General features: G+C 42.0%; 50 protein-coding genes and 1 riboswitch (2 of these 51 cut by a window edge). Of the genes, 37 read left to right on the top strand and 13 right to left on the bottom strand.

Annotated elements, in window-relative coordinates:
* The 3 genes from F9802_RS13685 to F9802_RS13675 form a co-directional block, all read left to right on the top strand.
* Window positions 1-739 carry the 3' portion of a CoA-acylating methylmalonate-semialdehyde dehydrogenase gene (locus F9802_RS13685; protein WP_152152890.1) on the top strand. It extends 719 nt beyond the left edge of the window, so the window shows 739 of its 1,458 coding nt (coding positions 720-1,458); its start codon lies beyond the left edge, outside the window; the stop codon is at window positions 737-739.
* Window positions 740-764: 25 nt separating this feature from the next.
* Window positions 765-2,105 (top strand): aspartate aminotransferase family protein, encoded by a 1,341-nt coding sequence (locus F9802_RS13680; protein WP_152152888.1) that lies wholly within the window; start codon window positions 765-767, stop codon window positions 2,103-2,105.
* A 176-nt stretch (window positions 2,106-2,281) separates the two neighbouring features.
* Window positions 2,282-3,118 carry an STAS domain-containing protein gene (locus tag F9802_RS13675; protein WP_152152886.1) on the top strand — a complete coding sequence of 279 codons (837 nt, stop codon included), beginning with the start codon at window positions 2,282-2,284 and terminating at the stop codon, window positions 3,116-3,118.
* 169 nt (window positions 3,119-3,287) lie between these two features.
* Here F9802_RS13675 and F9802_RS13670 read toward each other — a convergent pair whose 3' ends face one another.
* The 4 genes from F9802_RS13670 to F9802_RS13655 form a co-directional block, all read right to left on the bottom strand.
* Window positions 3,288-4,634, bottom strand: coding sequence for a sensor histidine kinase (locus F9802_RS13670; protein ID WP_152152883.1), 1,347 nt, complete (start codon window positions 4,632-4,634; stop codon window positions 3,288-3,290).
* Window positions 4,631-5,323 (bottom strand): response regulator transcription factor, encoded by a 693-nt coding sequence (locus tag F9802_RS13665; protein ID WP_152152881.1) that lies wholly within the window; start codon window positions 5,321-5,323, stop codon window positions 4,631-4,633. The genes F9802_RS13670 and F9802_RS13665 overlap by 4 nt, the downstream gene beginning before the upstream one ends.
* A 177-nt stretch (window positions 5,324-5,500) precedes the next feature.
* Window positions 5,501-5,959, bottom strand: a complete 459-nt coding sequence (locus tag F9802_RS19725) for a DUF5342 family protein (protein WP_191991974.1) — start codon at window positions 5,957-5,959, stop codon at window positions 5,501-5,503.
* Between the two features lie 290 nt (window positions 5,960-6,249).
* Window positions 6,250-7,704: an alkaline phosphatase PhoX gene (locus F9802_RS13655; protein WP_225435353.1), complete on the bottom strand. Its 1,455-nt coding sequence runs from the start codon at window positions 7,702-7,704 to the stop codon at window positions 6,250-6,252.
* 338 nt (window positions 7,705-8,042) lie between these two features.
* Here F9802_RS13655 and F9802_RS13650 point away from each other — a divergent pair, with 338 nt between their 5' ends.
* Both F9802_RS13650 and F9802_RS13645 read left to right on the top strand, forming a co-directional pair.
* On the top strand, window positions 8,043-9,266 hold the full coding sequence (locus F9802_RS13650) for a YbfB/YjiJ family MFS transporter (RefSeq protein WP_152152879.1): 1,224 nt from the start codon (window positions 8,043-8,045) through the stop codon (window positions 9,264-9,266).
* Between the two features lie 29 nt (window positions 9,267-9,295).
* On the top strand, window positions 9,296-10,771 hold the full coding sequence (locus F9802_RS13645) for an aminoacyl-histidine dipeptidase (RefSeq protein WP_152152877.1): 1,476 nt from the start codon (window positions 9,296-9,298) through the stop codon (window positions 10,769-10,771).
* A gap of 325 nt (window positions 10,772-11,096) precedes the next feature.
* Here F9802_RS13645 and F9802_RS13635 read toward each other — a convergent pair whose 3' ends face one another.
* Both F9802_RS13635 and F9802_RS13630 read right to left on the bottom strand, forming a co-directional pair.
* Window positions 11,097-11,984: an endonuclease/exonuclease/phosphatase family protein gene (locus F9802_RS13635; protein WP_152152873.1), complete on the bottom strand. Its 888-nt coding sequence runs from the start codon at window positions 11,982-11,984 to the stop codon at window positions 11,097-11,099.
* Between the two features lie 80 nt (window positions 11,985-12,064).
* The gene (locus tag F9802_RS13630; RefSeq protein ID WP_225435352.1) at window positions 12,065-12,388 is read right to left on the bottom strand and encodes a twin-arginine translocation signal domain-containing protein; all 324 of its coding nucleotides are present in this window, start codon (window positions 12,386-12,388) and stop codon (window positions 12,065-12,067) included.
* Between the two features lie 315 nt (window positions 12,389-12,703).
* Between F9802_RS13630 and F9802_RS13625 the strand changes: the two genes are divergently transcribed.
* The 16 genes from F9802_RS13625 (at window position 12,704) to F9802_RS13550 (ending at window position 33,962) form a co-directional block, all read left to right on the top strand.
* Window positions 12,704-13,927, top strand: coding sequence for an MFS transporter (locus tag F9802_RS13625; RefSeq protein ID WP_152152871.1), 1,224 nt, complete (start codon window positions 12,704-12,706; stop codon window positions 13,925-13,927).
* A 309-nt stretch (window positions 13,928-14,236) separates the two neighbouring features.
* Window positions 14,237-15,985, top strand: coding sequence for an alkaline phosphatase D family protein (locus tag F9802_RS13620; RefSeq protein WP_152152869.1), 1,749 nt, complete (start codon window positions 14,237-14,239; stop codon window positions 15,983-15,985).
* Window positions 15,986-16,052: 67 nt separating this feature from the next.
* On the top strand, window positions 16,053-16,259 hold the full coding sequence (locus F9802_RS13615; protein ID WP_152152867.1) for a twin-arginine translocase TatA/TatE family subunit: 207 nt from the start codon (window positions 16,053-16,055) through the stop codon (window positions 16,257-16,259).
* A gap of 113 nt (window positions 16,260-16,372) precedes the next feature.
* Window positions 16,373-16,774 carry a hypothetical protein gene (locus F9802_RS13610; protein ID WP_152152865.1) on the top strand — a complete coding sequence of 134 codons (402 nt, stop codon included), beginning with the start codon at window positions 16,373-16,375 and terminating at the stop codon, window positions 16,772-16,774.
* Window positions 16,775-16,993: 219 nt separating this feature from the next.
* Window positions 16,994-17,362 (top strand): rhodanese-like domain-containing protein, encoded by a 369-nt coding sequence (locus F9802_RS13605; protein ID WP_152152863.1) that lies wholly within the window; start codon window positions 16,994-16,996, stop codon window positions 17,360-17,362.
* A 381-nt stretch (window positions 17,363-17,743) separates the two neighbouring features.
* Complete coding sequence (gene gltB / locus F9802_RS13600; protein ID WP_152152861.1) at window positions 17,744-22,333, top strand: glutamate synthase large subunit; 4,590 nt, start codon at window positions 17,744-17,746, stop codon at window positions 22,331-22,333.
* A gap of 19 nt (window positions 22,334-22,352) precedes the next feature.
* Window positions 22,353-23,837: a glutamate synthase subunit beta gene (locus F9802_RS13595; protein ID WP_152152859.1), complete on the top strand. Its 1,485-nt coding sequence runs from the start codon at window positions 22,353-22,355 to the stop codon at window positions 23,835-23,837.
* 32 nt (window positions 23,838-23,869) lie between these two features.
* Window positions 23,870-25,204, top strand: coding sequence for a type I glutamate--ammonia ligase (gene glnA / locus F9802_RS13590; RefSeq protein WP_152152857.1), 1,335 nt, complete (start codon window positions 23,870-23,872; stop codon window positions 25,202-25,204).
* Window positions 25,205-25,310: 106 nt separating this feature from the next.
* Window positions 25,311-27,161 carry an asparagine synthase (glutamine-hydrolyzing) gene (asnB, locus tag F9802_RS13585; RefSeq protein WP_152152855.1) on the top strand — a complete coding sequence of 617 codons (1,851 nt, stop codon included), beginning with the start codon at window positions 25,311-25,313 and terminating at the stop codon, window positions 27,159-27,161.
* Window positions 27,162-27,612: 451 nt separating this feature from the next.
* Window positions 27,613-28,701: a LuxE/PaaK family acyltransferase gene (locus F9802_RS13580; protein WP_152152853.1), complete on the top strand. Its 1,089-nt coding sequence runs from the start codon at window positions 27,613-27,615 to the stop codon at window positions 28,699-28,701.
* A complete protein-coding gene (locus F9802_RS13575) occupies window positions 28,647-30,149 on the top strand; it encodes an acyl-CoA reductase (RefSeq protein ID WP_225435351.1) in 1,503 nt (500 codons plus the stop codon). The genes F9802_RS13580 and F9802_RS13575 overlap by 55 nt, the downstream gene beginning before the upstream one ends.
* Window positions 30,150-30,160: 11 nt before the next feature.
* Window positions 30,161-30,904, top strand: coding sequence for an ABC transporter ATP-binding protein (locus F9802_RS13570; RefSeq protein ID WP_152152849.1), 744 nt, complete (start codon window positions 30,161-30,163; stop codon window positions 30,902-30,904).
* A complete protein-coding gene (locus F9802_RS13565; RefSeq protein ID WP_225435350.1) occupies window positions 30,901-31,659 on the top strand; it encodes an ABC transporter permease in 759 nt (252 codons plus the stop codon). Before F9802_RS13570 ends, F9802_RS13565 begins: the two co-directional genes overlap by 4 nt.
* Window positions 31,656-32,666, top strand: coding sequence for an ABC transporter substrate-binding protein (locus tag F9802_RS13560; protein WP_152152847.1), 1,011 nt, complete (start codon window positions 31,656-31,658; stop codon window positions 32,664-32,666). The genes F9802_RS13565 and F9802_RS13560 overlap by 4 nt, the downstream gene beginning before the upstream one ends.
* A gap of 16 nt (window positions 32,667-32,682) precedes the next feature.
* Entirely contained in the window at window positions 32,683-33,450 is a 768-nt protein-coding gene (locus tag F9802_RS13555) for an SDR family oxidoreductase (protein WP_152152845.1), read from the top strand.
* Between the two features lie 98 nt (window positions 33,451-33,548).
* Window positions 33,549-33,962 carry a hypothetical protein gene (locus F9802_RS13550; RefSeq protein WP_152152843.1) on the top strand — a complete coding sequence of 138 codons (414 nt, stop codon included), beginning with the start codon at window positions 33,549-33,551 and terminating at the stop codon, window positions 33,960-33,962.
* Window positions 33,963-34,200: 238 nt separating this feature from the next.
* Here the strand turns inward: F9802_RS13550 and F9802_RS13545 are convergent, their stop codons facing one another.
* Window positions 34,201-35,178 carry an aromatic ring-hydroxylating oxygenase subunit alpha gene (locus F9802_RS13545; RefSeq protein ID WP_152152841.1) on the bottom strand — a complete coding sequence of 326 codons (978 nt, stop codon included), beginning with the start codon at window positions 35,176-35,178 and terminating at the stop codon, window positions 34,201-34,203.
* Between the two features lie 189 nt (window positions 35,179-35,367).
* On the opposite strand from F9802_RS13545, the gene F9802_RS13540 reads away from it, so the two are divergent.
* The gene (locus F9802_RS13540) at window positions 35,368-36,675 is read left to right on the top strand and encodes a uracil-xanthine permease family protein (RefSeq protein WP_152152839.1); all 1,308 of its coding nucleotides are present in this window, start codon (window positions 35,368-35,370) and stop codon (window positions 36,673-36,675) included.
* 281 nt (window positions 36,676-36,956) lie between these two features.
* On the opposite strand, the gene F9802_RS13535 is transcribed toward F9802_RS13540, so the two are convergent.
* Together F9802_RS13535 and F9802_RS13530 are read right to left on the bottom strand one after the other, a co-directional pair.
* Entirely contained in the window at window positions 36,957-37,298 is a 342-nt protein-coding gene (locus F9802_RS13535; RefSeq protein WP_152152837.1) for a hypothetical protein, read from the bottom strand.
* A 59-nt stretch (window positions 37,299-37,357) separates the two neighbouring features.
* Window positions 37,358-37,621 (bottom strand): YtzC family protein, encoded by a 264-nt coding sequence (locus F9802_RS13530; protein WP_152152835.1) that lies wholly within the window; start codon window positions 37,619-37,621, stop codon window positions 37,358-37,360.
* 172 nt (window positions 37,622-37,793) lie between these two features.
* On the opposite strand from F9802_RS13530, the gene F9802_RS13525 reads away from it, so the two are divergent.
* The 11 genes from F9802_RS13525 (at window position 37,794) to F9802_RS13475 (ending at window position 49,061) form a co-directional block, all read left to right on the top strand.
* A complete protein-coding gene (locus tag F9802_RS13525) occupies window positions 37,794-37,931 on the top strand; it encodes a small, acid-soluble spore protein L (RefSeq protein ID WP_152152833.1) in 138 nt (45 codons plus the stop codon).
* A 217-nt stretch (window positions 37,932-38,148) separates the two neighbouring features.
* Window positions 38,149-38,850 carry a GNAT family N-acetyltransferase gene (locus tag F9802_RS13520; protein ID WP_152152831.1) on the top strand — a complete coding sequence of 234 codons (702 nt, stop codon included), beginning with the start codon at window positions 38,149-38,151 and terminating at the stop codon, window positions 38,848-38,850.
* A gap of 480 nt (window positions 38,851-39,330) precedes the next feature.
* Window positions 39,331-40,179 (top strand): MurR/RpiR family transcriptional regulator, encoded by an 849-nt coding sequence (locus tag F9802_RS13515; protein WP_404799169.1) that lies wholly within the window; start codon window positions 39,331-39,333, stop codon window positions 40,177-40,179.
* Window positions 40,180-40,224: 45 nt separating this feature from the next.
* Window positions 40,225-41,355, top strand: a complete 1,131-nt coding sequence (locus tag F9802_RS13510) for a M20 peptidase aminoacylase family protein (RefSeq protein WP_152152827.1) — start codon at window positions 40,225-40,227, stop codon at window positions 41,353-41,355.
* Between the two features lie 6 nt (window positions 41,356-41,361).
* Window positions 41,362-42,177, top strand: a complete 816-nt coding sequence (locus F9802_RS13505) for a GNAT family N-acetyltransferase (protein WP_225435349.1) — start codon at window positions 41,362-41,364, stop codon at window positions 42,175-42,177.
* Window positions 42,178-42,198: 21 nt separating this feature from the next.
* Window positions 42,199-43,308, top strand: coding sequence for an o-succinylbenzoate synthase (gene menC / locus F9802_RS13500; protein WP_152152825.1), 1,110 nt, complete (start codon window positions 42,199-42,201; stop codon window positions 43,306-43,308).
* 117 nt (window positions 43,309-43,425) lie between these two features.
* A complete protein-coding gene (locus tag F9802_RS13495) occupies window positions 43,426-44,505 on the top strand; it encodes a YkvI family membrane protein (protein WP_152152823.1) in 1,080 nt (359 codons plus the stop codon).
* A gap of 254 nt (window positions 44,506-44,759) precedes the next feature.
* A complete protein-coding gene (locus F9802_RS20140) occupies window positions 44,760-45,593 on the top strand; it encodes a methyl-accepting chemotaxis protein (RefSeq protein ID WP_152152821.1) in 834 nt (277 codons plus the stop codon).
* Window positions 45,594-45,815: 222 nt separating this feature from the next.
* Window positions 45,816-46,124 (top strand): metal-sensing transcriptional repressor, encoded by a 309-nt coding sequence (locus F9802_RS13485; RefSeq protein ID WP_152152819.1) that lies wholly within the window; start codon window positions 45,816-45,818, stop codon window positions 46,122-46,124.
* 188 nt (window positions 46,125-46,312) lie between these two features.
* Window positions 46,313-46,522 (top strand): copper chaperone CopZ, encoded by a 210-nt coding sequence (copZ, locus tag F9802_RS13480; RefSeq protein ID WP_152152817.1) that lies wholly within the window; start codon window positions 46,313-46,315, stop codon window positions 46,520-46,522.
* Window positions 46,523-46,616: 94 nt separating this feature from the next.
* The gene (locus F9802_RS13475) at window positions 46,617-49,061 is read left to right on the top strand and encodes a heavy metal translocating P-type ATPase (protein ID WP_152152815.1); all 2,445 of its coding nucleotides are present in this window, start codon (window positions 46,617-46,619) and stop codon (window positions 49,059-49,061) included.
* A gap of 159 nt (window positions 49,062-49,220) precedes the next feature.
* Here the strand turns inward: F9802_RS13475 and F9802_RS13470 are convergent, their stop codons facing one another.
* Window positions 49,221-49,610 (bottom strand): thiol-disulfide oxidoreductase DCC family protein, encoded by a 390-nt coding sequence (locus F9802_RS13470; protein WP_152152813.1) that lies wholly within the window; start codon window positions 49,608-49,610, stop codon window positions 49,221-49,223.
* Window positions 49,611-49,878: 268 nt separating this feature from the next.
* Between F9802_RS13470 and F9802_RS13465 the strand changes: the two genes are divergently transcribed.
* Together F9802_RS13465 and F9802_RS13460 are read left to right on the top strand one after the other, a co-directional pair.
* Entirely contained in the window at window positions 49,879-51,675 is a 1,797-nt protein-coding gene (locus F9802_RS13465; protein WP_191991972.1) for a PAS domain-containing sensor histidine kinase, read from the top strand.
* Window positions 51,676-51,787: 112 nt separating this feature from the next.
* Window positions 51,788-52,570 carry a DUF169 domain-containing protein gene (locus F9802_RS13460; RefSeq protein ID WP_152152809.1) on the top strand — a complete coding sequence of 261 codons (783 nt, stop codon included), beginning with the start codon at window positions 51,788-51,790 and terminating at the stop codon, window positions 52,568-52,570.
* A 70-nt stretch (window positions 52,571-52,640) separates the two neighbouring features.
* Here the strand turns inward: F9802_RS13460 and F9802_RS13455 are convergent, their stop codons facing one another.
* A complete protein-coding gene (locus tag F9802_RS13455) occupies window positions 52,641-52,964 on the bottom strand; it encodes a hypothetical protein (protein WP_152152807.1) in 324 nt (107 codons plus the stop codon).
* A gap of 207 nt (window positions 52,965-53,171) precedes the next feature.
* On the opposite strand from F9802_RS13455, the gene F9802_RS13450 reads away from it, so the two are divergent.
* Window positions 53,172-54,269, top strand: a complete 1,098-nt coding sequence (locus F9802_RS13450) for an aromatic ring-hydroxylating oxygenase subunit alpha (protein ID WP_152152805.1) — start codon at window positions 53,172-53,174, stop codon at window positions 54,267-54,269.
* Between the two features lie 85 nt (window positions 54,270-54,354).
* The gene (locus F9802_RS13445; RefSeq protein WP_152152803.1) at window positions 54,355-55,785 is read left to right on the top strand and encodes an amino acid permease; all 1,431 of its coding nucleotides are present in this window, start codon (window positions 54,355-54,357) and stop codon (window positions 55,783-55,785) included.
* A 192-nt stretch (window positions 55,786-55,977) separates the two neighbouring features.
* On the opposite strand, the gene tenA is transcribed toward F9802_RS13445, so the two are convergent.
* Together tenA and F9802_RS13435 are read right to left on the bottom strand one after the other, a co-directional pair.
* Window positions 55,978-56,670 carry a thiaminase II gene (tenA, locus tag F9802_RS13440; RefSeq protein WP_152152801.1) on the bottom strand — a complete coding sequence of 231 codons (693 nt, stop codon included), beginning with the start codon at window positions 56,668-56,670 and terminating at the stop codon, window positions 55,978-55,980.
* A 168-nt stretch (window positions 56,671-56,838) separates the two neighbouring features.
* Window positions 56,839-56,940, bottom strand: a riboswitch (TPP riboswitch).
* A gap of 185 nt (window positions 56,941-57,125) precedes the next feature.
* A protein-coding gene (locus F9802_RS13435) for a YqcI/YcgG family protein (protein ID WP_152152799.1) crosses the window boundary here: on the bottom strand, window positions 57,126-57,671 show its 3' portion. Its footprint extends 183 nt past the window's final position; 546 of the gene's 729 nt are visible here — the last part of the coding sequence; its start codon lies off the right edge, out of view; it ends in the stop codon at window positions 57,126-57,128.

The following is a 57,671-nucleotide window of genomic DNA, read 5'->3' as shown; positions in this document are numbered from 1 at the left end:
CAAAACAGCCGCGGCCAATGGCAAAAGAGTACAGGCACTCGCCGGGGCAAAAAACCATTCGATCGTTATGCCGGATGCGGATTTAGAAAACGCAGCAGCAAACATTACAAGCGCCGCTTTCGGATCAGCAGGTGAACGCTGCATGGCTGCCTCTGTTGTTGTAGCTGTCGGAGATATCGCTGATAAATTAGTCAGCCGCCTGAAGCAAAAAGCGGATGAAATAAAAATGGGCAATGGGATGGAGAAAGACGTGTTTCTAGGACCTGTCATCCGTGAAGCTCATAAAGAACGGACGATTAAGTACATTGACAGTGGTGAAGAAGAAGGAGCCGTACTTGTTCGCGATGGCAGAAAAGAAGGCGAAAATGAGCAAGGCTATTTTGTTGGCCCAACCATTTTCGACTATGTGAAAACGAATATGAAAATTTGGCAGGATGAAATTTTTGCCCCTGTGCTTTCCATCGTCCGTGCTGAAAGTCTTCAAGAGGCAATTGAAATCACGAATGAATCTGAGTTTGCGAATGGAGCTTGTCTTTATACAGACAGCGCGAAAGCTATTCGGGAATTCCGCGAAGAAATTGACGCCGGCATGCTCGGCATTAATTTAGGAGTGCCGGCTCCAATGGCTTTCTTCCCATTCTCCGGCTACAAAAATTCATTCTACGGCGATCTCCATGCGAATGGCAAAGATGGAGTAGAGTTTTACACGCGTAAAAAGATGATGACCGCTCGTTATTAATATAGAGAAGTGGAGGCGAGAATTCATGCAGGTGACAGAAAAAGGACAAGATTGGCAAAAGAAAGATCAACGTTTTGTTTGGCACGCGATGAGAGGTTCGGCTCCCACTCCGGGAAATTTAATTGTGCAGAAGGCAGAAGGTGCCTGGGTGACGGACGTAGAAGGCAACAAATATCTGGACGGTTTGTCGGGTCTTTGGTGTGTGAATACTGGTTACGGAAGAAAGGAGCTGGCGGAAGCTGCTTATGAACAATTGCTGGAGATGCCGTACTTTCCTTTGGCACAAAGCCATGTTCCTGCCATCAAATTAGCTGAAAAGCTGAACGAGTGGCTTGACGGCGATTATGTTATCTTTTTCTCCAACAGTGGTTCAGAAGCGAATGAGACCGCTTTTAAAATAGCGCGCCAATACCATCAACAAAAAGGGGAGCACGGGCGGTACAAATTTATTTCCCGCTACCGGGCTTATCACGGGAATTCAATGGGCGCATTGGCGGCAACAGGCCAGGCTGAGCGTAAATATAAATACGAACCGCTCGCTCCCGGGTTTATCCATGTAAATCCACCGGACATATACCGTAATCCTGATGATGAACAAACCCTTGAAAGTGCGGAGGAAGTTGATCGGGTCATGACTTGGGAGTTAAGTCAGACAGTGGCTGCAATGATTATGGAACCGATTATTTCAGGCGGAGGCTGCTTGATTCCTCCACAGAACTACATGAAAAAGGTTAAAGAGATTTGCGAAAAGCATGGAGCTCTGCTCATTTGTGATGAAGTAATTTGCGGGTTCGGCCGGACAGGCAAACCGTTTGGATTTATGCATTACGATGTGAAGCCGGATATTATTACAATGGCGAAAGGGATAACAAGTGCTTACCTTCCACTTTCTGCAACAGCAGTTAAAAGAGAGATTTACGAAGCGTACTGCGGCAATGAGCAATACGACCGTCTCCGTCACGTAAATACATTCGGCGGCAACCCGGCAGCCTGTGCATTGGCGCTGAAAAATATGGAGATTTACGAGAATGAAAAATTGATTGAACGCTCGCAGATTCTTGGAGAGCGGTTATTAAAAGAATTAGAAGAGATAAAAGACTTGCCGCTTATAGGCGATATCCGTGGAAAAGGGCTTCTAATCGGCATTGAACTAGTTGAAGACAAGAGCACGAAAAAGCCGGCAAGTACAGAAGTGGTGAATAAGGTAATCAGCCTTTGTAAAGAGAAAAAGCTGATTATCGGCAAGAATGGCGATACAGTGGCTGGATTTAATAACGTGCTGCAGGTCGCCCCCCCGTTAAGCATTACAGAAGAAGACTTTACATTTATCGTTAACACGTTGAAAGAATGCTTCCGTTCTATATAAAATGCTAGAAAGACTGCTACTGCTTTGGAATATCCAAAGCAGTCTTTTTCTTTTTCAATAATTAAGATAATTGTGTTATGTTAAACTAAAGGAGCGGCTATCCTCAAAGCCTAAGAACTTTATAGAAGATGTGCAAAAATATTTAATGATGGTCGATAGATTCAGGAGGAAGAAAAATGAATAACGAGATACAATTTCTTGGAGAAAAAGTGATCGAAAAGAAAGCTGAAATTGCCGAAAAAGTACATAAACATAGACTTGCCGGTATAAGTGAGGAAGAAGAAAAACAACTAGCAGTTATTGAGCAAGACATTCTTAAAATGAGGGCAGACTTCATTCATTTATTTGGAGAAGCTCTTAAACAGCAGCTGGATAAAGAAACAACAGCAGAGATGATTTCAAATTGGGGCAAAGAAACAGGAAAAGCGATCTATGATTTAGGTATCCCTTTGGATGAAGCGCTGAAAGACACTAAATTTTATCGAACTTTTATATGGGAAGCAATTAAAGAAGAAGTAAAAAAACATCATATGTCAGTAGATACCGTTTTTGAAGCCGGTTCTATCATTGATCCTCTCCTGGATGAGGCGATATATTATTTTAGTTTAACGTTTGTTCATTTTCATCAGGCAGCCTTAACAGAAGCGAAAGCGGCCTTTATGGAAGTATCTGTACCTGTCGTTCCTGTTACAAAAGAGATTGCGATTTTGCCTTTGATAGGGAACATAGATACAGATAGAGCACAACTATTAATGGAGTCGGCACTAAAAGCAGCGAATAATCTAAAATTGTCGCACCTCGTATTGGATTTATCAGGGGTGTTAACTGTCGATACAATGGTAGCCGATCAGGTTTTTAAAGTTGTAAGTTCCTTGAAACTTCTTGGAGTAGAAACTATTTTAACTGGCTTGCGTCCGGAAGCCGCTCAAACACTCGTATCGATTGGTGTTAATTTCAGTAATGTAAAAACAAAAGCAACCTTGCAACAAGCATTACATGATCTTTATAATTAATGCTTATTTAATGATCGTTCCTAATAGGAAAATCTTTGTACTATAAAATTGAATAAAAAAGTATAGCACCATTCGGAAATCTGGATGGTGCTATACTAAAATAGTTTTCCCTCTCTATCAAAGTGAAAAAACCTCGTATTAAGAATTCAGTCATAATATCACTTCAAGGCTAGTCCAGGTAAATCGTTACCGTTGTCCCTTTTCCTTCTTCACTTTCGACAATAATCTCGCCCCCATGATTTTCTGTAATTGCTTTTGCGATTGGAAGTCCGAGTCCGGTTCCGCCTGTTTTGCGATGACGGGACTTATCCACGCGATAAAAGCGTTCAAAAATATTTGCAATATCCTCTTTAGGTATACCAACCCCTTGGTCCACAACCTGAATGGCTGTCCGGCTGCCAATTTTCCCGGGCTTAATTTCAACATCTTTTTTACTATATTTTAGTGCATTATCCAATACATTTGACAATACTTGTGTCAATTGCTGTGAGTTCCAATAGGCTGTTAAATTTTCGGGTGACGGAAAAACGATAATATTTTGATTGTATATTTTTTTAAATTTATTTGCGATTTGTTCACAAAAACTAGCGAGATCAATTTGCTCTCGTTTCATATTTTCCTGACCTCCTTCGGCGGAAGCAAGGCTCAGCATTTGCTTTGTCATTTCTTTCATTCGTTCTGCCTCTGAATGTATGGCTTCAATCGCCTCCTCACGAATCTCATGGTTCTCCGCTCCCCGACGCTTAAGTAACAGGGCATAGCCCTCGATTACTGTTAAAGGAGTCTTTAATTCATGGGAAGCATCTGATACAAATTGTTTTTGCTTTTCGAAATTCTCTTTGAGCCGGTCGATCATACAATTAAACGTCATCGCCATTTTGTATAGCTCATCCTTTGAACGGTTAGCCGGATCAATTTTTTTGAATTCACCGCTTTCCTCAACTGCCTTCATCGTTCTCGTCATAGCTGAAACGGGATTTAAAAGGAGGTTCGATAATATTTTTCCGCCTAAAATAGAAAGGGAAAGGGCAGCAATAGAGGCCCAAAACAGGATAGATAATAAAAGCGAAATACTATCAATGATATCATCAAGTGTTTTGACTATTTCAAGCGTTCCGATGAAACGGCTGCCGGAATAAACAGGATAACTAACGGCTAGATATTTCTCGCCATGGACGATTATTTCTTCATCTTTTTCTTCATTACTAAAGATAGGCTTAAGTTCCTTTAGTTCTTTCTCGTCATCCACTTCGTGAATGACGTGTCCTTCTTTATTAACAAAACGGATCATCCCATCATCAATAATATATGACCGGAGCGGATTTTCATGGCTGGGTTGCGACAGCTCAGAGAGTGTAACCTTTTCCGCAATCAGTTCTGCTTCATCGAGCAAATTATCAGCTTCGTTTTTTATTTGAGATTTCATGTATATGAAGTAAATGGAGGCATTTACAATTAATAAAATAATAAATAGAATACTTGCTGAAAAAACGTAGATTTTCGTTTTGATACTCATGAGCCTTTCACCTTAAGGCTGTAACCTACACCGCGAACTGTTTGAATGTAGGGGTGTTCAAAGTCGTCATCGATTTTTTTTCTTAAATGGCGAATGTATACGTCGACAACATTCGTATCCCCTGTGTAGTCATAACCCCACACATGTGAGATAATCTGTTCCCGTTCCAAAACCCTGTTTTCATTTTCCATCAAATATACTAACAGGTTAAATTCTTTCGGAGTCAACTCGATTGATGTTCCATCGCGTTGTACTTCTCTTGTATATAAATTGACGGTTAAATCTTCTGTCCTTAACTCGTTTAATGCAGCTGGCTGCTTTTGTACCGTTCTCAGACAGGCACGTATTCTTGCAAGAAGTTCTTCAGTAGAAAATGGTTTCGTCACATAGTCATTGGCGCCTTGGTTAAGGCCGCTTACTTTATCTAAAGTCGTATCCTTTGCCGTTAAAAAAATTACAGGAGTCAGGTCATCGTCTTCCCGCAGCCTGCGAAGGACTTCTATTCCACTTAACTCTGGAATCATAATATCAAGTAAAATTAAATCCCAAGAATCTGACTTTATTTTTTGTAGTGCTTCCTTGCCTGTTTCTGCTGTATCCGTTTCGTAGCCCTCATATTCAAGTTCCAGAGATAAGAGCCGGGCGATTTTCATTTCGTCTTCTACGATAAGGATTTTTTTCTTTGTCATCGAATCCCCCCTAGTTTAATTTTAAAACATTTGTTATTGTTTTTATATTTTTATCAGTTTTTTAGGCAACAATACCTCTTTTTCGATGGTATAAAGGCAAAGACAAACATCAGGAGGGATTTTACTCAATACAGCACAAATGTACGTACAATAAGGATGATATCTTACGGTTTCCTTTTATTGTTCAAAATATTCTTCCATCAACTCGTGAACTTTAGATTCAATTGCTTCAAAATGAATTTCCTTTAAAGTTTGAATAGGCATTGGGTTAAACCAGTTAATTTCTCCATCGCGATAAATCCCTCTATAGTCGTTTCCTTCAATATTCATTGAAAATTGATGTCTTTCGTGAATTTGATTTTCAAACAACTTCTTTACCTCAAAATGTGTTCCCATTAACTGATGAACTTTAGATTCAGTGGCTTCAATACTTTTACTCATCAATTGATGGACTTTACATTCAATGGCGTCAACTTGATTCTCCTCTAAAGTCTGAATAGGCATAGGGTGAAACCAATTAATTTCTCCATCGCGATAAATCCCTTGATAGTCGTAACCTTTAATATTTATCGAAAATTGATGTCTTTCGTGAATTTGATTTTCAAATAACTTTTTTACTTTAAAGTTTGAAAACATAGCAAAGACCTCCCAATTATTTATTCAATCTTTTTTATCTAAATTATTTAGTGGTTTGTTATTAATTGTAATAATAGACGTTACTCATTACAGTCGCATAAAATAAAGATTAAAATTTATTCAGAAACTGTGTTTGATTTAGGTGTTGATAATAAATTATTTTTTATAGCGATGATTCAGATGTCGGCGTACCATGTGCCGTTCTTATTTGTTTAAAGTGTATAACCAATCAACTTTTATAAAAACACCCCTTTGCCGTAGTGGCAAAGGGGCTAGGTTCATTCTCTCCATTATAAAATTGGCATCCCGTGGCGATGTAAGGCTGCTGCTTCAAGCGGAGACATGCCTTGTTGCTCGGCAAAAGCAGTAAGTTTATCTGAAATAGCGGGCGCAAAATGTTTTGGCGGAGCGGCGTGGCTCATTTGGCGCTGACGTGCTGCATTGATCCGGGCAAATGGTCCCCAAATCGCAAAGGTAATACCAGGGCTTTGAATATTGACGAAAAACGTTTTGCCGTCGGATGAGAAAGTGGGTCCGCATAACTCAGAGCCATTGAGCTTGTTTTCGGCAAACTGATAAATTTCACCTTCCGGCGTGATGCCGATAATGCGGTCGACTCCCGGTCCGTCTTCTACAAACCAGAGGTCGCCCCATGGTGTAATGCAAATATTATCGGGCATTTCCATGTCGTTCGCATCTGATGCCTCGTAAAACAGCTCCAATGTATTTGTAGCGGGAATATAACGGTAAATACGTCCGAGCTTTTTCGCGCCGGCCGATGTGTCATCAAACCAAAATACCCCCCCAGCAAAATATGCTCCTTCTAAGCGGCTGAACTGGATGCAGCCTTTTGCTTTAGCATCGTCATTTGCATTTTCAGGGTCGATATCTTTCCAAATGATTCCGAAAGTTTGTCCAGTTTTAAAGACACTCGCTTTTTGATTAGGCACCTCTTCGATTGCGGCCGCTTGCAGTGTACCGCCTTGTTGAAGAGAACCGAGTTTTTGGCTGCGGTCATTTGGAATAAACCGGTACAGAAAGCTTGGCGAAGCATCTTCTGTCAAGTACACAATGCCTGTTGCCGGATCAATCGCACATGCTTCGTGAGAAAAGAATCCCATTTCTCTAATCGGCGCTTTAGACATATTATTCTCGGGGTCTTCAGGATCTACTTCAAATACATATCCGTGTGCATATCCGCTGTTATTGCTTTCGGTTTCTTCACAAGTCAACCATGTTCCCCACGGTGTAGCACCTCCTGCACAATTGCGTACAGTTCCGGAAGAGCTGACGACTTCACTGACTAATTTTCGGTTAGGACCAACGATAAGAGCTGTCGTTCCACCCGCAACATTTTTATTGTAAGAATTTTTTCCAATGACAGGGTTGGCGGCATTGCTGCCAAGTTCATGGTTACGAACGAGAATAGTAGAGTTATGAGGTCCCTGGAAGGCTGCCATTCCGTCAAAAGCTCCAGGAACAGGGGCGCCATTTGACAGTTTCCCGCCTTCCTGGGAAATGATCCGATATTGAAATCCTTGAGGGAGATCAAGGATTCCTCCTGGATCCTTGACTAAGGGACCAAAACCGCTAAAACTAACTTTTTTACCGTTTGACTTTGCAAATGTATTGGAACCAAGTGAAAACACACCCGTGCTGCCCAGTGTTAAAGCAACAGTCGCCATTCCTCCCGCTTTTAAAAAATCTCTTCTGTCCAAGCCTTTTTGAAATGGTTGATTACTCACATTAAAAACCTCCTTTTCATTTTTGGGAAAATAAATATGTGAATCTCCTGATAGACGTACAGTAGGATGAGGTAAGGATGATTATGTACTTGAGCTGCGCCTATCAATCGGGTGAGTTGGTCCAATCTGATCCCCCTGTTAAATGTAGTCTTTCAAAGTAAAGCGAGTATTAAAGTATTTTTAATAATTTATTAAAAATTGAAAATATTATAAAGTGAATGGAAAGGCTTTTTTACATTACTGGAGAAGTTATTAATGACTGAACTGAACATTTAACAATATATATTAATCTGGTGAAGGAACTGGAAGAAATGAATGTGTAAATAGGGGGTGGATTGATGGGACAGGAAAAGCACATTTGGAAGTACGCGTTCGCGTGCGTTATGGTGACAATTAGTACACTCGGCTTTGGCCGGATGTCTTATGGGATATTAATGCCTTTTATGAAGGAAAGTTTATCGCTTTCGTACGAACAGGCGGGAATATTAGGCACAGCTGCTTCGATCGGATATTTGGGGATGGTTCTCTTTGCCGGTATTATGGCCGCAAAGTGGGGCTCGAAGCGATTAGTCATCGTTGGGACGCTGCTTGTCGCTTCCGGCTTGCTGTATTTGCCGTGGACGCAAAGTTTTCTTCCCTGTCTGGCAGGGATGATCCTTCTCGGTATCGGGACGGCTTTCGCTTATACACCTCTCGTTAATATTGTGGTAGGCTGGTTTCCGCGGCAGCGAGGGATGATGATTGGATTTCTCCTCAGCGGATTGGGATTAGGGACACTCATCTCAAGCGCGTTGATCCCTTTTTTCACTACTTGGTTTTCTGAGAGCGGCTGGCGATATCTCTGGCTTGTATACGGACTGCTTTCTTTACTGTCGGCGTTGGTTGCGCAGATCGTCCTTCGTGATCCGCCCATACCTGCCCGTAACACGGCTCAAAAAGATGATTCTCTTCTTCGTGAAGTGTACTTGCATAAAAGAGTACTGCTCGTCGCAATCATCTATGGATTGATTGGCTTTGCCTATTTAATTCCGCAGAGCTTCCTGTTCAGCTTTATTTTAGAAGCTAACATCGATCGCTATGCTGCCGGTCAAATTATGGCTTTAGGCGGCTTGATGTCCATTTTTAGCGGACCGTTGTGGGGAACAATTTCGGACAGGATTGGACGGAAGAAGTCCTTGCTCATTACGCTTTTCATAGGAGCTGTTTCGATGGGGATTCCTATCATTTTTCCTATGTACCTAGGATTTGTCATCAGCCAATTTCTTTGGGGAATTACGGTCGTCGGTATGCTTTCTCTCATTCAGGCATTATCAACAGAGCAGATTCATCCATCTTTTGCACCTATTGCTTTAGGGTATGTCACCGTGTACTTTGCGGTAGGACAGTTCCTTGGACCCGGATTTGGCGGCTGGATGATTGACCATCTTGGCGGAATCCCATCTACTTTACTGCTTTGCTGTGGACTATTGCTTTTAGCGTTCGTTTTATCCACGCAGCTGCACAAACAGGCAGCGGCAGAACAGCTGGTTCTTCAAAAAGAGCAGAACACGATGGGGGGATAAGGTTATTTAAAGACGAAAGGATGATCAGCTTGTATAGTAGTTTAGAAGAATTAAAAAAACATCCGGTATTTTATTATTTTTCAGAAATATCAAATATTCCTAGACGTTCTGGCAATGAGAAAGCGATCAGCGATTATTTGGTTCGCTTTGGAAAAGAACGCAATTTAGAGGTCATACAGGATGAAGCATTCAATGTCATTATAAAAAAGCAAGCTGCACCTGGATATGAGAATATACCAACCATCATTATCCAAGGACATATGGATATGGTTTGTGAAAAGAATGAAGGGACTCTACATAACTTTGAAAAAGATCCACTTCAGCTAAGAATTATAGGGGACATGCTATATGCAACAGATACAACATTAGGTGCTGATAATGGTATTGCTGTCGCCTATGCTCTTGCACTATTAGATTCAGATGAAATCCCTCATCCAGCTCTTGAAATTGTGATCACAACGGAAGAAGAAACTAACATGGGAGGAGCTCTAGCTGTTGATCCTGCTAACTTTGACGGTAAAATCCTCATTAATATTGATTCGGAAGAAGATAACAAGTTATTGGTAAGCGGTGCAGGCGGAATCAAAGTAACCCAAACTCTTCCGATTGTTTGGCAAGAGGCTTCTAAGGACGTACAGGCTTATAATATTAGTGTTAGAGGATTAAAGGGAGGACATTCTGGAATATCTATTGATAAGGAAAGGGGAAATTCCAACAAAATCATCGGTCGATTATTATATGATTTATCAACTGAAGTCCCTTATTTTATTAGACAAATCAACGGAGGATCAGCGGTAAACGCCATTCCGCGGGAAGCTGATGCAAGTATTTTACTCCATCCGGACGCTGTCAGAAAACTAGAAAATAAAATTGACGAGTGGAATGTTATGTTAAAAAACGAGCTGCAAACTTCTGACCCGGATGTATATGTAGGGCTGAAAAACATAGAGCATAATATTACCAAGGTTTTTTCAGAAGACACAAAGTGTAAAGCAATTACCTCACTGATGTTAATTCCAAACGGTATTCAAAGCATGAGTATGGAGATAAACGGGTTAGTTGAAAGCTCAACCAATTTAGGGGTGGTTACAACATCAGATACAGAAATAAAGTTTGAAAGTGATACGAGAAGTTCGGTAAAAAGTTTAAAGGACAATATAGTTAATAAAGCCAAACTAATAGCAGATACACTTGGCTGCCAGTTTGCTGCTGATTGTAATTATCCAGAGTGGCCATATAATCCCGACTCAAACATTCGAAAAGTATTTGAAAAAGTGTATAAAGAGAAATATGGTACTGATATTGAAATTATCGCAGTGCATGCTGGAATTGAATGCGGCATCTTTCTGGAAAAAATCCCTGGATTAGATGCGATTTCGATTGGGCCTGATATACACCAAGTTCACACTCCTAATGAACACCTAAACATACCTTCAACGATGAATAATTGGGAATACTCTCTTTCTGTGCTAAAAGAAATGAAATCATTTAAGTGGAGCCAATGACATCAAACATGATCTGTATGAGGAAATTTAAAAATGAAAGCCAATCGTTTTCGATTGGCTTTTTTGTAATCAGTGGCTAATACCAGAATACTAAAAGAAACGATGTATCGTACCCCATACTTATCTATAAGCTTGCCAAAGTAAGGCTGAGAAATGGCGTAAACAACATTATAGCAAGACCATGCGGGGAATGGACAAAGAAAAGTGAAAATAAAAAACGCCATCTGGGATTCGTTTGTCCGAAAAGAAAAGAAAAGAAAAAAGCTAAGCACCTTTAACGTCATACCCCCCCTTCTCTAAAAGAAGAGAAGGGGGGAGGTTATTTCTATCCATTATAAAATGGTGCTTCACGTTCCAATACAATCTCTGCAGTAAGAGGGAGATGATCAGAAGCCAAGGTGTTAATGACTTGGGCATTTACTGTTTCGATATCCTTCGAAGTGAATATATAGTCGATTCTTTTGGAAGGGTGATCTGCAGGATAAGTGTTGGCTTCAGAGCCTGTATTTGCAAAAACATCCACGTACCCGGAGATGATCGGTTTCATTTCATTGCTTTCTGGTGTGGCGTTCAAATCTCCCATGATTACTTTTGGGCCTTTGGATTTATTCGCTATTTCAATTATTTGCTTCATTTGCATTTCGCGTTCCGCAGAAGTCAGGGCCAGGTGTGTGTTGTACACATGCAGGTGATTCCCTTTTACGTTAATAGTTGCTTTGAGCAGACCGCGCTGCTCTGTGCTTCCAATTTTCGAGAGCAGATGGTTTTCTGATTTGATTATTGGATATTTGCTTAATATCGCTGTACCATATTGACGGCGGTGATCTCCTTCGTTTACAGGTTCGAGGTCAAGGTTTGCTGCGTAAACATAGAACAACCCAAGACGTTCAGCGAGCATTTTTGCCTGATCTTGAAAGTCGCTGCGACTGGACCAATGGTTGTCCACTTCCTGCAAACCAATAATATCGGCATCGGAGCCTCCAATGATTCGAGCAATTCGCTCCAAGTCTAACACACCATCTTCTCCTTCCGCGTGATGGATGTTATAAGACATCACTTTAACATTCGTCGATTGTCCGCGTGCAAAAGTGTTTTCCTGTGCGTGAGTGTTGCTCGCGAAACCGGTAAGGGTCGCCGTTAATAAAGCGGCATGCAAGATGAACCAAATCCTTTGGAGCCGCGCCCGTTTGCTTTGCTTTTTTTGGTTTTTCATGACAACTATATCCTCCTGCCATTTTAGGCTGTAAATGATAGATTGTTAGACTATTTACAACAGAGTCTGATTTTTTATTTTTACAAAATAGGCATGCCATGGCGCTGGAAGGCTGACATCCCATCGAAAGCTCCAGGAACAGGGGCGCCATTTGGCAATTTCCCGCCTTCCTGAGAAACGATCCGATATTGAAATCCTTGAGGGGGATCAAGGATTCCTCCTGGATCTTTGACTAAGGGACCATAACCGCTAAAACTAACTTTTTTACCGTCTGACTTTGCAAATGTATGGGAACCAAGTGAAAACACACCTGTACTGCCCAGCGTTAAAGCAACAGTCGCCATACCTCCCTCTTTTAAAAAATCTCTTCTGTCCAAGCCTTTTTGAAATGGTTGATTACTCACATTAAAAACCTCCTTTTCATTTTTAGGAAAATAAGTATGTGAATGTGAATCTCCTGATAGACGTGCATTAAGGTGAGGCACAGATGATTATGTGCTTGAGCTGCGCCCATCAATCCGGTGAATTGGTCCAACCTGATCCCCCTATTAAATGTAGCCTTTCAAAGTAAAGCAGGTATTAAAGTATTCTTAACCATTTATTAAATATTGGAAATATTGTAAAATAAGTAGAACGATTCAAGTTCCGGAAATGTAATGATACATATTAATCTAGTGAAGGAATCGGAACTAGCTGAATAGCTAAATGGAGGTGGAGTAATGGGGCAGGAGCAGCAAGTTTGGAAATATGCCTTCGCATGTATCATGGTAACAATTAGCACGCTCGGCTTTGGCCGGATGTCTTACGGAATTCTTATGCCTTTTATGAAGGAAAGTTTATCACTTACATACGAACAGGCAGGGATGCTGGGCACAGCATCATCAATTGGATATTTAGGGCTGGTTCTCTTTGCCGGTATTATGGCCGCAAAATGGGGTTCCAAGCGGTTGGTCATCGTTGGGACGCTGCTTGTAGCTTGCGGTTTGCTATATTTGTCCTTTGTTCAAAGCTTCATTTCCTGCCTGGCAGGGATGGTGCTTCTCGGTATTGGTACGGCTTTTACGTATACTCCGCTCGTAAATATTGTTGTCGGGTGGTTCCCTCAGCAAAGAGGGAGGATGATTGGGTTTCTCGGTAGTGGATTGGGATTAGGAACGCTCATTTCCAGCTCACTTATCCCATTCTTTACGGCTTGGTTTTCTATTAACGGCTGGCGATATCTCTGGCTTTCATACGGGCTGCTCTCTTTATTATCTGCCCTCGTTGCCCAGCTCATTCTTCGAGATCCGCCAGTACCTTTACGTAAAACTATGCAAAAAGGTGATTCTCTTCTTCGTGAGGTGTACTTGCATAAAAGAGTCTTGCTCGTCGCATTCATTTATGGATTGATTGGCTTTGCTTATTTAATTCCACAAAGCTTCCTGTTTAGTTACATTTTAGAAGCCCGTATTGATCAGTATGGTGCTGGTCAAATAATGGCTATTAGTGGCGTTATGTCCATTTTTAGCGGGCCATTGTGGGGAACGATTTCGGATAAGATCGGTCGGAAAAAGTCTCTGCTCATCACGCTTTTCCTGGGAGCCTTATCGATGGGCATTCCTATCGTATTCCCTGTGTACATGGGGTTTGTTATTAGCCAGTTCCTCTGGGGGAGCACGGTTGTCGGGATGCTTGCTCTCATACAGGCTCTCTCGACAGAGCAGATTCATCCATCGTATGCACCGATTGCTTTAGGGTATGTTACGGTTTACTTTGCGGCAGGCCAGCTGCTTGGTCCTGGGCTTGGCGGCTGGATGATTGACCATCTTGGTGGAATCCCTTCGTCGTTATTGCTTTGCTGCGGGCTGTTGCTTTTGGCGTTCATTTTATCTATGCAGCTGAACAAACAAGCTGCTACAGAACAGCTGACTCTTCAAAAAGGGCAGAATACGATGGGTGGGTAAGATTGTTTGGACGGATTAATGAATAAGCAGAAAGAAACCGGACGGAGATGCATGTTTGAAATTATTAATATTTTATGAATATCTTGTTAATAATTCAGGGAATTAAGGGCTATACAGAATTGAGAATTTTGTCAGGTACTGAGGAAGAATGAGAAAAATAGAATTTATTTACATTCAAAAGTCCTGCCTATATAAGCCCGGTTTTACTAGCTGTCACATTCTCATCTTTACAGATCTTCACACTTAGTTAATAAAATCCATTTATAATCAGCCTTGTTTACATCATTTTTTTTAAGAGGTGAAGGGGTTATGAACAATGAAGGTGCGTTGGATGAACTGATCAAGCGATTTAATGAAGAAAGCTTGCAAAAAAACATGGGGCGCCGCAGTTTTCTTTCCGGGGCCGGCAAAGTGGCAGGAGCGTCACTCGGTCTTGCCATCGCTCAGTCAATGGGAGCTTTTACAGTCGAAGCAGCTCCGAAGTTTAATAACTATCCGTTTACGCTTGGTGTGGCTTCCGGCGATCCGCTTTCTGATAGTGTGGTTTTATGGACAAGGCTTGCTCCGGATCCGCTTAATGGCGGCGGTATGCCTTCTCATGCTGTGCCGGTGAATTGGGAACTTGCCACAGATGAACATTTCCGCAAGGTTATCAAGCGCGGAACTGAAATTGCCCACCCTGATCTTGCCCATTCCGTTCATGTGGAAGTACAAGGCTTGAAGCCCAACACCGTCTATTATTACCGTTTCAAAACAGGAAACGAACTAAGTCCGGCTGGTAAAACAAAAACACTTCCGGCAATCGGTGCGAGCGTAGCCAGTATGACGTTTGCGTTTGTTTCGTGCCAGCAGTTTGAACACGGTTATTTTACTGCGTATCAGCATATGGCTAAAGAAGATCTTGATTTAGTTTTCCATCTAGGTGATTACATATATGAATACGGTCCAAATGAATATGTTTCTCCGACAGGAAATGTCCGTTCGCACAGTGGCCCTGAAATCATTACGCTTGCAGACTACCGTAACCGCCATGCTCAGTACCGCTCCGATGTACACTTGAAAGCCGCACATGCTGCTTTTCCATGGGTCGTTACTTGGGATGATCATGAGGTGGAAAATAACTATGCGAATGTTATTCCGGAAAAAGGCCAGTCGGTTGAAGCATTTATTAAGCGCCGCGCCGCTGCCTATCAGGCATATTATGAACATATGCCGCTCCGAAGATCGTCACTGCCACACGATTCAGGCATGCAATTATACCGTGATTTTACGTATGGTGACCTTGCTTCCTTCTATGTTCTTGATACACGCCAGTACCGTGATGACCAGGCAAATGGCGACGGCAGCAAACCGCATTCACCAGAGTCGCTTGATCCGAAGCGTACACTGCTTGGTGCCGAACAGGAGCAATGGCTTTTCGGAAATCTCGGAAAAACAAAGACGAAATGGAACGTTCTAGCTCAGCAAGTATTTTTCGCGGAGCGCAACTTTGGAACAAGCACAGCACCAAAATTCAGCATGGATTCCTGGGATGGCTATCCGGCTGCCCGGCAGCGGATTACCGATTTTGCCGTAAACAAAAATATGAATAATATGATCGTTTTGACTGGTGACGTTCATGCGAGCTGGGCTTCTAACTTGAAGGCGGATTATAACGACCAAAACTCGAAGGTACTCGGTGCTGAGTTTGTCGGTACGTCGATTACATCCGGCGGAAACGGTTCTGACGTTCGTGCTGACACAGACCGCACACTTGCAGAAAATCCGCACATTCAATTTTTTAACAATTACCGGGGCTATGTCCGCTGCCGGGTCACTCCGGAACAATGGAGAGCCGATTATCGCGTGGTGCCGTTTGTAACTGAGGCAGGGGCAGACATTTCAACAAGGGCTTCACTCGTTTATGAAAAAGACGAAAAGGGATTGAAAGAAGTCTCGTCCATAGCAGTGCCGCACGGTGTACAAAAGTCAGCTGAGGTGGAAGAAGACCGCCACCGCGCTCATGGCCGTGCCCACGAAAAGCAAATGGAGAAAAAGCGAAAAAAAGTGCCGAATTAATGTAGTGCTTGCTGGATAACAACGAAATGTGACAGTCAAATAAGAGGAAAAAGAAGGAGACGATCAGATGATTTCCAATATCGGAATTCCCGGATTAATTCTCGTGCTAGTCATTGCCCTGATTATTTTTGGGCCTTCGAAGCTGCCGGAAGTCGGCCGGGCATTCGGCCGTACATTAACCGAATTCAAGAGTGCTGCAAAAGGTTTAGTTTCTGATGATGACAAAGAGGAAGAGAAAAAGCCTTCGCTGACAGCTGTAAAAAAAGAAGGATAACTTACAGGTATTTAGTTTAACAGCAGGCGGGCAGAGCTCGTCTGTTTCTTTTTTTGTTTGCAGGATTTTTTTATCATTCTGTCGAATAATAAGGATTAAAGGGAGGAGAGGAAATGGAAAAACTGACAATAAAAGAACAAGTTGTTCTGGCGTATTATGTTCAATACTATTTAGGAAATGACCCGAACATAATGGCTGAATTGCATGAAATCCTGACAGAAGGGATGGATACTGCCGCTTATGAAACATCTTTGGCTCGGTTAGCGGAAGAAGGATTGCTTAACGGTACCGATGCCATTCCTTTATCTCCTATAGAAAACGGTGGAGATAAGATTACACAGCCGATGATTACGAATAAAGGCATCATGCACATTGATAATATATTGGACATCCAATCATATGCTGTTGAAGGGAATAAGCTGTCTTATATAAAAAACAGTATATTGACGAATAATCTTGATCTGTCTGTTGATGTGATTGCTGCGTTTGTGAAAAAAGCGGTGGAAATAAACTAAAAGATTGTTCAATTGAAAATATATATGGCGAAAGGGAACCTGTGTCGGCAGGTTCCTCTATTGTTGTTCCCTAAATGGAACTTTGCTATGAGAAACTCCAAAAACTTGACTGATTAATGCATTTAATTTATTATACATCGTAGGGTATATAACGGTGTTTTATCCGCCAACAATATACTTTTAAAATAAATGAGAACAATCAATTAGTTGGAGGAGAATATGGTTATTGCTTTAGGAATTATCATATTACTGGCTTTGCCGGTGTTATATAGACGTTATGTCCCAGTTGTTGGAGCAGAAAAAATTGCCGTATTAAACAAAGACGAAGACACACTGCTCGTTGACGTGCGCGACTTTCATGTAGCGCACCACGATCCGATTACTTCAGCTATCCAAATACCACTTCCTTACTTAGCCAGACAGCATAACGAAATCGCAAAAAAAGAAATCGTTGTTATCGTCTCAGATAAAGTGTTACGTAATTTGAGCATCCGCCAATTAAAAAAATATGGCTTTGACGTGAAAGGATATTGGTGCAAGAAAGATAATGACCGGGATATGTATATGACCGTATCTGCAGGGAATTAACTGAGAGCTCTTTTGGCCGCTTGGCTGAAAGGGCTTTTTTTATATGTGCATAGTTGTGAAAGGTTCGTGCATAGCTCGTGCAGCAATAAAAAAGGGCGGTGAGCATCTGCTGTTTTTATTGCAGCAAAAGTCTCACCTACTTTCACAGCGCGTTATTGATTCTTTAACTCTTTAAAAAAACCAAAAAGGTTAGCGCTTACATTCCTACCGTTCTCGAAAAAAGATGAATTAAATGCAAACTATATATTGTTCAGATTGATTCATTGCACATACAATGAATAACAAGAAGATTTGCGCTATTGAAGTGGTGATTGGCCGCCAGTATATATGGATCCAGCTGCCTTGATATAAAAAGCTTTTAGAATTAGAAAGGGTGAAATGATGAAACGAATTATACCTCCCAAAAAACAAGGACTTTACGACCCGGCTTTTGAACATGATGCGTGCGGCATCGGATTTATTGCCAATGTAAAAGGAGAAGCTTCTCACGATATCGTGAAACAAGGATTATCAATGCTATGCCGCTTAGAGCACCGGGGTGGTCAAGGCAGCGACCCGCAAACAGGAGACGGAGCAGGAATCATGGTCCAGCTGCCACATAAATTTTTTCAGAAGGCTTGTTCAGAACTGAGCATACCGAATGAAGGGAGCTACGGAGTCGGAATGCTCTTCCTGCCCCGAGATGCAACGCAGCAGCTCGAATGTGAAAACCTGCTAAATGAAATTATAGAAAAAGAAGGACAGCGGCTGCTTGGCTGGCGCACGGTGCCGACCGATGATTCCAAAATTGGTGAAAGCGGGAAATTGAGTCAGCCGCAAATTCGTCAGGTTTTTGTCGGCAAAGCAAAAGAAATAACGGATGAGCAGACGTTTGGACGTAAACTGTATCTCATTCGAAAACGGGCGGAAAAAGCAGTTCAGGAAAAACAACTTGCCCATGGCGGCACCTTTTATTTTTCCAGCCTTTCCACACGAACGATTGTATATAAAGGCATGCTGACTCCTGATCAGCTTGATAAGTATTATATTGATTTACAGGACAGCACCTTTCAATCAGTTTTTGCACTCGTTCATTCCCGGTTTAGTACAAATACATTTCCGAGCTGGGAAAGGGCTCATCCTAACCGTTATTTAATTCACAACGGTGAGATTAATACGTTAAAAGGCAATGTAAATTGGATGAAAGCACGTGAACAAATCATTGAATCGGCAGTTTTTGGAGACAGCATAAGTGAAATTATTCCCGTTATCGATGCGAACGGAAGTGATTCATCGTCATTTGACAATTGTTTAGAGTTTTTAACTTTATCCGGCCGTTCCCTCTCTCATGCAGCAATGATGATGGTACCGCAGCCATGGGAAAAAGATGATTCGATGGACGATTCATTAAAAGCTTTTTATGAATATCACAGCCATTTAATGGAGCCTTGGGATGGACCGGCAGCTTTTGCTTTTACAGACGGACTTCAAATCGGGGCGATGCTGGACCGTAATGGTCTGCGGCCGGCGCGATATTATGTGACGGCCGATAACATGATTATTTTCGCTTCTGAAGCTGGCGTACTCGATATTGAGCCGGAACGGATTAGCGAAAAAAGAAGGTTAAGTCCCGGGAGCATGCTGCTTGTCGATTTAAAAGAAGGGCGAATCATCACAGATGAAGAAGTGAAGCGACAAGTTGCAAGCCGCCAGCCATATCGTCACTGGCTTGATAACGAGTGTATTCATATGGATCAATTACCAGCTGCCGGCAAGCCGCTTACTCCATTTGCCACCCCGATAGTTCAATTACAGCGAGCGTTTGGTTATACGTATGAGGAATTGACGAAACATTTAGCTCCAATGGCGGCTGAGGGGAAAGAGCCGGTCGGTTCGATGGGAAATGACACTCCTTTAGCAGTGCTCTCGAATCGACCACAGCTGCTGTATAACTATTTTAAACAGCTGTTTGCTCAAGTCACAAATCCTCCGATTGATGCGATCCGTGAACAATTTGTTACTTCTACAGTGACCTTGCTCGGCGCGGAAGGGAACTTACTTGAATCGCTTGCGAAAAACTGCCGGCGCATTCGGCTGGAAACTCCCATTTGTTCAGACGATGAATTGGCGAAGCTTCGTCATAATCCGCTTCAGTCCTTTCAGTCGAAAACCTTTTCCACTTTATTTGAAGTGGAATACGAAGAAACAGCTTTGGAAAAAGCATTAAACGAATTGTTTCACTCGGTTGATCGTGCGGTAAAGGATGGCGTTTCGCTCATTATTTTGTCCGATCAACATGTAAATAAAGAGTTAGCAGCTATTCCATCCTTGCTCGCGGTGAGTGGACTCCACCATCATTTAGTCCGTCGGGGCACGAGAACAAAGGTCAGTATAATAGTAGAAACTGGTGAGGCGCGTGACGTTCATCAATTATGTATGCTGATTGGTTATGGGGCAGATGCCATCAATCCATATCTTGCGTATGCGTCTATCAAAGAGATGGTGAATCAAGGGAAAATTCAACGAGTTAGTTATGCCGGAGCGGTTGACAATTATATTCAAGCAGCTACAAGTGGGATGGTGAAAGTACTGTCCAAAATGGGGATATCTACGATCCAAAGTTACCGGGGAGCCCAGATTTTTGAAGCGGTTGGGATTGATTCTTCTGTCATTGACAAGTATTTCACGGGCACAGCCGCGCGATTAGGTGGAATCAAGCTGGAAACAATTGCAAAGGAAACGCTGATGCGTCATGAAAAAGCGTTTTGTACAGATCAGGATGAAACGCTTGAGGAGGGAAGTGACTTTCAATGGCGCCACGGCGAGGAGGCTCACGCATTTCATCCGGCGACGATCCATATGCTGCAGCATGCTTGCCGGACGAACAACTACGAGTTGTATAAAAAATATGCAGCTAAAGCAAATGAAGAACAATTAATTTTTCTCCGCGGGCTGTTTCAATTTAAGAAATCCGCACCGGTCCCGATCGATGAAGTAGAATCGGTTGAATCGATTTGCCGCCGCTTTAAAACCGGAGCGATGTCATATGGTTCTTTAAGTCAGGAAGCGCATGAAACATTGGCAATTGCCATGAATCGGATCGGTGGAAAAAGCAACAGCGGCGAAGGGGGAGAACATCCTGACCGCTGCATTCCAGATGAAAACGGTGATCTGCGCCGCAGTGCGATTAAACAAGTAGCTTCCGGACGGTTTGGTGTATCGAGTCATTATTTAGTCAATGCCGATGAAATTCAAATCAAAATGGCACAAGGGGCAAAGCCGGGAGAAGGCGGCCAGCTGCCAGGCAGCAAAGTGTATCCTTGGATTGCAGAAGTACGCGGCTCCACGCCGGGTGTCGGCTTAATTTCACCGCCGCCGCATCATGATATTTACTCGATAGAAGATCTCGCTCAGCTGATCCATGATTTAAAAAATGCTAATCCACATGCGAGAATCAGTGTGAAACTCGTAGCAAAAGCCGGCGTTGGAACGATTGCTGCCGGTGTGGCGAAAGGGCTGGCAGATGTTATTTTAATTAGCGGATCTGAAGGCGGAACAGGCGCTGCTTCGCGTACGAGTATTAAACATGCGGGAATGCCGTGGGAGCTTGGGCTGGCAGAAACACATCAAACGCTGCTGTTGAACGATCTCCGTGACCGGGTTGTGCTGGAAGCCGACGGAAAAATGATGACTGGGCGCGATGTGGTTATGGCGACATTGTTAGGTGCGGAAGAGTACGGTTTTGCGACCGCGCCGCTCGTCGTTTTAGGCTGTGTACTCGTTCGTGCATGTCATCTTAATACGTGTCCTGTCGGTGTAGCCACGCAAGATCCTGAACTGCGCAAGAAATTTCTTGGGGAGCCTGAGCATATTGAAAATTTCATGCGTTTTATCGCACAGGATGTTCGCGAAATCATGGCCGAACTAGGCTTCCGGACGATCAATGAAATGGTTGGACGAACAGATGTGTTAATGGAAAGTGAAATGGCAAAAACACATTGGAAAGCGAAAAAGCTTGATCTTTCATCTATCCTTTATGTGGCGTCTCCCGCAAGGAAGGGCGCAGTGTACAATCAGCGGACGCAAAACCATCGTCTTGAACAATCACTTGATTATAGAGAGGTTTTAAGAACTTGCCAGCCGGCGCTTGAAAGAAGGCAGCAAGTAACGGCGAGTTTTCCTATTCAAAATATTAACCGGACTGCCGGCACAATGTTAGGCAGTGAAATTACCGAACGGTACGGCCGGGAAGGCCTTCCGGACGGAACGATACAATTGCAATTCACCGGATCTGCCGGACAGAGCTTTGCTTCATTTCTGCCGAAGGGTGTAACGATGACGCTTGAAGGGGAAGCCAATGATTATGTCGGTAAAGGGTTGTCGGGCGGTAAAATCATTGTAAATTCATCAGGGAAATCTGTTTTTGTGCCAGAAGAAAATTCGATTATTGGAAATGTTGCTTTTTATGGAGGAACAGCAGGCGAAGCTTACATTCGCGGCCTGGCAGGTGAAAGGTTCTGCGTGAGAAATAGCGGGGTTGATGCAGTAGTTGAAGGGATTGGTGATCATGGCTGTGAGTATATGACGGGAGGACGCGTTGTTGTGCTTGGTTCCGTAGGTAAAAACTTTGCTGCAGGCATGTCCGGCGGAACGGCTTACGTTTATACAGAGGACACCGAAGCTTTCGGGCAGCAGTGCAATCAGGAACTCGTGTATCTCGAGTCATTGGATCACGGCAAAGAAAGAGAAGAAGTGAAACAGCTCGTTTTGAACCATTACCGTTACACGAATAGTTCACGGGCCTGGTATATCCTTCACCATTGGGAAGAAGTTTTAGCAAAGTGGGTCAAAGTCATTCCCGCAGAATATAAGCGGATCATGGAGTCAGGATTTTACGTGAGTGAGACACAGGCCTTTAAAGATGAAGCAGATATCAATGTTGTGACACAAAAATCAAACCGGGCCGATGGCAAGAATTTGGAGCCGGCATGAAATAGAAAGGAGCGGCGCTATGGGAAAGGCAACAGGATTTATGGATTATAAAAGAATCGTACCGGGCGAACGGAATCCGAAAGTCCGACTGAACGATTGGAAGGAATATCAGCAAACGCTGCCAGAAGACGAGTGGAAAAAACAAGGGGCGCGCTGCATGGATTGTGGAACCCCGTTTTGTCATACGGGAATTCAGTTAGGTCATTCGACAATAGGCTGTCCTTTATACAATTTGATACCGGAGTGGAATGACCTCGTCTATCAGGGGCGTTGGAGGGAAGCGCTGGACCGTTTATTAAAAACAAATAACTTTCCAGAATTCACCGGCCGGGTGTGTCCCGCTCCGTGTGAAGGATCTTGTACAGCCGCTATTAATGACCCAGCGGTAGCCATTAAAAGCATTGAACGGGCCATTATTGATAAAGGATTTGAAGAAGGGTGGATTGTTCCAGAGCCGCCGGCAGTCCGGACGGGAAAAAAGATTGCGATTGTCGGCTCCGGACCTGCCGGGCTTGTCAGTGCTGACGAGTTAAATAAAGCGGGTCATTCTGTTACCGTCTTTGAACGGTCTGACCGCATTGGCGGCTTGCTTATGTATGGCATTCCGAATATGAAGCTCGAAAAAGAGATTGTCGAGCGGAGAGTGAGTTTACTGGAAGAGGAAGGTATTCAGTTTGTCACAAATACGGAAGTCGGGAAAGACATTGATGCTGGCCAGTTACGTGACGAGTTTGATGCGGTCATTCTTTGTAGCGGCGCGCAAAAACACCGCGATTTGCCGATAGAAGGACGGGAGTTAAAAGGCATTCACTTTGCGATGAATTATTTAACATCAAATACGAAAAGTTTATTAGATTCCAATTTTGCCGATGGCGCCTTCATTTCTGCAAAAGGGAAAGATGTGATTGTTATCGGCGGAGGGGATACCGGGGCAGACTGTGTTGCTTCTGCTTTGCGCCATCAGTGTAAAAGCATCGCCCAGTTCGGAAAGCATCCGCAGCTTCCAGCAGAACGGGCAGCGGGCAATCCGTGGCCGGAATATCCTCATACCTTTTCTCTTGATTATGCTTATGCAGAAGCAAATGCTCAATTAGGGATAGATCCTCGGGAATATTCCATTATCACGAAAAAATTTATCGGCGACGAACACGGGCATGTGAAAGAACTTCATACGGTCCAAGTTCAAAAAATAACAGACGAAAAGGGCTGCGTGATCACTCGGGAGATTTCAGGGAGTGAAAAAGTATGGCCGGCGCAGCTCGTGTTCATTGCCGTTGGTTTTAGCGGCCCTGAAGAAGAGGTAATTCACGCATTTAATCTTACGCAAGATAAATACTCCAACGTCAAGGCGCCAGGCGGGAAATATACAACGAATGTGGAAGGCGTATTTGCTGCCGGCGATGTTCGAAGAGGGCAAAGTTTGATTGTGTGGGCAATTCAGGAAGGACGCGGAGCTGCCAGAGAGTGTGACCACTATTTAACGAGAAGTACAGCCCTTTCATAAATAAAATAAATCATTTAAGGGAGAGAATGCGTATGAGAAAGTTTAATAAGGAAGAAATTTTTCAATTAGTACAGGAAGAGAACGTAAAATTTATCCGTCTTCAGTTTACAGACATTTTAGGAACAATTAAAAACGTCGAAATTCCTTCGTCCCAGTTAGAGAAAGCGCTAAGCAATAAAATGATGTTTGACGGCTCATCCATCGAGGGGTTCGTTCGGATTGAAGAATCGGATATGTATTTATATCCGGATTTGGATACGTTCGTTATTTTCCCGTGGACAGCCGAAAAAGGGAAAGTCGCCCGTTTTATTTGTGATATTTATCATCCAGATGGCACACCTTTTGAAGGAGATCCTCGCAGCAATTTAAAGCGGATTGTGAATGAAATGAAAGAGCTGGGATTTAGTGATTTTAACGTAGGACCTGAACCTGAATTTTTCTTATTCAAACTGGATGAAAGAGGAAACCCGACGTTGGAATTAAATGATCATGGCGGCTATTTTGATTTGGCGCCAACCGATCTGGGCGAAAACTGCCGCCGCGATATCGTTTTGGAACTGGAAGAGATGGGATTTGAAATTGAAGCTTCCCATCACGAAGTAGCGCCCGGCCAGCATGAAATTGATTTTAAATATACTGATGCTGTAAAAGCGTGTGATGATATTCAAACGTTTAAGCTTGTTGTAAAAACCATTGCCCGAAAGCATGGTCTGCATGCGACGTTCATGCCGAAACCATTGTTTGGTGTGAATGGTTCAGGGATGCATTGCAACTTGTCTTTATTCAAAGATGGTGAAAATGTTTTTTATGACAAGAACGGCCAGCTGGAGTTAAGTAATACTGCTAGACAATTTGTTGCTGGCATTTTGAAGCATGCGCCTAATTTTACCGCTATCACAAATCCGACCGTTAATTCATATAAAAGATTAGTTCCGGGATATGAAGCGCCTTGTTATGTGGCCTGGTCAGCCAGAAACAGAAGCCCACTTATTCGCATCCCAGCTTCCCGCGGATTAAGCACTCGTATAGAAGTGCGCAGTGTGGATCCGTCTGCGAATCCATATTTAGCGATGGCTGTCCAGCTCGCTGCCGGATTAGACGGCATTAAAAATAAATTAACGCCTCCAGAAGCCGTGGACCAAAACATCTATGTGATGTCAAAAAAAGAGCGGATGGAAAGCGGCATTGTGGATTTACCAGCTACTTTAGCTCAAGCCATTGAAAATTTCCAAGGAGATGAAGTGATGACGCGGGCGTTAGGCAGCCATTTATGTGAACACTTTGTGGAAGCAAAAGTAATTGAATGGGATCTATTCCGGACACAAGTCCACCCGTGGGAACGTGAGCAATACATCACACAGTATTAAGAATGCAATGGAGGGGTCAGTCCTCCGTAGCACTAACGCGTTAGCGTAATGGGGGACTGACCCCGAAATAACAAAATAAAATCCCGGTAAGAAAGAGTGATGACGAGTGTGTGGAATAACAGGATGGATTAATTGGCATCAAGATTTAAATTCTCAAGCATTCATCGTGGAAAAGATGGCACATTCATTGGCGAAGCGCGGCCCGGATGCTTCAAGTGTATGGAGTAACCGCCATGTTTCACTAGGGCATACCCGCCTTATTGTTGTTGACCCTGCCGGTGGAAGTCAGCCGATGGCAAAAACAATTAATAACCGCACTTATACAATGGTCTATAATGGAGAGCTTTATAACACAGAGGATATTCGAAAAGAGCTGTTAAAAAAAGGGTATGCTTTTCAGTCTCGTTCTGATACGGAAGTGTTGCTGACGGCTTATATAGAGTGGAAAGAGAAGTGTGTAGATTATTTAAATGGAATTTTTGCCTTTGCTATTTGGGAGCATGACCGAGAGCAGCTTTTTATGGCGAGAGACCGGCTTGGAGTCAAACCGCTATTTTACACAGAAGAAAATGGATCGTTCATATTTGGTTCTGAATTGAAAGCGATATTGGCTCACCCGAATGTGAAACGGGAAGTAGGACGGGAAGGTCTGCAGGAGTTGTTCGGATTAGGGCCGTCTCGTACTCCCGGCCATGGAGTTTTTCGGGGAATAAAGGAACTCCGGCCAGCTCATGCACTCACCTATCATCGAAATGGATTAAACGTTTGGCGATATTGGAATGTAGAAAGCAAAAAACATGATCATACATTAGCGGAAACAGTGGAACAAGTACAGTTTCTTGTGAAGGATGCTGTTGAACGCCAGTTGATAGCTGATGTTCCTGTTTGTACGTTTTTATCAGGAGGGGTAGATTCGAGCGCCATTAGTGCAATTGCTTCTGAATTTTTCAAGAAGGAAGGGCGCGGCCCTCTTCATACTTATTCCATTGATTATGATCGTAACAGCCAATTTTTCAAAGCCAATGCTTTTCAGCCAGATGAAGATGGACCATGGATAAGAAAAATGGAGCAATACGTTGGTTCAATTCATCACTCGGCCGTCATTCAAAATGATCAACTTGCTGACTATTTAAGAGAGGCAGTGAATATGCGGGATTTGCCGGGAATGGCCGACGTTGACTCCTCGCTGCTGTGGTTTTGTGAACATATTAAACAGGATTTCACAGTTGCTTTATCCGGTGAATGTGCAGATGAGATATTCGGCGGCTACCCATGGTTTTACAAAGAAAATTTACTAAATGAAGCAGGCTTTCCATGGATGAAGTCACAAGAAGAAAGGCAGGAGCTTTTGCTTCCGCACTGGCAGAAGAAGCTTGATCTAAAAGGATATGTGAGAGAGCGGTACAAAGAAACAATTAGTGAGGCGCCTCAACTAGACGGGGAAAGTCCGTTAGAAGCACGCCGCCGAGAAATGTTTTATTTAAATATGACGTGGTTTATGGCGACTTTGCTCGAGCGGAAAGACCGCATGAGCATGGGGGCAAGTCTGGAAGTGCGCGTTCCATTCGCTGACCACCGGCTTGTTGAGTACGCCTGGAATATACCATGGGAAATGAAAATGCTGAATGGTCGCGAGAAAGGGATATTGCGCCGGGCTTTAGAAGGAGTTCTCCCTAAAGATGTTCTTTACCGCAAAAAGAGCCCATATCCGAAAACATACCACCCGGGATACACAACACGGGTAAAAAACATGTTAAATAGCATCCTTGAAAACAAATCATCCCCAATACTCGAATTAATCTCAAAACAAAAAGCCAAAGATATCATCAACTCAGGCGGATCCTCATTCAAAGTCCCTTGGTTCGGCCAGCTCATGACCGGCCCACAGCTCATCGCCCACCTTTTCCAAATCAACACCTGGCTCGAACATCACAACATCAACATCATTGACAACTAAAATAAAGGAGTCAGTCCTCTGTTACAGTAATACGTTAATACAGCGGGGGTCAGTCCCCCGCTGCGCTAACGCGTTAGCGTGCTGGGGGACTGACCCCCAGTACGTTAATGCGTTACTTTATAGAATTGCAGTCTGAATTTTTCATATGAAAATATGAGATTAAGAGGGGGGGATGGATAGTTTGTAATTGTTGAATAGTGTATGCTTAAATTAATCTGGAGAGTGGCGAGGACTTAATAAAAAAATCTATTGCAATCTCTTACAAGAAAGAGTAGACTTTGGTCAACTGATCGGGAGCCTGTGGAATCGGGCTGAGAATATAACTAATCTGTTATAGACCGTTATAACCTGTTGGGTAATGCCAGCGTAGGGAAAGTGATGAAAAATATTTACTATCGACACTTTGCTTATGCAAAGTGTTTTTTTATTTTTCAGGAGAGGGTGGATAAGAATGGATCAGCAACAAGTTATCATGGAAAATGTTCTTCAGTTTATGCAAAAGGATCATCTTGAAGAAGAGGACTTTAATGAACAAGCTTTGCGCTTATATTCCTATCAATATCAATTTAATCTTCCATATCAAGCATTTTGCAGGCAAAGGGGAAAAACACCGAGAATGGTGAAAGCGTGGCGGGATATCCCGGCGGTTCCTGTTAATGCATTTAAGGAAGTGGCATTAAGCTGTACAGACCCGGAAAAAGCGGAAGCTGTTTTTATGACGAGCGGCACGACTAAAGGGATTAGGGGCAAGCATTACCATCCCAATTTACATATTTATGATCGGTCGATGATTTTGAACTTTAAGCAGAGGTTTATGGGAAATATAGAAAAAGTTCGCATGGGCGTGCTGTTCCCGACAGAAAAAGAAATGCCTAATTCTTCACTGGCCCATTATTTAGCGTTAGCCGTTAAAGAGTTTGGCAAGGAAGGCAGCGGCTATTTAATGAACGAAAGCGGAGTCGATATGGATCGATTGCTGGATGAATTGAATCGTGCTGAAGAAACCGGAGAGCCATATGCCCTTATTGGTGCAAGTTATAGTTTTGTCCACGTTTTGGAAGAGTTAGAACGCAGGGGAAAAACCTTTTCTTTGCCGAAAGGAAGTAGAATCCTTGATACAGGGGGCTTTAAAAACCAATCAAAGGAACTTGAATTAAATGATTTTTACGACTTGCTGTCAAGTTCTCTAGGCGTTAGCCGGACGGAGTGTATTAATATGTACGGAATGACGGAGCTGAGCACACAATTTTACGACGATGGCAATGAGTCGATCCCTGCTGTTAAGTCAGGTCCTCATTGGATACGGACGAGAGTCATTCACCCTTTAACAGGTGAGGAGATGCCTAAGGGGGAGCGCGGCGTACTTGTTCACTGTGACTTAGGCAATTTCAACTCGGTAACGACGATTTTAACGGAAGACATAGGAATAGAGCTAGAAAGTGGCTTTTTGCTTTTAGGCAGAGTACAAGGAGCGGAAGCAAAAGGATGTTCGATTACTTTAGCAGAGTTTTTAAAGGCGGCAAAGGAGCCGTTGAAATGAGGGAAATTGCCGGATACTTGCCAGACATCGGGAAAGAGAAATTTGAGACGAAGATTTTAACGTTTCAAGGGAAAGATGGAGCAATCGAAGCAGAAATTCCATTGCTTAACGAGAAACAAATGGATATGGTCATTGCTAAAGTAAAAAAAGCAAGTAATGAGACGTTAAAGTCATTTTCCAGTGCTGAGATTGTGCAGATTATTGATGAGGCAATTGAAAGATTGCTAGACCGCCGTTCACCATATCGCCAAAAGGCGGAAAAGCTTTTGCCGATTGTAACAGGCTATAATGAAGAAATCGTTCGCCTTGGGCTTACATCTTATTTAAAAACATTCCGAAAACATGAGCTTCAGCGCTTTCTCGTTGAAGATTTAGGCAATCCTTTATTGCTTGATGACTTTCAGCCACGTGTAACAGGCGGATATTCAAAGGCGGTAGGCCCGGAGCTGATTACTCATATTTGGGCCGGCAATGTTCCTGCTCTGCCTTTATGGAGTTTAATTTCAGGTTTGCTCGTTAAGGCGGGAAACATCGGAAAAGTCGCAAGCGCGGAACCTTTTTTTGCTGGCTGGTTTGCTCAAGTGTTGGTGGAAATAGAACCGAGACTCGCCGATTGCTTCGCCGTCGTTTGGTGGAAAGGCGGTGATGAAGAGCGGGAGTTTTCTTTATTTAGTCAGTCGGGTGTGGTCGTTGGTTACGGCGGCAATCAATCGCTGCAATTTCTTCAAAGCCGCATACCGATTACGACACGTTTTTTGCCATTTGGTCATAAAATTAGCTTCGGCATTTTGTCTGAGTCAAGTCTCGATTCAAGAAAAGCATGGCAGTCTGTCCATCAAGCAGCACTTGATGTTATTCGTTACGATCAGCAAGGCTGCTATTCCCCGCATCTCTTTTATGTTCAACGTGGCGGGAAGGTTTCTCCAAGAGAAGTTGCAAGAATGATGGCGAATGAATTGGAAAACTATCAAAAAAGATTTCCCCGCCGGCCGCTTTCAATGGAAGAGTCGGCCTCTTTATCATCATGGAGGCAAAAAGAAGAGATGGGTATTTTTGATCACCCTAATAAAGAAGTGCTAGGAAATTCAGCGAATGATTGGACCGTTGTCTATGAAGAGAACAATATCCACTTTACCCCAAGCTGTTTAAACCGAGTGGTAAAAGTAATGCCATTTGAAAATATAGAAGAGATTCTTTCTCTTGTGGCACCTCACCGGCATTTGCTGCAAACCATTGGCATGGCTGCGAACCCAAAGGAGCTGTTTGATTGGGCAGAATCGTTAGGGAAAGTAGGCGTTACGCGTATAACTGCTTTAGGAAAGATGACATCGCCTGAAGCTGGATGGCATCATGATGGACGCTTTAATTTATTAGATTTAGTGAATATGGTGGACATCGAATCTGCGGCAGAAGAGTCCAGTGAACGATTTGCCCCTTATGTTGATTAGGAGGTCGCGGAATGAGTTTTTTATCAATAGAAGATGTAAGTTTTCGATATCAAGGAAAAAATGCTGTCATCAATCAAGCGAATTGGGAAATTGAAAAAGGAGAGTTTCATTGTTTATTAGGAAAAAGCGGCTGCGGAAAAACAACCCTTTTAAAGATTGCTTCGGGCTTGTTGCCACCTAATGAAGGAAGGGTTTATTTACAGGGAAAAGAATTGACCGAACCTTCTCATGAATGCGGCTTTGTTTTTCAGTCCCCGGCATTATTAGAATGGAAAACAGTGATGGATAATGTTCTTCTTCCCGTTGTTCTTAGGCGAAAGACGACTCCTGAGGATCGGGAAAAGGCAGTTGCTTTGTTGGAGCTAGTTGGGCTTTGTGATTATCTTAATCGGCATCCAGCACAATTGTCAGGAGGGCAGCAAAGCCGTGTCGCATTAGCTAGAGCGCTGATCCAAAAGCCGTCCATGATGTTTTTAGATGAACCGTTTGCTTCCTTAGACGCTATTACAAGAGAAGAATTGCAAGAAGATTTGCTGAAAATCTGCCAGTTGGAAGGAACGACCGTGCTGTTTATAACGCATGATATATCAGAGGCTGTTTACTTAGCTGACCGTGTTGCTGTTATGGAGCAAGGAGAAATTATATATGAAGCCGATGTAAATCTTTTAAAACCACGTACAGTAGAAATGAGATACGATCCGAATTTTAATGAGCTTTGTTTAAAGGTACGGCAAGTGATGGGCGGGGGAGTATGATGAAAAACGTTCAGCTATATTCATTCCTGCTTTTTATTGTGTTGATTGTTTCTTGGGAGATAACAGCGGGAAACATGTCAGAGCTCGTGTTGCCTGCTCCTTCTGTCATCTTTTTTACGTTGATAGATGGAATCAAGAGCGGCTATTTTCTTCCTCATATTACTCGAACTGCTGCGGAGATCGTCCTTGGTTTGTTTTTAGGGAGCCTTTTTGGATTCGTCATCGGACTTCTTATGGGTGAAATTGAATTTTTGCGAAAGCTCCTTTTTCCGTATGTCATCGCTAGCCAAGCCGTTCCAAAGCTTGCTTTAGCTCCTTTGTTTATTTTGTGGTTTGGTTTTGGAATGACATCAAAAGTTGTCATTACCGCATTAATTTGTTTTTTTCCACTGTTAGAGAATACGGTTACATCTATTCAGTATATGGATAAGCAAAAAATAGAATTGTTTCGAATGCTTAAAGCGAGCCGCTGGCAAACGTTAATTCATTTGAAAATTCCAGCTGGTATGCCGGGAATCCTCGCCGGGCTTCGGGTAGCAGTCGTCCTGGCGGTAGTCGGAGCCGTTGTGGGAGAATTTATTGGCGGCAGTGAAGGGTTGGGAGCGGTGATTATTGCTTCCCAGGCGATGATGGATACACCGCTGATGTTTGCTTCACTGCTTTTATTAACGATCATGGGAATGGGGCTGTATCAGCTTGTTAATATAATAGAGAAAATCTGGCTCAAGCCATACAAGAAGGGATCGAAAAAATGAAAAGCAAACATTTAATCATTGTATTATTGTTATGCGTTATGGTATTTGTTGCAGCTTGTGGGACACAGCAGCAAAAAGATGAAACATCCGATCGTAAAGAAGAAAGTCTTCGGGTAGCAAGCTGGAGCCAGCCGATTACTGAACAAACAAACTTATTAGTTGATGAAGAAAAAGGCTTTTTTAAAGAACGAGGATTAGACGTCACAGTTATTCCTGGTGCCGGCGGTGGAGATGCCGTTAAAAATATTTTGTCAGGGCAAGCGGATATTGCTTTTACTGATCCCGGATCACTGTTTTTTGCTTTAGATAAAGGAGAAAAATTGAAAGTTATTTATAATGTCTATCCGCAAAATGTGTTTAATATTGTTTCCTTGAAAGAGAAAAACATTACAAAACCGGAAGACTTAAAAGGTAAAACGATTGGTGTGTACAGCTTAACAAGCGGTACGAGACAAAACTTGCTAGTGATGCTGAATCAGGCAGGTCTTTCTGAAAAAGACGTAAAAATTGTAGAAACAGGTATTTCCAATTTTGCTCCGCTAATGCAAGGACAAGTAGATGCGACAGCTGCAACTGATACAGGATTGCTCGTAGGTAAACAAAAAGGCTTAGGTGAAGTGAATGTTTTGGAAGTGAAAGATTATTTGAATATTCCAAGTGATGTATTTGTCGTGACGGAAAAAACATTTACAGAGAAAAAAGAAGTGCTGAAAACATTTTTACAAGCTTATCAAAATAGTGCAAATTGGATGATTGAACATCCGGAAGAAGCTGCTTCTTTAGCAAAAGAATATGCGATTGATGGAAAAGATGAAAAGCAAAACTTGGAGATTATTACACTTCGCAATGCAGCGAGTGTTTCATCCTTAACAGAGGAGCAGGGATTAGGTGCAATTGATCTGGACATCCTCCAGCAAGGAGCAGATACGTACGAGAAGTTAGGGTTAATCAAAACGCGTCTGAATATGGAAGAGGCTATAACCGGGGAACTTATTCATAAAAAGTAATGGAGGATGAACGAATATGGGAAAATTTAAAGGGAAAGTTGTTCTTGTTACCGGAGCGAGCCGGGGGATCGGTGCTTCTATTGCTCGTGCTTTTGCAGAAGAAGAAGCGTTTGTCATCGTTAATTACCTCCAAAATAAAGAGGCAGCTGAAAAGGTGGCTGCCTCATGCCGGGAGCTTGGCGGCGATGGCTGGGCTATTCAAGGGGATGTCACTTCCGAAAGCGCCGTCAACGGGATGATGGATCAAATCATATTGGAAGCGGGGAAAATTGACGTTGTTGTAAACAATGCGTTTAAACCTTATATATTTAATCCGGATGAGCGTAAAATGCTTTGGGAATTAAAGTGGAATGATTACCAGGAGCAAATTGACGGAGCATTGCGTTCCGCTCATTACATCACTCAGGCCGTTCTGCCGATGATGAAAAAACAAACTCAGGGGAGCATCGTTAATATAATTAGTAATTTAGTGGAGAGGCCGATTGTGCCGTATCATGAATACAACACGGCGAAAACAGCCTTGATGGGGTACAGCCGTAATTTAGCAGCAGAGCTTGGCCCATTCGGAATTAGAGTCAACTGTGTGGCACCTGGACTTGTGTATCCAACAAGTGCCAGCAAATATACGAAAGAAGAAATGAAAGAAATGATTATCGCCCAAACTCCACTGCGCAGAATAGCTCTTCCTGAAGACGTGGCCGGCCCGGTTTTATTTCTGGCATCTGACTGGAGTGGATTTATGACAGGCCAAACCTTATTTGTTGACGGCGGTTTTGTTATGTAGTTAGACGGAAACTAGTGACAGGCACTTTTCAATTCGAATAAATGAAAACATACATGGAAAGCCTTCTATTATAAGGATTTTTTTAAAGGGAGGGAAATATGTTTTCATTTCGTGGGGATGCTCATAAAGTTTACCTTCGGCTAAAAAAAGTATCGGACAAGGATCAACCTTTTAAACAAATGAAGGAACTGACGGAAATTGGTGAAATCCAAGAATTTTATCAATCAATTGATAGCTGTACATTAAAAAAAATTTATTATCGCATGATCAAAGAGAAAAATGGTTCGGGGATTATTCCCATTTTAGTATCCGCCGTTCCATGGCTTTTTTTTCTGTTTTCACAACAATTGCAACAATTTCTTTTCAATAAAGGAAGCTTGCTGTGGATTGTTTTTGTGGTGATTTATATTATTACGCTTACTATAAGTGTAATTCTGCATTTTCATGAAAAATCATGGGCTGCTGTCCATATAGAAATAATTCAAGATATTTTAAAGGAAAGAAAAAAATAAAGGTTCTTTGAGCTATACGAAGTAACCTTTAGATGCCTGTATGATTGTATGTGATCAGTGATATGACCCCATCCATAATTTTAAAAAACCGGACGATTGTCCGGTTTTTTGTTTTGAATACTATGAGGAGGTAACTGCTTAACTATAGTGTTTTGCCTAAAAAGCGGCGACAGAGCCGGCTGTAAATGGACTGAAACGCCAGTAATCAACAAAGTTCGAGGAATGACGGATACGCTCTCTACGCTGTTCCTAGAACAACCCCAAGTTCTTTTAAGTATTTCCGATAGGCAATGCTCATGCGATCGCAGACGAGGGAGAGTTCGACTTGTAAGTCAAGCGGAAGCTCCTCTGGTTTTTGGTTTTCGACTACCGGTTTATCTTGAGCAAAAATATCATCTTGAAACTGAATGATTTCTTGATCTGTCAGTCCTGGATCATAGTTAAAGGAAATAATTCCATAAGCAACCGACTTATTTTCATCGACAGGACGAACGGTTAAAAGAATAGTCATTAACGTATCGTTTTCACGGTCTCTTTTTGTGAATTTCACGGTTAACGGACGAACAATTTCATACGTGTAATAGACGTATTTTGGTGTTCCGGAACCGTCCGGATCAGGCTGGAAAATCGCGATTTCATCTGAATAAATCCGATTACCCTCCCGATTTACTGCGTAATCTTGAATTTCACGATGGGTGTCCGAGCCTAAAAAACCTTCATGTACAACAGCAAGGTGACCAACATCAAGAAAGTTTTCGATAATGCGCGGCGGCTTTGCCTGAACTTCTTGAGGCCCCCAAATGACATTACGGTATTCCTCCGTGCCTTCCATTTCTTCATAACGGAATAGCTCCGGGTTGTTTTTGGCTAAATTCACCCAGATGAATCCATATTTCTCTGTACAAGAATAGGAAACGGCTGTTGCTTTTTTTGGAATGACTCTTCCCTCCGGCAGCTGTGGAATCTTAACACATTCACCATGGTGGTTGTATTCCCAAGCATGGTAAGGGCAAACGAGACAATCATTTTTGACTTCTCCGAGTGATAAAGAAGCGCCCCTGTGAATGCATAAATCCTTAAAAGCATGTACCCCTTCACTGTTTCTGAAAATCGCCAGACGCTCACCCATGAGAATGACTTGAAGGGGCTTTTCCTTTATGTCTTCTGAACGGCAGGCAACAATCCAGTCCTGCAATAATACGTTATCTTGCAACATAGGTTATATCTCCTCACATCAATTTTATTTCTCTATTTTAATAATGTTTTAAGAAATGGTCAATATCATAACCGAACCAAAAAAAATTTAAACGGGAAAATGTTCGTTTTTTATATACAAAAGAATATTTCTTTTATATAATCCAGTTGAAAAGATTAAAAACACGAATAAAAAAGGGGAAAGATCGTATTGGAAAAGAAAACAGAAAACACTATTATCATCGGGGTGGATGATAAGATCGGTTACGGGAAAGCCTTTGTCCTTGGATTACAGCATGTGCTGGCGATGGATTTGTACATTGCACCAATCATTATCGCAGGCCTTCTTGCGTTAAGTACGGAAAATACCTCCTTCTTTATTCAAATGTGTTTTCTGGCAACAGGTATTGCCACGTTAATCCAAACAGGTGCAGGGGTTAAGCTGCCTGTCGTACAAGGACCGTCATACGTTCCGATCGGTGCGATTGCTGCGATTGGCGGAAAGCTCGGGCTTGGTGCCATTGCGGGAAGTTTGATTCCAGGTGCTATTATTATCGCCATCCTCGGTTATCCGTTAAGATGGTTTGCAAAAGCTGTTAGAAAAATTATTCCTCCTCTTGTCGGCGGTACGGTTATTATTATCGTAGGCATCGCCTTGATGCCGATCGGACTTAATAACGTTTACAATGCAGAGGGCAATATTGGAGAAAATATTCTTGTGGCAGCTGTTTCTGCCGGAGTGTTGATTATTTGTATGCTGCTTGGCCGTAAAATGCATGGAATCGGTACATTTTTTCGTTTAGTTTCAGTCATTATTGCGATTATAGCAGGTACGGTCACAGCAAACTTCTTTGGCAGTGTTGATTTTTCACCTGTTAAAGATGCCAGCTGGTTCTCTTTGCCAACAATATTCCCATTCGGCAAGCCAGTGTTTGATGTAAGTGCTATTATTACAATGGTTTTTGTTTATTTAATTATTTTGATTGAAACAACGGGAACTTGGTTTGTTGTATCTTCTGTGACCGGAAAAGAGCTGGATGAAAAACGCTTAAACCGTGCTTCTGTTGGTGAAGGGCTTGGCTGTCTCGTTGGTTCACTGTTCGGCAGCACGCCGATGACCGGCTATTCCTCTAATGCCGGGCTGCTCGCCATTACTGGTGTAGCAAGCAGAATGGCCATTATGGCAAGCGGATTAATTCTTGTCTGCCTTGGGCTTGTACCAAAGCTTTCTACGGCGATTACGTGTATACCGGAACCTGTTATCAACGGTATCTTTGGTATTGTCTGTGTCGCCATTGTGACAAATGGCATGAAAGTTATTCAACCAATTGTTATCGATGATCGCAACATGATGGTAATTGGCATTCCTATTTTATTAACGATAGCTGTGACGATTTTACCTAAAGACGTTCTCTACAGTGTCCCGGATTGGGCTAATTACATTTTATCTTCTGGAATTACAGTGGGTGCCTTGGCGACTGTCCTCTTAAATTTGGCCATTCCGGAAGAAAAGAAATAGACAATTTGCAATCATATTCAAGAGAAGAGACCATCGTTTTCCTGTACACGGGAAGGCGATGGTCTTAATTTTTTAAGGGGAATTTTCACTGGAAATCGGCGTTAGCTGATCTCATTCATGTCTTGCCTGACTGACTGTAAATGTGGGGTGGCTGCTTGTAAATCAGGAATTACTGCCTGCAAAATGGATTTTCGGTAATATGAAATTTATTTCTGGGCGCAAATCTCATTTTGTACTTTTTCGAACACCAAATGATGAGAGAAAGGTCACCGGATGTACACTTATGGAAATCTAATCGGAACATTTAACGAATGTTGATCTCTATATGAACGATAGGAAACAATTTGATGGTCCTTCATATTCGCATCTAATTGTAAAATCCGGGAACCCTTCATTTCCAAATAATAACGAACGCCCATCGTTTCTAGTGTATAAAAGATAAAGTTGGTCCCTAAAAAGGTTTTAATTTCTGCTTTCGTGTCGTGGTGGGTTGGGATGAATTTTGCTAACGCTGAAACAGAGGCTGAGGGTGTGCCGGTAAGTTCAAATATTTTTTCTTTCGCATAAGCAGTTGCCTGGCCTAATGTCTTTTTTGCGCTGTAAACCATGCTTTCAACGTTCATGGACAGTCTCCTCAATAATTGGCCCGCACAATTAGTCAATAATACGGGCCAGTTATATTTTATTGATTTAATAAAATCATGTTATTTTGCATTTGCTGGATCTGCAGTCTCATCCGGTGCAGTTGTTCTCTTTGCTGCTCATTTGCACTGAGGAGCAGCTTGTCTAAGTCATTATATGCCTCTTCAAGCATTAACTGCGATTGGTTATAGGTACCAACGTTATTATGTTCCTGCAAAGACGCTTCCTCGTATTGATCGGTTGCATAGTTTAACGCGTTTTTGCACTGCTCTAAGCAATCATCCACTGATTGTCGTGTTGCCATTTATATCCTCTCCTTGCGACAGTTAATAAGAAATCCAACTTCCATCATAGTGTTGCCTTTTTCATCGTGGATTATCAAAGACAATTGTAAAAGCCTTCATGGTTTTTCTGCAAAATTTTTCTATACTATGGCTTTCACTTTTCGCAAATAGTAAGCGCAGGAGGTGTTTTTTATGAGCAAAAACAGAAACCGAGGCAACGATGCATTTAGCGGAGTGAATCCACAAGGGTATTCCGGCGGAGGCAAAGGCGATACAAGCCCAAAATCACAGCTTGAAGACAAAGCGAAACACAGCAATACGAAAAGATGAAAGTCGTTCCCTCGCCATGGCTGCGGGGGATTTTTCGAATAAATTGCTGCAAGACACAGTTTCATATCAGCTAAACAAAAAATATTCTTATGGAGAGCTTTTTTCTATGGAAATTTTTTCGTTCGTTGAGTACGATGTGAATACAAGCTGTTAAATATAAATGAGGAAATACATAATTTTATTTTATAAGGCAGAGGACGCTGGAGGAGGAAAAAGAGTGAAAGTGATTTATGAGGGAAAGTTAAATAATGACGGGCAGCCATTTAAAGTTCAAACATTATCGATGGCCGATATGAAACAAATTTTATCTTTGCAGGAAGTGGTCATTGAATCGTTGGAAAGCAAAGAGACGCTGCAGCCGCTAAGCGCGAAGGAGTTTCAATACATATTGGAAGGAAACGGACTGATGATCGGGGCATTTGCAGAGGAACAGCTGATTGCGTTTCGCGCGCTTTTAGTACCTCCAATCGATGAAGAACATTTAGGGTTGGACATCGGACTAACAAAAGAAGAACTACCAGGTGTCATCTATCAAGAAATCTCGAATGTGCATCCCGATTACCGGGGCAATCGACTGCAAAAAACGCTAGCCACGCTCATCATGCAAGAGTTACAAAAGCATAATGAAAGTTATTCATATGTTTGCTGTACAGTCGCTCCGTTTAACATACCAAGCTTAAAAGACAAATTTGCCCAAGGAATGGAAATCGCTGCGCTTAAAGAAAAATACGGCAGGCGGCTGCGCTATATTTTTGTGAAGGAACTCGCAGAAGCGAAAACCAAAGATTGGCTGCAAATTGTAACAGTACGGATGGATGATATGGCCGGACAGCAAGACCTTCTCGAGAAAGGGTGGCGTGGTTTTCAAATGGACAACCGTGAAGGGGTACTGTGGGTGGATTTTGGCAAAAAAGCGTAGCTGAGCAGCAGTTGCACAAATGTTTGTGTCTCTCCATTAAGCGTTTCATATTTTGGTTAAGTCAAAAAGCAAGAGCTGCTCCGAGCACTCTTGCTTTTTTAATTTAGGCTTTTTTCTAAAAGTTTGTTGTTTTTATAGTATATTCTTATGACAAAAAGTGTAGCAAAAGGGTTGATTGGAGCGGAAGGTGCGAGGCTCCTGCGGGATTAGCGGGACAGGTGAGACCCCGCAGGAGCAAAGCGACGAGGAGGCTCACCGCCCGCCCCGCGGAAAGCGAGCATCCTGGAGCGGAAATCAACCAACCCTTTTCTAATAGCAACAAAGTTTACGAAAACAGCCTTAATTTAAGACGATCACGTGACAGAAAGTTCAGAAAATGTATTGTTCATATTTGAATTTTATGATAAATTAATAATCACTTATGAAGCTTATGCTTCTATTTTTTAAAAAAAAGAAGCATAAGCTTCATAGTGGGGAGAAATGAAAGTGGAATTGTTGAATAAACTAAAGGAAAAGTATTCGCAATTATCTAAAGGTCAGAAAGCAGTAGGCAAGTATTTAATGGAAAAGCCTGAAGAGTTTGCGCTGCAATCGGCCGGTCAAATTGGAAAGCAGATCGGAGTCAGTGAAACGACTGTGATCCGTTTTTGTTATTCATTGGAATTAAGCGGATATGTCAGCTTGCAATCAATTATTCGAGAACATTTCATTCATGAAAAAAGCAGTATGGACCGTTACTATTCTTCGAAATTAGAAATGGCGGAACAGCCGCATTTGTTTGCCCAGGTCATGGAAAAAGACATGAAAAATATTCAAAAAGCCATTACTAATATCCGGGAAGAGGATGTGCAGCTGGCGGTGGAAAAAATAATGGACGCGGATACGGTTCAAGTAACCGGAATGAGGACATCATTTGCCCCGGCTCAATGGTTTTCATTTGTATTAGGTTTAGTCCGGGACGAGGTGAAATTATTTCAGCCCGGAACGGATGATTTGTTCACTGCACTTCAAAGCGTGAATGAGCAATCCGTATTTATTGCTGTGACTTTTCACCGCTATGTAAAGGAAACGGTGAAAATGGCTGAAATGGCAAAAGAGCAAGGGGCATTTGTTATTAGTATGACAGATTCAGCCCTCGCTCCGATTTCAGAATTTAGCGATATTACATTTGCAGTTGGAACAGGCGAAGACTCAACCTTGGATGCCTTTCCACCGCTTTTTTCTTTTTTGAACGCGATGACGGCGAGCATCTCTGTTCAGTATTCGGAACAAATTAAAGAACGGCAAAAGAAATATGAAAGGATGAACGCCCATCATTTATTTTATTAATGAAATGTCTACAGAGATATAAAGCGAAAGGAAGGAAGTTTTGCTGTGAAAAAAGAGCTTGAAGAATTGAAACCTTCGATACAACAAATATACGATTACTTGCATTCCCACCCGGAAGTCAGCTGGCAAGAAGTCCATACGACCGAATATTTATATAATCTCTTAATAAAGTCAGGCTTTAAAGCCCAAACATTTAGTGATTGTACGGGAATCATAGTCGAGATGGGCGAGGGGGATGTTTCAGTTGGACTGCGCTGTGATATCGATGCTTTATGGCAGGAAGTAAACGGTACACTTCAAGCGAATCATTCTTGCGGTCATGATGCGCATATGACGATGGCCGTAGGCACGCTGCTGTTGCTGAAGAGCCTACAGTACAAGCCAAAAGGAAAGCTTGTAGTCATCTTTCAGCCTGCAGAAGAAAAAGGAACAGGCGCTTTAAAAATGATCGAAAAAGGTATCATTGATGAGCTGGACTATTTATACGGTGTTCATGTTAGGCCCATTCAGGAATTGTCTTTTGGGCAGGTATCTCCAGGAATTCAGCACGGAGCGGCGAAATTTATTGCTGGGGAAATTATTGGCGAAGATGCTCACGGAGCCAGGCCTCATCTCGGGAAAAACGCGATCGAAATCGGCGCAGATCTCATCCAGTCATTAAGTCAAATTCACCTCGATCCGGCTATCCCTTATTCAATTAAAATGACTAAATTTCAAAGTGGAAATGAAACGAGCAACTTAATCCCAGGAAAAGCTTCTTTCTCCATTGATGTTCGGGCACAAACGAATGAAACAATGAATGAATTAACAGAAAAAGTGGTGCAAATTTGCAAAGGACTAGAAGTGGTCCATCAAGCGAACATCCACTTAGAAACAAAAGCAGAAACAGCAGCAGCTGAACTATCGGAACAAGCGGTAAGTGTAATGGAAGAGGCCATTATTAAAGTGATGGGAAAAGAACATCTCGTCCCGCCAATTGTTACAACCGGGGGAGAAGATTTTCACTTTTACACATTAAAAAAACCGCAATTAAAGGCGACTATGCTCGGTCTCGGCTGCGATTTAAAACCGGGTCTGCATCATCCAGATATGACATTTCAACAAGAAGCGATTTATACAGGCATAGAAATATTAACAGAAACGATCATTCGTACATTTGAGCAGCTGGAAGGGTGAAGCGTCTTGAAAAATTATCACATTCGAACATTCCAGGATCGAAAAGATTTTGAAAAAATGCAAGTGCTTGAAAAGAAAATATGGCAGATGGATCCGATACCCATTCATCAAACGATAACGGCTCATTTAAATGGAGGACTGTTAATCGGTGCCTTCTCGGAAGAAGAATTGATTGGTTACAGTTATGGTTTTGCCGGGTTTTCCAATGGCCGCACTTATTTATGCTCTCATATGCTGGGTATTCATCCGGATCATCAAAAAAAGGGGATCGGCGAAGCGTTAAAGGAGGCACAAAGAAAAGAAGCCATCCGTCTCGGCTACGAGTTATTAACATGGACATTCGACCCTCTTGAAAGTGTGAATGCTTACTTAAATATGACAAAGTTAAAGGCAGTTTGCAGCACATATGTAGTGAATTGTTACGGGGAAATGAATGATGGATTGAATAAAGGACTGCCTTCAGATCGTTTAAAAGTGGAGTGGTGGATTCAAAGCCCTTATGTGAACGGCTTCCAGACACTTAATGAAAAAAGTGCAATAAAATTGGCGGATTATGAGAAGATAGAAAAAGGCCTGCCAAAGATTTCTGCTTTGCATTTAGAAAAAGTTGAAACGACAGCGAATGTAATCGTCCCTGTTCCAAAGAATTTTCAAGAAATAAAAACAACTAATTTTGCTTTGGCTTTAGATTGGCGAATGAAAACACGCGAAATATTTACCAAACTTTTTAATGCCGGGTATGCCGCAGTGAAATTAATAAAAAGTGATGACGAGCCTGTCCACTATTATTTGTTCGTTCAAAGGGAGTTCATTCACTTATAAAAATAGGAAGGAATTTTAAAAATGAAAATAAAAGAGATTGTTTTACGACATTTACAGATGGAATTAAAGTTTCCCTTCACAACAAGCTTTGGCACGTTTCGAACGAAGGAGTTTATTTTAGTAGAAGCAAAAGATGAAAATGGCTTATCTGGCTGGGGGGAATCAGTGGCCTTTGTTTCGCCTTTTTATAATGAAGAAACGTTAAAAACAAACTGGCATATCATGGAGGACTTCCTAATCCCAATGCTGAAAGAAAAGGAAATTGCCCATCCCGATGAGATTTCCAGCATCTTCGAACCGATCAGGAAAAACAACATGGCCAAAGCGGCCATTGAAGGAGCCGTGTGGGACTTATATTCGAAAAGAAATGCAGTTCCTCTGTATGAAAGCCTTGGCGGGAAAAATACATCGATTGAAGTAGGCGTTAGCATCGGCATTCAAGATTCCATAGAGCAGCTTTTAGCTATTGTAAAAGAGCATGTGGATGAGGGATACAAGCGGATTAAAGTGAAAATTAAGCCAGGCTGGGATGTTGACGTCATGAGAGAAATCCGCCGTGCTTTTCCGGATATCGCGTTAATGGCCGATGCAAATTCAGCTTACCGGCTTGAAGATCTGGATTTGTTAAAACAACTGGACGAGTTTGACTTAATGATGATTGAACAGCCGCTCGCATCGGATGATATCGTCGATCATGCGCAAGTTCAAAAAGAGCTGCGGACACCTATTTGTCTTGATGAAAGCATTCATTCATATGAAGATGCTAGAAAAGCTCTGCAATTAGGAAGCTGCAAAATTATTAATATTAAAATTGGGCGTGTTGGCGGCTTAACAGAATCAAAAAAAATTCATGACTTGTGCAAAGAAAATAATATTCCCGTTTGGTGCGGCGGTATGCTGGAAGCGGGTGTTGGAAGAGCACATAACATTGCCTTGACTACACTCAGTAACTTTGTTTTGCCGGGAGACACAGCGGCTTCCTCACGTTATTGGGAACAAGATATTATCAAGCCTGAAGTAGTTGTAGAGAATGGCACGATCGACGTTACTAATAAAGCTGGAATTGGCTACGAAGTAGATCGCCAGGCAGTTGAAAAATTCACGGTGGCAGAAAAGACTTATTCATTGTAAGTAATAGAAGTTGATAGAAAGTGGTAGAGATCCTTTAGGTCAAAAACCCGGTATGACCCGGGTTTTTAGCTACACAATAATTATTCAGAATATTTAAAAATTAATAAGGGGACTATTATGAAGAATGTGTTAAAAATAGCTGGAGCTTATGTAGGTATTGTTGTAGGAGCAGGCTTTGCATCGGGCCAGGAGGTTTTACAGTTTTTTACGGGCTTTGGATGGATTAGTATACTAGGCACGGTCGCTGCTACGGTGTTGTTTTCTTTTCTTGGCATGCAGCTATTGCAAATTGGTTCGAGACTTCAAACGGACTCGCATAAAAACGTAATTGATTTAATTTGCGGCAGAATTTTAGGAAGATTTGTAGATATCATCATCACATTTTTCCTGTTTGGTGTAGCCGTAGTCATGATTGCTGGGAGCGGCTCAATTTTCCAACAACAATTTGGAATAGCTTCTCTTTACGGCAGCTTAGTAATGACAGGATTAACCATTGTGACTGTTTGTTTTCAATTCCAAAAGGTTATCTCAGCTATCAGCTTAATGACTCCATTTCTTTTCGTAATGATATTTATTGTAACTGCGTTCTCATTTGTTCAGTACGGGGGAAATGTAACTGATATTTTTCAGCTAGGAAAAACAGAAAATACAGCTGCATCCAATTGGATGATCAGTGCAGTTTTATATGTTTCTTATAATATTGCCGCAGGAGGAGCCATTTTAACACTCATTGGCGGTGCTGAAAAAAATGAAAAAACAGCGGGCTTAGGAGGCCTCTTTGGAGGAATCGGACTTGGATTGTTAGTCTTGCTTATTAATGTCACCATGCTGTTAAATTTCCAGGAGATTCAATCGGTCGACATGCCGATTGTGCATATAGCGAATGAAGTTTCTCCTGTTATAGGCTACTTGATGTCGTTCGTGCTATTGGCGATGATTTACAATACGACAGTTGGAATGATCTATGCGTTTGCTGCGAGAGTCATACCTTCGAGTCATCGATCATTTAAACCTTCCGTGATATCTTTTACAATTGTTGCTTTTTTTGCCAGCTTTGTCGGGTTTGTCAAACTAGTAGGTACTCTTTATCCGATCGTAGGGTACTTGGGAATGACTTTAATGATCGCGGTTATCGTCGCGTGGTTCAAATTTAAAAAGCAGCACATGCCAGAAAATGATCTGAAAATGACGAGTTGATCTATGAATTTGTAACTTTAGACCATCCTTCTCCAATATTTATTAGAGAAGCGAGGTCTTTTTTTTGGAGATGACCTTGTCAAATTGGTTTAATTGAAAACTGGCGTCGGTCGACTGACTGCATTAGTAGCACTTTTGATTGGTAGTATCGGTTTGATTTTCTTTGAGAAGGAATATAGAACTATGATAAATTTCATAGATTTGTTAGTTAGATAGTGATAATATTGAAATAACTGGCAAGGGGGTAGACAAAAATGTCAAATATATTAAGAGAAATGGCTGATCATTTACCGGTTATTCAACAAACATATCCGGAAGATACTTGTCTGATTTTATGTGACAAGGAAAAAATTATCGGTTATCTGCCTGGAGAAGTGATCGATTTAAAATTAAAGATTGGCGAAAGTATGACAAAATATAAAAAGTCAGCTACGTATAAAGTGTTACAGACAGGGAAAAAAATTCGCGAAGAGATTCCTGAAGAAGTGCTTGGTGTTCCTTATATATCGACATGTACTCCCATCAAGGAAAGTGGGCAAATGGTCGGTGCTTTAGCTGCGGCCATTTCTAATCATAAGCTGGCAGCTTTTCGAAAAGGGGCCGAAGAACTTAGTTCAGTGATTGGACAACTGACTTTTTTCTCGGAAGAAATGGCGGCAACGACGGATTCCTCTGCCGATAAACTTCAAGAATTGTCGCAGCAATCAGAAACAATGAAAAATAATATGAAGAACGTAGAAAAAATTATTCAGCAAGTGAAAGAAATAGCTTCAAGGTCTAATATTTTAGGTTTAAACGCTGCGATTGAAGCGGCGCGTTCCGGAGAGTTTGGAAGAGGCTTTTCAGTCGTGGCGGACGAAATACGTAAAATGGCTGCCAACAGTAATTCAGCGGCAGAAGACATTCAAAAACAACTGGAACTGACACAGCTCGAAATTTTAAAAGTGAATGAATCGATTCATGAAATCGCCGCGCAGACAGAAGAACAGTCCGCCAGTACCCAGGAGTTTCATTCGATGTTGCAGCGAATTTCTGAAACAGCTGCTCTTTTAAACAAACATGGAGGGGGAGATCAAACGAATCATTAACGACTTTTTCCAAGGGTCATGACGGCTGTCTAAGCAGGCAGTCGTTTTTCCCGTTTCGTTCTTGATAGCTGCATACAATTCAGTCGATTCAATTTTGGCCTTGATCGTGCATAGATGCGCATCGTATGATATAATTTGATTATATTTGCAATATACCCCCATACGGTACGGAAAAAAGGCTTTCAAAAGCAGAAAGTTGAAATGAAGTGAGGTGGAAGCGAAATGACTGATAACAACGAAGAGATGAAGACAGTTACCCATAGAGATACGATAGAAAAAGAACAGCTTATTAATCGATTAAAAAGAATTGAAGGCCAAGTAAGAGGCATTCAAAATATGATTGAAAATGACCGTTACTGTGTAGATGTTTTAACGCAAGTTTCAGCTATTAATGCTGCGCTAAAAAAGGTGAGCTTTCATATGTTAGAAAGACATACGAATCATTGTGTGTCGGATGCGATTAAAAATGGCGACGGAAAAGAAGCGATTGATGAATTAATGCAAGTATTTGAACGCTTCGCGAAATCATAAAACACGTCAGCAAAACGTTTGCTGGCTTTTTCTATACACCCGTACGGTCTCTAAAACATAGAGCAAGGCGATATCCGCTTGTAACATTGCCTATTTTTTCGAATAAAAATCTTATTTGTTGATTTACCGTACAGGGGTATGGTAACATAAAAATAAATTATACTATTATTTACAGGAGGTTTGATAAAATGGAACAAATCACTTTAACTGTCCAAGGCATGTCTTGCGGTCATTGCGTGAATGCCATTGAAACGAATGTTGGGAAATTGAATGGAGTAGAATCGGTGAAAGTACATTTGGATCAAGGGAAAGTTGATGTCGCTTTCAATTCTGATGCTGTTTCTGTCAAAGAAATTACCGGCGAAATTGAAGACCAAGGATATGACGTGCAGCAATAAATTCAACTACTTAAAGAATCGTGCTTGTAGCAGCACGATTTCTTTTCAACAAAAATATACCCCACCGGTGTATAGTTAGCAAAGGAGTGAAAAAATGGCCAATATAAAAGAAGCGAGCATGCAAATATCTGGAATGACATGTGCGGCCTGCGCGACAAGGATTGAGAAAGGCTTAAATAAGCTCGATGGTGTGGAAGAAGCAAACGTCAACTTTGCTCTAGAAAAAACAAACATTAAATACGATCCGGAAAAAACGGATGTGAAGCAATTAAAAGAAAAAGTCCAATCTTTAGGATATGAGATTGCCAGTGAAAAGGCGGAGTTTAACATTACGGGAATGACATGCGCTGCTTGTGCCACGAGAATTGAAAAGCGCCTGAACAAACTGGAAGGCGTGAATCAAGCCAGTGTCAATTTTGCGGTAGAAACAGCACTTGTCGAGTTCAACCGCGGAGAAGTATCTGTTACAAATATGAAAGAAGCGATCGATAAGCTCGGATATTCACTCGTGCAAAAAGAAGAACAACCCGGAGAGCAAGCTAATTACAGGGAAAAGGAAATTCGGCGGCAAACTGGAAAATTCATTTTCTCGGCGATTTTATCTCTTCCATTATTATGGGCGATGGTCAGCCATTTTGAGTTCACATCCTTCATCTGGCTTCCTGATATATTTATGAATCCATGGGTACAGTTCGCTCTAGCGACACCTGTCCAGTTTATCGTCGGCGGACAATTTTATGTCGGTGCTTATAAAGCGTTAAAAAATAAAAGCGCGAACATGGATGTTCTTGTCGCCCTTGGCACATCCGCTGCTTACTTTTACAGTCTTTATTTAAGCATCCAGTCGATTGGATCCGGAGAGCACACAGTTTCCCTTTATTTTGAAACGAGTGCTGTTTTGATTACGTTGATTATTCTCGGGAAATTATTTGAAGCAAAAGCGAAAGGACGCTCCTCAGAAGCGATCAAGAAGTTAATGGGGCTGCAGGCGAAAACGGCGACTGTCGTCAGAGATGGAGTAGAAATAGCCATTCCAATTGAAGAAGTATTATCTGGCGACATCGTTCACGTGAAGCCGGGTGAAAAAGTACCGGTGGACGGCGAAATAATGGAGGGAAGATCAGCTCTCGATGAATCGATGATTACAGGTGAAAGTATCCCGGTTGATAAAAAGGCTGGCGACATCGTCATTGGTTCGACCATCAATAAAAATGGTTTTTTAAAAATGAAAGCAACGAAAGTCGGCAAAGAGACAGCACTTGCTCAAATCATTAAAGTAGTGGAAGAAGCACAAGGCTCCAAAGCGCCCATCCAGCGGCTCGCGGATAACATTTCCGGTATTTTTGTTCCGATTGTTGTTGCGATTGCGATTACGACCTTTTTAATCTGGTATTTCGTTGTGACTCCTGGTGATTTTGCGGAAGCGCTGGAAAAATTAATCGCAGTCCTCGTTATTGCTTGTCCATGTGCGCTCGGTCTCGCTACCCCAACATCGATTATGGCCGGCTCCGGACGAGCGGCAGAATACGGCATTTTGTTTAAAGGCGGAGAGCATCTGGAAACGACCCATCAGCTAGACACTATTATTCTCGATAAAACCGGAACGGTCACGAATGGAAAACCAGTTTTGACAGATGTTATTTTAGCTGAAGGTATATCTGAAACTAGATTTTTACAGCTTGTCGGTACAGCAGAAAAAAATTCGGAACATCCGCTCGCTGAAGCCATTGTGGACGGAGTAAAAGAAAAAGGCATTGAATTAGGAGTATCAGAAGAGTTTGAAGCCGTGCCGGGATTCGGCATTCAATCGAAAGTCGAAGGCCGTGAATTATTGATTGGCACACGCAAGTTGATGGCAAAAGAAAAGGTTAATGTTGAAGCACAACTTAACAGTATGGAACAGCTTGAAAAACAAGGAAAAACGGCTATGTTAGTTGCCATTGACAACAAGTTTGCGGGGATCATCGCCGTGGCGGATACGGTGAAGAAAACATCAAAGACTGCCATTGCCCGCTTGAAAAATATGGGGCTCGATGTTGTGATGATTACAGGCGACAACACGCAAACAGCAAAAGCGATCGCTGAACAAGTAGGAATTGATCATGTGATTGCGGAAGTTCTGCCGGAAGGAAAAGCAGAAGAAGTGAAAAATCTCCAGCATGCAGGAAAGAAAGTGGCGATGGTCGGAGATGGCATCAATGACGCGCCGGCACTGGCAACTGCCGATATCGGAATGGCCATTGGCACTGGAACAGATGTCGCTATGGAAGCGGCAGATATTACACTCATTCGCGGCGACTTAAACAGCATTGCCGATGCCATTTATATGAGTAAAATGACCATCCGCAACATTAAGCAAAATTTATTTTGGGCGTTCGGCTACAATACGCTTGGCATCCCTGTAGCAGCACTTGGATTTCTTGCCCCATGGGTAGCTGGTGCTGCAATGGCCTTCAGTTCCGTATCTGTCGTGTTAAATGCCTTGAGATTGCAGCGAATTAAGTTAAAGACTGTCACCGAAACAGGGGATGACCAATGAACCAAAGCAACTTTGCTTTGGTTTTTTTACACTTGAGGAACTGCGTTTGTTTGTAAGTCGCACATGATGGTGCAGGCGCATATTTGGCAGAGGCATTGACCATAAATCGGCGCCAGCCGACTGTCTATTGACTTTAAAACCATTATATTATCTGGTCATTTAAATAAATCTCTTTCGAACACTTGGAGATGGCAGCATGCAGCTGTCTCTTTTGCCAAACCAATTGTAACGGTTTTTTGCAATGAAATCGTATGCGGCGTTTCGAATAGGGCTCGGCACAAGAATCAAGACGTACAGAAGTTTCCAAGCACCTTTTAAATGTCTGCTAATCCGGAGAGCTGCGGCTGACCTAGAATATACTTTGTCTCCTTCGATTACTATTATGCTGTCGACGTCAGCTGGCACACGATGCTTTTTCAGCAAACTTTTACCGGTATCGCTTTGCAAAGAGGCAAAGTAAAATTTTCCTTTAGGATCGCGCTTTATAATAAACTGCACACTCGAATCGCAAAAGTTACATTCTCCATCAAATAAAATGATCGTATTCATTCGATTTCCTCCTATTTATCCTCTTTCTTCTATTAAAACACATAAGCTCTATGATGAAATATGATTATTCTGTTAATTTAAACATTATTTTCTGATACACTAAAAATACGAATATATACTAAACTATTATTGATTTAAAACAAAATCAATAATATTGATCTATTTACATGGAATTAAATATATACAACATATTGAATAGGATATATGATAGAAAAAGATAATATAGAAAAACTATGTCATGAGGGACTTATCAAAAGTGGGTGGGAGAATGTTGAGACCGGTAATAAGGGAAGAATCGTTGAATTGGTTTGCCAGTGGAACAAAAGAACTGTTTTTACTAATGGATCATGATGGGAGAATAAAGTATATCAACCCTTCATTTGAGAAACTGTTACAGTATTCTTTTTCCGAGGTAGGGGACCGATCTTTTTTGGAACTTGTCCATCCAGAAGACAAAGGACAGACGACAACACGGCTGCTGTATCTAAAAGAAAAGCAACGGTTTGTTTCATTTGTCCATCGTTGCCGGTGCAAGAATGGTACGTACGTTCAACTGCATTGGGAGAAGGCGGGAGTAACGGAAGACGGCTTGATTCAAGCGATTGCCGAGCCTATGGAAAAGCATTTAGTTGAAGACAACGCATCAATTGCCTGGCCCAGTACTTTTTTTGATTTAATAGATGGCGCAGCAGATATTGTAGATTTAAACGGCAAGATCATCTTCGTTAACGATGCATTTAAGACACTATACGGCTGCACACCCGATACACTTCATTCTACAATACCAAAATATTTGAAACATGAATTTGCTGCATTCAGAGAACGGCTAAAAAACGGTGAGAAAGTGATCAACCATCGGACGTTTAGAATAAAAAAAGATGGAACTATTTTTCCGGTCTCTCTAACACTGTCTCCAGTGTATGATCTTTCAGGCAAAGTTACGGCTATATCAGCTATTACTAGAGATTTGACTGAGGTTTTTGAAACAAAGATGTTAGTAGAAATACAAAACTCAGTTATTGAAGAAAGAGAGAAATTGCTTCTGGATATAACAGAGAATATTAAAGAAGTGATCTGTCTGTTTGATATACAACAATGCAAGTTCCTCTATATTAGCCCTTCTTATGAAAAATTATGGGGAATCAGTGTCGATCAGCTATACGAAAATCCTGCAAGTATGTTTGGGGAATTTCACCAAGAGGATTTAGAAAGAATGAAAGAAATATTTTTAATGACCGATAACGTACCAAGAGAAATGGAGTACAAAATAAAAGGAGATAAGGAGGGAGAAGAAAAATGGATTCGAACAAAAGTTACACCTGTTGTTGATGAACATGGCATAGTCACCCGTAATATTAGCGTATCGGAAGATATTACAGAGTGGAAGACAAGAGACATGATGATAAAAAAGCGGGATGAACTCGGAGTAGTGGGGCAATTAGCAGCCGGTATTGCCCATGAGATTAGAAATCCGCTCACTTCCGTAAAAGGATTCGTGCAGCTGCTCGGGCAGGAAACAAATAATAAATATAGTGAGATTATTCTTTCTGAGCTGGAACGGATTGAGTTTATTTTGAATGAATTTTTAGTCATGGCTAAACCTGACCATACAACAACCATGAATAACATGAACATGAATCAAATAGTAAAGGAAATCCTTGTTTTTATGAATCCGGAAGCTTTATTAAATGAAGTGGAAATCAAAACGGATTTAGATGAAAACCTCCCGCATGTGAATTGCGAACCGAAACAATTAAAACAAGTGTTAATTAATTTAATTAAAAATGCCATTGAAGCAATGCCAACGGGAGGGAATATCTATGTGAAAACAAGTATTGCCTCAAATGGCTTTGCCTCTATTGAAGTAAGAGACGAAGGAACAGGTATTCCACAAGAGCAGCTGGATCTATTAGGAAAGCCTTTTTTCACTACGAAAGAAAAAGGCATGGGGCTTGGTTTAATGGTCAGCTACAAAATAATAGAAAATCATAAAGGAACGATTCAATTTACGAGCAAAGAAGGAAAAGGTGCGGCCGCGCATATTCTTTTGCCGCCGGCGGATTAAGTTGTGTCTCGTTTAAATCATCTATTAAATATCCGCTCATGTTGTTAACATCACCAATTGGAAGTTTATTATTGGTCCTATGAAAATATCATGAAAAGTGAGGCGAACCCAAATGTCAGAGGAGCAAATAACATACGATTGGAAAGAAATTGTCGATCAGTTAAATCATTATTTAAAAATCAAAACCATTCCCATCGGTATGAAAATGTTTAAACGCAAAGAAGAAATGGAAGCTATATCTAAAATTCGCCGGCCGAAAAGCATACATACGACCGATCAAATTGTGGCACAGGCAGCAAGGTTAGGCTGGACAGTCGGAATTACAGCGGAAGACCTTGTTGGAGCGCAGTGCCAGGCGGTTATTGGCCTTCATCCGCACAATGAAGAATGGCTTTCAGGCAAAGACATGTCTGGTGTCTGGTTTGAAAATGATGAAGACTCGTCCAGCCATCAGCATGCGATGACGGTTGTTCCGTACGGACAGTATGAAGCGATGGCTGTCTCGCCGCTCGCCTCCAATCGATTAAGTAAACCCGATATTTGCTTAATTTATGGAACACCGGGACAAATGATTTTATTTATTAACGGACTGCAGTGGAAGGAATATGAAAAGTTTGACTGGAGTGTCGTCGGTGAATCTTCGTGTGCGGATTCGTGGGGAAGGGCACTGGCCACCGGAAAGCCGAGTTTATCTCTTCCTTGTTTTGCTGAGCGGCGGTACGGCGGCGTACTGGATGATGAAATGTTAATGGCACTCTCGCCGCAAGACTTAGTAAAAGCACTTGACGGACTGGCCCACTTAAGCCGCAACGGATTACGCTATCCAATTCCACAATACGGTATTCAAATGGATGTCCGGGCCGGTCTTGAAGTGAGTTACGGGAAGAAGGACTAAACAGACAGGTTGAAGAAAAGAGGACCTTCACCAAGTGAAGGCCTTCTAAGTGCAGCGAAAAACACTCGCTTCACTGCGCATATTTCTTCATTTTTTCTTCCATATCTGAAGGAGCGATTCTTTGAGAGGGAACTGCTTGTTCAAGTTCCTTCATTTGTGTGGAATCTTCTTCGTATTGAACTGAATTCTCGTACACTTTCTCATAGCAAATCACACTTTTAGAAGCTTCCAGCAAAATTTTCACGTTCATTTCCACGTCGGTTCCGCCGGTGTCTTCATCACCGAGCGAAACGCCGGATGGACTGCTTTCTTGCTGGCAAATAAACAACTCCTTGTCTCCATTGACAGATTGAGCAAAATCGATTAATTCATCTAAATTTTGTGCCTGCTTCATCCGTTATCACCTCATTGTTAATTTACCTTATTTTATTTGAAAAAAACCATCTGTTTTACTATAGCCAAAAGAAACAAAAATTTCTTATTTATTTTGATTATTTTCAGTTAGATCGCACATATAATTCGGAATATTCTTAATATAAAATTAATTCAAGTAAGTATAGTTTGTTTTTGAAACAAATATAGACGATTGGGGGCTATGTAATTGGCGAAAGCAGAAGTAAGAATAAGTGAAAAATTAAGTGAAGCACATACTTTGCCGTCGTGGCTTTATACGAAGCCGGAAGTTTTGGAAGTTGAAAAAAGAGAGATATTCAGCAAAACGTGGCAATACGTTGGTCATACGAGCCAGTTTACGAAACCGGGGGATTATATCACGACAGAAGTAGCTGATCGTCCCGTCATTGTTTCTTATGGACAAGATGGGGAACTTCGTGCTTTTTATAACGTGTGTACTCACCGGGCTGCCAAACTTGTTGAAGGGGAAGGCAACAAAGCTGTTTTCGCCTGCCCTTACCATGCGTGGACGTTTCGGTTAGACGGCTCACTGAATAGAGCTCCTAATATGGATGGAGTTGAAAATTTTGATCACCAAGACTTTTGCTTAAAAAAAATAAAATTGGAGATTTTTGAATCCTTTATTTTTATCAACCTAGATCCAGAAGCCGAGTCCATGTCCGTATTGTTCCCCGATTTATTTAACCATGTGAAAAAATATGATATGGGCAGTTTTAAGCGAGTTCGGGTAAAAGAAACCATTTGTCAATCCAATTGGAAAATTGGCATAGATAATTATCTTGAGTGTGATCATTGCTCAATTGTCCACAAAGCACTCGTTTCCAAATTGGATATGAATCTTTATGAGATGGCTATGTATGAAAATTATTCTTATCAAGGTACGCCGCTTAAGGGGGTCGCCGGTGATTTTGCTTTAGGACAGGGAGGGCGATACTACTGGCTTTACCCGAACACGTGGTTCTCATTTGACCCGGGGCCTGCCAACCTTTCTATCCATCAATCGATTCCGATTGATCACAGAACAACGAAATATGTGTATACGACTTTCTTTAAAACAGATGTCGTGACAAAAGAAGAGGAAGAGTTAATGGCAATAGATGAATTAGTGAGGAAAGAAGATCTCGACATTTGTGAGGTTGTTCAAAAAGGAATTGAAACAGGAGTTCACACACAAGGAAGATTTTCACTCACAGAAAACCTTGTACATCAATTTCATTTGCTTTTGCAAAAGGATTTAGAAGCTTCTTTGCCGCTGCAGCCTGCCAAGTCTTCCAATACTTTGTGAGGAAAAGAAAAAACGCTGTCCTTTATTGTAAACGCTTCCTTTAATTTATTTGCAAGATACTTGTATGGAAGATGGGGGAATGTGTATGGCAATTAACCAGGAAAGTCAGCCTCAGTTAAAGAGAGCCATGAAGAGCCGGCATTTATTTATGATGTCGCTGGGAGGCATTATTGGAACAGGATTGTTTTTAGGTTCCGGTTATGCAATCGGCGAAGCAGGTCCGGCAGGCGCGATATTGGCTTATCTTGTCGGCGGGCTGCTTATGTTTTTGGCTATGGTATGCTTAGGAGAATTATCTGTCGTCATGCCCGTATCGGGGTCTTTCCAAGCTCACGCGACAAAGTTTATCGGACCGGCAACTGGCTTTGTGATTGGATGGGTGTACTGGCTAAGCTGGGCGCTTTATGTAGGGCTTGAGTTTGTCGCAGCAGGTATGCTGATGAAGAGGTGGTTTCCGGACGTCCCTGTCTGGATTTGGTGCGCCTTGTTTGTTATCTTGCTTTTCTCGATCAATTCACTTGCGACGAGAAGCTTTGCCGAAACGGAATACTGGTTTGCGGGGATTAAGGTTCTTGCGGTCATTCTATTTATCATCGTAGGTCTTGGAGCGACATTTGGCTTGATCAGTATGGAAAGTGAGCCGGCTCCGTTTTTATCTAATTTTATCGGAGATGGCTTACTTCCGGCTGGAATGGTCGGTGTGTTTATATCGATGATGACAGTCATTTACGCTTTTCAAGGATCGGAAATTATGGGAGTAGCTGCTGGTGAGACGGAAGACCCTGAAAAAAGTATCCCAAAAGCGATTCGCACGATCGTCATTCGCGTTCTCTTATTTTATGTGCTGGCTATTTTTGTTTTGTCGGCACTCGTTCCATGGCAAGAGGCAGGGGTTCTTGAAAGTCCATTTGTTACTGTATTTGACATGGTAGGCATCCCTTATGCGGCCGATATTATGAACTTCGTTATTTTGACCGCTATTCTTTCAGTGGGAAACACGGGGTTGTTTGCCTGCACGCGCATCCTATATTCTTTGTCAGAGAGCGGAATGGCTCCGAAACTATTTACGAAATTAAACAAGCGGGGTGTGCCGTCTAATGCTTTATTGGTTACATTAGGCTTTGCATTAGTTTCTTTGCTAACGAGTTTTGTGGCAGCGGATACGCTTTTTGTCGTCTTGCTCGCGATCAGCGGGATCGGCGGTACCTTGACATGGATGTCCATCGCCTATGCACAAATAAGATTCCGTAAGCAATATGTTAAGGAAGGCGGCAAAGTGGAAGAGTTGAAATTTAGAGTTCGGCTTTACCCGTTCGTTCCAATCCTTTGTATCATTATGTGTTTTTCTATATTTGTCTTCACTGCATTTGATCCGACCCAGCGAACATCGCTTTATTGGGGCTTCGGATTTGTGGGCGCATGCTATCTATATTATCATTTATGGCACACAAAGAAAAAAACGGCTCTGCCGGTCAATCAAGATGTTCAAACGCCGCTGGCAAAAGAAGAAGTATAGCAGGATCCAGGCTGCAGTTTCCTTCAGTTTAATGGAACTGCAGTTTTTTATTCTTTTACTTCAATAACGCGAATTCTTTTGTAATCGGCTATCTGTTTACTATGATGGGGTTGTTCCAAAAGTCCTTTAAGCATCGACTTTTGGGACAGCACCATCGCCACTTTTAAGACAATTAAATTCTTGCTTTATCGGTTAGTCAGCTGCACCGATGCTTTCTTTCTGTACCGGCCAATCTTCCAGTTTATAAGCCATATCAAAGAACATATATTCAAGTTGGGAGCTTAGCATAAAGTGTTCTTTCATTCGTGCTTTTTCCTCTTTCGGCGCCCGTTCAGCCAGTTCATCCAGTCTATGGAGGTATGCATTCATTCTTGGCTCTTCTTGGGCACCATAGAAGGCAATCCATTCGTAAAATGGATGGGTGTTGTCAGGTTGATATTCTTTCATGATTTTTTCGCCAATATATAGGTACACCCATGGGCAAGGCAGAGTAACAGCGATAATTTCACCGAGAGTGCCCGCTTGAGAAGCACTTAGCATATGTCTCGTGTAATGCTGCGCAGTCGGCGCGAGCTGGTACCCTTGTAGATCTTCATAATTCACCCCGGCAACTTGGCAAAAGTTATTATGCGGATGAATTTCACTGTTTAAAATATAGCCAATACTCGTATTAAATAATTCCATGTCTTCACGAGCCGTACATTTTGCCATTCCTAACGCACGAGCTTGAATCATCGCATTTAAATACTCAAAATCTTGTTTAACATAATGAATCAATTGTTCCTTTGCTAAATGTCCTTTAGCTATTCCTTGAACAAATGGATGGTTGTAACATGCCTCGAAAATATGATCGGCTTCTTGACGTAATTGCTGTGAAAAACTCATGAATTATTCCCCCTTTTTTTGTTGAAGAAAGAAGTTCCACCGGAGGATTGGAGACAACAACAATAGCCGCCCCAAAATGGAGCGGCTTTGTTTATATACATAAACTTGATTGTCCGCGAAACTGCGGCAATCAAAATGCAGGTAACAAATAGTAAGCTTGACAAGCAAACTCAGCCGGCTCCACTTTCCTACGCTAGTATTAACTAGATCAGGTTCGAAGGGATAAAGAAACATCTTATCTCAGCCTTATCAGCACCCCTAGTGGACTTCCTCTTCAATTAGCCTAAGCATAGCACCCGATAAATCAAATGTCAAAAATATTTGAAATATATTGAATTTTCAGTGTTTAGGTCTAAATACTGTCAAGGTAATGAGCGAAGCAGGTATTGATATTTCATCAGCCAGTAAAAAAGCTTGCAGAGAATTTATTCTCTGCAAGCTGCGATGAAATTTCCTTATTTATGATGAAATGGGCATTTGCCTTCTATAGGCTTAATGTCATCCCCAATGAAATATTGCTTCCACTCCCGATGCTCGGGGTCTCCGTAGTGGCTGATGTTGGGATGCTTCGGAAGCTGGTCCCATTTTTCAACTCGTTCTCTTACTTTTTCCCGGGACATAATCCCGCCTGGAGAGGTGCCTTCCAGCCCTTCAAAAATTCTTCGCGGCTGGAATCCGAGGATTAAGCTGTTGCCAAGGTCTCTCGTTTTACGCTGTTTGTAAGCGGGAGTATTACCAAAGACGAAAAATGGTTCTTCAGCGAAAGAAAACGCCCATAGATGATGGTCGGGATCTTTCGGGTAATCGGCCGGCCATGGTTTCGTGTCTACTTCATGTAAGTACTGAAGAATATTCCAAAAATATTCGCGGTAATAAGTGAGCGGCTTTTCTACTTTTTCCGGCTCGACGAACAAAAAAAAGCCGTAGCGGGTAAGAGGCTTCGTGCCGTCAAATAAAGAGATAAACTCTTCGATAGCCTGCGGCAGCATTGACCAGTCATC

Origin of the sequence: Bacillus aerolatus (assembly GCF_009183655.1) — a bacterium.
GTDB classification, from domain to species: domain Bacteria; phylum Bacillota; class Bacilli; order Bacillales; family Domibacillaceae; genus Pseudobacillus; species Pseudobacillus aerolatus.
This window is presented reverse-complemented; position numbering and strand designations above follow the sequence as displayed.

Bases quoted from the DNA above. Each gene is read 5' to 3' on its own strand.
- F9802_RS13680 (WP_152152888.1), top strand. From the start codon at position 765: ATGCAGGTGACAGAAAAAGGACAAGATTGGCAAAAGAAAGATCAACGT.
- F9802_RS13675 (WP_152152886.1), top strand. From the start codon at position 2,282: ATGAATAACGAGATACAATTTCTTGGAGAAAAAGTGATCGAAAAGAAA.
- F9802_RS13670 (WP_152152883.1), bottom strand. From the start codon at position 4,634: ATGAGTATCAAAACGAAAATCTACGTTTTTTCAGCAAGTATTCTATTT.
- F9802_RS13665 (WP_152152881.1), bottom strand. From the start codon at position 5,323: ATGACAAAGAAAAAAATCCTTATCGTAGAAGACGAAATGAAAATCGCC.
- F9802_RS19725 (WP_191991974.1), bottom strand. From the start codon at position 5,959: ATGTTTTCAAACTTTAAAGTAAAAAAGTTATTTGAAAATCAAATTCAC.
- F9802_RS13650 (WP_152152879.1), top strand. From the start codon at position 8,043: ATGGGACAGGAAAAGCACATTTGGAAGTACGCGTTCGCGTGCGTTATG.
- F9802_RS13635 (WP_152152873.1), bottom strand. From the start codon at position 11,984: ATGAAAAACCAAAAAAAGCAAAGCAAACGGGCGCGGCTCCAAAGGATT.
- F9802_RS13625 (WP_152152871.1), top strand. From the start codon at position 12,704: ATGGGGCAGGAGCAGCAAGTTTGGAAATATGCCTTCGCATGTATCATG.
- F9802_RS13620 (WP_152152869.1), top strand. From the start codon at position 14,237: ATGAACAATGAAGGTGCGTTGGATGAACTGATCAAGCGATTTAATGAA.
- F9802_RS13615 (WP_152152867.1), top strand. From the start codon at position 16,053: ATGATTTCCAATATCGGAATTCCCGGATTAATTCTCGTGCTAGTCATT.
- F9802_RS13610 (WP_152152865.1), top strand. From the start codon at position 16,373: ATGGAAAAACTGACAATAAAAGAACAAGTTGTTCTGGCGTATTATGTT.
- F9802_RS13605 (WP_152152863.1), top strand. From the start codon at position 16,994: ATGGTTATTGCTTTAGGAATTATCATATTACTGGCTTTGCCGGTGTTA.
- gltB (WP_152152861.1), top strand. From the start codon at position 17,744: ATGAAACGAATTATACCTCCCAAAAAACAAGGACTTTACGACCCGGCT.
- F9802_RS13595 (WP_152152859.1), top strand. From the start codon at position 22,353: ATGGGAAAGGCAACAGGATTTATGGATTATAAAAGAATCGTACCGGGC.
- glnA (WP_152152857.1), top strand. From the start codon at position 23,870: ATGAGAAAGTTTAATAAGGAAGAAATTTTTCAATTAGTACAGGAAGAG.
- F9802_RS13580 (WP_152152853.1), top strand. From the start codon at position 27,613: ATGGATCAGCAACAAGTTATCATGGAAAATGTTCTTCAGTTTATGCAA.
- F9802_RS13575 (WP_225435351.1), top strand. From the start codon at position 28,647: ATGTTCGATTACTTTAGCAGAGTTTTTAAAGGCGGCAAAGGAGCCGTT.
- F9802_RS13570 (WP_152152849.1), top strand. From the start codon at position 30,161: ATGAGTTTTTTATCAATAGAAGATGTAAGTTTTCGATATCAAGGAAAA.
- F9802_RS13565 (WP_225435350.1), top strand. From the start codon at position 30,901: ATGATGAAAAACGTTCAGCTATATTCATTCCTGCTTTTTATTGTGTTG.
- F9802_RS13560 (WP_152152847.1), top strand. From the start codon at position 31,656: ATGAAAAGCAAACATTTAATCATTGTATTATTGTTATGCGTTATGGTA.
- F9802_RS13555 (WP_152152845.1), top strand. From the start codon at position 32,683: ATGGGAAAATTTAAAGGGAAAGTTGTTCTTGTTACCGGAGCGAGCCGG.
- F9802_RS13550 (WP_152152843.1), top strand. From the start codon at position 33,549: ATGTTTTCATTTCGTGGGGATGCTCATAAAGTTTACCTTCGGCTAAAA.
- F9802_RS13545 (WP_152152841.1), bottom strand. From the start codon at position 35,178: ATGTTGCAAGATAACGTATTATTGCAGGACTGGATTGTTGCCTGCCGT.
- F9802_RS13535 (WP_152152837.1), bottom strand. From the start codon at position 37,298: ATGAACGTTGAAAGCATGGTTTACAGCGCAAAAAAGACATTAGGCCAG.
- F9802_RS13530 (WP_152152835.1), bottom strand. From the start codon at position 37,621: ATGGCAACACGACAATCAGTGGATGATTGCTTAGAGCAGTGCAAAAAC.
- F9802_RS13525 (WP_152152833.1), top strand. From the start codon at position 37,794: ATGAGCAAAAACAGAAACCGAGGCAACGATGCATTTAGCGGAGTGAAT.
- F9802_RS13515 (WP_404799169.1), top strand. From the start codon at position 39,331: ATGAAAGTGGAATTGTTGAATAAACTAAAGGAAAAGTATTCGCAATTA.
- menC (WP_152152825.1), top strand. From the start codon at position 42,199: ATGAAAATAAAAGAGATTGTTTTACGACATTTACAGATGGAATTAAAG.
- F9802_RS13495 (WP_152152823.1), top strand. From the start codon at position 43,426: ATGAAGAATGTGTTAAAAATAGCTGGAGCTTATGTAGGTATTGTTGTA.
- F9802_RS20140 (WP_152152821.1), top strand. From the start codon at position 44,760: ATGTCAAATATATTAAGAGAAATGGCTGATCATTTACCGGTTATTCAA.
- F9802_RS13485 (WP_152152819.1), top strand. From the start codon at position 45,816: ATGACTGATAACAACGAAGAGATGAAGACAGTTACCCATAGAGATACG.
- copZ (WP_152152817.1), top strand. From the start codon at position 46,313: ATGGAACAAATCACTTTAACTGTCCAAGGCATGTCTTGCGGTCATTGC.
- F9802_RS13475 (WP_152152815.1), top strand. From the start codon at position 46,617: ATGGCCAATATAAAAGAAGCGAGCATGCAAATATCTGGAATGACATGT.
- F9802_RS13470 (WP_152152813.1), bottom strand. From the start codon at position 49,610: ATGAATACGATCATTTTATTTGATGGAGAATGTAACTTTTGCGATTCG.
- F9802_RS13465 (WP_191991972.1), top strand. From the start codon at position 49,879: ATGTTGAGACCGGTAATAAGGGAAGAATCGTTGAATTGGTTTGCCAGT.
- F9802_RS13460 (WP_152152809.1), top strand. From the start codon at position 51,788: ATGTCAGAGGAGCAAATAACATACGATTGGAAAGAAATTGTCGATCAG.
- F9802_RS13455 (WP_152152807.1), bottom strand. From the start codon at position 52,964: ATGAAGCAGGCACAAAATTTAGATGAATTAATCGATTTTGCTCAATCT.
- F9802_RS13445 (WP_152152803.1), top strand. From the start codon at position 54,355: ATGGCAATTAACCAGGAAAGTCAGCCTCAGTTAAAGAGAGCCATGAAG.
- tenA (WP_152152801.1), bottom strand. From the start codon at position 56,670: ATGAGTTTTTCACAGCAATTACGTCAAGAAGCCGATCATATTTTCGAG.